Genomic DNA, 57,671 nt, shown 5'->3' with positions numbered 1-57,671 from the left:
GCCAGAGTTTGATGAAAAGAATGATCGCTGGCTCGCTCCTTTTATTATGGAGTCGATAAACACACGTATTGTACACCGCAGTAATCAGTTACGTGATTACGAATATGGCAGAGATTTCAAATATGATGAAGCGATGTGGATGCCGTCTGGACTCAAAGGCCGACTAATGAGCTATGGTTTGGTTGCAGGACTTGCTGGATTTTCAGCAGGTATTATATTTGAGCCGACTCGCGACATCATTAATAATAAGATTTTACCTCAATCTGGTGAAGGCCCTAACAAAGATGAACGTGACAACGGTTATTTCGATGTACGCTTCTTTGGTAAGACCAATCAAGGGGATGAGATACGTACAAAGGTTACAGGTGACAAAGACCCGGGTTATGGTAGTACTTGCCAGATGTTGTCACAAAGTGCGCTATGCTTAGCGCAAGACATATCCAGGGATGATGTAACCGGTGGGTTTTGGACACCGGCGTCTGCTATGGGCACAGCATTACTTGATAGGTTACAGGCGCATGCTGGTATTAAATTTACCAAGCTTTCCTCATAGCTTAATACAGCCCCTGAATATTAGCTATGTTAGATAGTAGTCATAATTTGAAGTATCTATTGTAACGCGGGCTAATATTATAATTCACATTAAAGACTGTTAATTATTTAGCAGTCTTTTTTTATGGCAACTTTGATTAATTATTAGTTTACCTACTAACTTCTGTTTTCATCTTTATTAAATTATATATAGTTTTAAAAGGGTTTATGCATCGAATGGGGCATTGATTTTAATACGATATTTTATGACACGAATGAGTCATTCAGTTTAAATAATCTTTTAAAATTCCAAACAAATGTACATAAAACAACAATTTGTAAGAGTATTAAAACATCCTTATCAAAATAATACCTTTATTCTATCATTTAGCTCTTAAAGATATTGCTGTTATTGTACGTATAAAATATACCTATAATAATTTGTCTATAAATCAATCATAGTACGCTCATCTACAGAGAATATCGCTACTTAATCTATATTGATTTTATTGCTAGGTTTAATTCAAAGATTCATAGCTGTTGAATTATTCGCTTTAAAGGAGGGGTTACAACAAAGGCATGACACTAGTAGTATGCTTTTTATTCATATAATACCTGCTCTAACGATTAAAACTATAGAGGATTAATTATGAAATTGAATATTTTAACAGCAACAATTTTAGCGTCAGGCGCTGCTGTATTTGCAAGCTCTGTCAACGCAGCCGTGACCACTGATAACCATGGTAAAGACAGCTATGAACAAGCTGTCTTTTTTATGCAATTTAACTCTTAGCTGGTATTTACGACCAGCTTAAAGAAGTCAGAATCAAGCACTTAGTTTGTTTTCTTAAGTCCTGCTTCTTTAAGTAGCGCACCCAATGACCCGATTTTATTAGTATCAGTGGTAGGTTTAGCGGATTTATTCTGCTTAGACTTATCTGAACGGGCATTTGATGAGCGTCCACTGCTGCTACGATTTGATGACTTAGGTTTGCCACGGCGTACAGGTTTGTCAGTGCGAGTCGCTTGGGGCTTTGGACGCTTTTCAACGGTGCCTTTAGAAGCAGCATCCTCTGATTTCATGCTAAATCCAATACGATTGCGCTTCTCATCGATAGAGATGACACGTACATTGACGATATCGCCTGGTTTTACCAAGTTAATTGGATCTTCCACAAAGTCATTGGCCATTTCTGATATGTGGACCAAACCGTCTTGATGAACGCCCACATCAACGAAGCAGCCAAAACCTGTGACATTAGTGACCACACCTTCAAGCCCCATACCTTCTTCTAAATCTTTGATACTGTTTACATCGTCATTAAATTGAGCAGTCTTGAATTCAGGGCGTGGGTCATGTGCAGGTTTTGCAAGCTCTTGTTTAATCGCTGTAATGCTAATGTTGTCATCATTGGCAGCTTCTAAGTTATCGGTGGGTAATGTATTAATAATACTATCATTGCCCAAAACCTCAGAGATGTCTTTACCAGACTTCTGTAATATCTCCTTCACCAAGTGATAGCTTTCTGGGTGGACCCCTGTAGCATCTAAAGGCTCTTCACCATCGCGAATACGCAAAAATCCAGCGGCTTGTTCAAAGGTTTTGATACCTAATCTTGGTACCCCTTTTAACTGCTCACGGTTGCTAAAAGCGCCATGCTCTTTGCGATAATTAACAATTTGTTGTGCAACATTTCGATTTAAACCCGCAATATGCGCCAAAATAGCTGGACTGGCAGTATTTACGTCAACACCTACCGCGTTTACACTATCTTGAGTCACTTTATCTAAACTATCTGACAATTGGGTTTGGTTAACATCGTGTTGATATTGACCAACACCAATGGCTTTTGGTTCTACCTTAACCAGCTCTGATAAGGGGTCTTGTAAGCGTCGAGCGATAGAGACAGCGCCGCGTACAGAAACGTCTAGGTCGGCAAGCTCTTCGCTAGCAAGCTCACTTGCTGAATATACGGAGGCACCAGACTCATTAACCACTACGGCCGTGGCTTTAATGTCCTTATCCTCTGCGATAAGCTCTTTAATCATCGCATCAGTTTCACGACTTGCTGTGCCATTACCGATTGCTACTAGCTCAACATCATAGGTCTTAAGCAGCTCTGAGATAGTTGTTTTGGCCTCATTCATTTTATTATCGGGTGCAAATGGATAGACAGTGGCGGTAACGGCATTGCCTTCGTTATCTTGCATAACATGGCCTTGAGCGTCTATAACAGTCATCTTAACACCATGACGAATACCAGGATCTACCCCAAGTATGACTTTACGGCCAGCAGGTGCTGCCATTAATAGATGTTTCAAGTTGTTTGCGAAGACATCGATAGCATTCGCTTCCGCGGCTAGGCGTTTCTCAGTTAGTAATCGATGTTCTAGATGAGGACGCCACTTGTCTTTCCATAAGCTTCTTGCTGCACCTAATAAAAATTCGCGGCGTGCATCTGGTTGCTTGGCGTCTATTTGCAAGTAGCTGATAATTTTTTCGATAAAAGGCGTATCTTCGCCATCTACTTTGAGTACTAAAACGTTTTCTTGGCGTCCACGCAGCATGGCGAGCAATCGGTGATTAGGAAGGCGTGATAAGTTTTCACTGTGCTCAAAATAATCTGAAAATTTCTCACCCACCTCACGCTTATCTTCATGAGCTAAGCTTGAATTAATAGTGGCTGTTTTAGCAAAGCCTGTGCGTAATGAATCCAAAAGCTCAAGCTGTTGTGTCCAGTTATCAATAATGATCGCTTCAACACCCGCCAGCTTCTTTTCAGTATCTGAAAAATCAACATCAATGACGCTACCAGTTTCATCGGCAATGGTTTCTGGTAATGTGTATTTACTCAGCGCGTCAAGCGGCGTAACTTCATTATCAAGAAGGTCATTAGCGACACTATCCAGACCAGCAGCACGCGCTTTAGCCGATAAAGAGCGACGGCGTGGACGATAAGGAAGATATATGTCTTCAAGCTCAAGCTTAGACGTTGCATTGTCTATACGAGCTTTTAACGCAGCCGTCAAATTGCCTTGGCTTTCAAGTAAGTCCAATATCTTAGCGCGGCGGGTTGCCATATCACGTTCATAATTTAACCCCTTTTCTAGGGCACGTAACTGACTGTCATCCAAACCTTGCGTTTTTTCTTTACGATATCGGGCAATAAACGGCACGGTGGCGCCCTCATCATAAAGCTTCACGAAAGCGTTAACTTGGGCAGGCTTGATGCCTAAATCTTTAGCAAGCTTGTTATGAATGTTAGCGATAACGTCAGCTGTAAGTGCAGAGGTATTTTGGCTAGAAGAAGAGTTTGAGTTATTAGTATCGGTTTGATTCATATCCGCATCGAAAAATTGATAAGTTAGGCTCGCATTATAGCAAAAGCTGGCTTAATAAAAACGATTTTACTGATTAATATGAATTTTATCATCATTAAGCGTATTTATTAACAAACACATACAGCTTTACTATCTAATAGGTATGTTATTTTTCCCACAATCTTATACACTGGAGAGTAGCGATTATGAATTGTTCAGATTGGTTCAGAATGACTCATAAAAATTAAAAGGTTATTTTCAAGTACGACGAATTTTCTAAATTTATATTTTACCTTCCAATCAATTTTATATTTAATAAACAACTTGAAGAGCTAGCGATACAGTAAGTAAGTCAACAACTATAAACGCAATAGGAAAGGATATGTCAGACAATAAAATCAATATTACAGATTCTTTAACCCATCGTATATTAGTGGTCGATGATGATGCACGACTGCGCTCATTGTTGCAGCGATTTTTAGAAGATGATGGATTCGTCGTGCGTACCGCTCACGATGGCAGTCAGATGGACAAACTGATGCAGCGGGAGCTATTTTCTCTTATCGTCCTTGACCTTATGTTGCCAGGAGAAGATGGGATTAGTATTTGCAAACGCTTACGTGAGGATAATAGTGACATCCCTATTATTATGTTGACGGCTAAGGGTTCAGATAGTGATCGAATTGCAGGACTAGAGGCAGGCGCCGACGATTATTTACCTAAGCCATTTAACCCTAAAGAGCTATTAGCGCGTATCAAAGCGGTTTTACGTCGTCATAGTCGAGAGCTACCTGGTGCGCCCTCTCAGCAAGTTGAAGTGGTCGAATTTGGCCCTTGGACACTAGACTTATCTACCCGCACACTAAAACGTGATGGCAATGTAGTGACGTTAACAACGGGTGAGTTCTCTGTTTTAAAAGCATTGGTACAGCACCCTCGCGAGCCATTGACTCGTGATAAATTAATGAATCTTGCACGCGGCCGCGAATGGGGCGCTATGGAGCGTTCAATTGATGTTCAGGTCTCAAGATTGCGCCGTCTTATTGAAGACAACCCATCGCAAGCGCGATATATCCAAACGGTGTGGGGAGTAGGGTATGTATTCGTTCCCGATGAAGAAGATGCTTAGTGCATGACTCTAAGGTAGTTAAGTATTTGTACTATAGATTCAAGCAAACCGGCATATTTATTATAAGCTATCTAAATTATAAGCTATCTAAGTTGACTGTCTTTACTGCCACGGCGATTAAATAATTCTTGAGCTTTGTTTTCTGCTTCAAGTTCGCTTTGGCAGCCAACACAATGCTGAACGCCGGGCAGAGCTTGTCTGCGTGCTTCTGGAATGCGTTCACCGCATTCATCACAAAACTCTAGACTCACACCAGTAGGTAATGCCCGTCGTGCACGCGCCAATCCATCACTGACAGTAGCATCCATCTGTTCATGTTCTGCGCCATCTCGCGCCCATCCTCCAGCCATAATATACTCCTTCGATATTTATTTTGCTATCGATTTATTAGTGTCATTCTATATACATTGGGGCTTTGCAAGAGTGTATCAAGGTCGGCAACGAAGGCTCAAAAGTTGTATTACTCTATAAGAACAATATTAATTCTTAAAAATAATTTATCTTTGTCAAACTCGCTGAATATACTAAGTAGTATTTGCGCGCGTTACCTCGATAGGCTGATTTGAGCTTTGATATAGAATAAATCCGAAAAAAAAGAGCGAAAAGTGTTTAACTTTTTGCTCTTTTTGTTTTCGCTCTTTTTGAATGATATGACGGCTTGCTATTTAGGCTGCAGCGCGATTACTTCACCACGCACACCAATACTTGCGTCACTCATTAAGCAAACATAACCTGACATGATATCTTCGGGCGCTTTTAGACTCATGGGGTTCTCACCTGGATAGGCATGCGCACGCATATTGGTACGCGTACCTCCTGGGTTAATACAGTTAAAACGTAGGCTGGTAGTCTTATGTGTTTCTTGAGTAAAAATGTCGCTCATTCCTTCTACCGCTTGCTTAGATAATGCATAAGCTCCCCAAAATGCACGAGGCTGTGTGCCAACTGAGCTACTGGTAAATATGATTGACCCATTATCAACATCTTTAAGTAGCGGTAATAGTACCTGAGTCAACATAAATACAGCGGTTGTGTTGACCTTTATAACTTGTTCAAACGTTGTCACATCATACATCTCAAGCGGTGTTAGCGCACCTAAAATGCCTGCATTGTGTAGAACCCCATGCAATTCACCAATTTCAGTTTGAATCAAATTAGCCAGCTGCTGCATATCGCTATAAGTGGCAGTTTCAAAATCCAAAGGCATGATGGCAGGTTGTTTGCCGCCATTGGCTTCAATTTCATCATATACGGCTTCTAATTTACTAAGAGTCTTACCGTGCAGTAAGACGGTAGCACCATATCTTGCATACGTCAGCGCAGCCGTACGTCCTATACCGTCACTGGCGCCAGTGACTAATATGGTTTTTCCGTCAAGACAATTGGGTTCAGGTGAAAAATTGCGAATTTGATCATGAGATAAGGGTGTTTGAGTCATAAGAAGTTTGTCTTAAGATAAATTATAATTAAAAATAAGGTTAAATAAGCGAGCGTGCAGCGATAAATAGAGCTATATGCAAATAAGCTTATAGATAATTAGGCTTACAAATAGTCAAAGACGTCAGAGCGCAATAATGTAACCAATTCTTCAGGAGTATGCACAATATAATCTGCACCCCAAGCGTTCAAATCTTCTTTATCTTCAGGCGGAATATAGCCATAACTTGCTAACACAGTGGTCATGCCTGCCGCTGTACCCGCTTGAATATCTCGGATATGATCACCGACATAAATCACACTGCTGGCAATACCACGCGGTAGTTCAAGCTTTTCTAAGGCAAGATGCATAGGTTCTGGGTCAGGTTTGGTATTACGTACATCGTCTGGACATACCAGGACAGAGCAGCGCTCACTTAAGTTTAGAATATCTAACAGCTTTGATGCCAGGTAACGCGGTTTATTAGTGACAATGCCCCACGGCGTATCATTTGCTTCATAAAAACTTAGTAACGGCTCTAATTTATCAAACACACGACTGTCGACACAGATGTTGCCCTCATACTCATCCAAAAACTGCTGACGGTAAGTTTGAACGTTTTCATCCGTGATAGGCTGATTATTAAATTTGAGCATAAGCGTAACCATGGCGCCGGCGCCAGCAGATACCTGCTCGCGGATAGCATCATCAGGTGGTACTTGCCACCCATTTTGTTTAGACATTTCATTAATAATTCGAATAAAGTCTACCGCGGTATCAATCAAAGTACCGTCTAAATCGAATAGCACAGCTTTAACGTAGTTTATTGACATAAATATTTACTTAAATTATATATTAGCGAGATAACGAATTTAGGAGATAGCGTATTGAATATTTAGTGTTCTGGTTTAACTACGGCCATCATATAGTTAACGTCTACATTCTGAGCCAACCAATAGCGTTTGGTAATCGGGTTGTAATGTAAGCCGATCAAATCTTGACGTTCAAAACCTGCATTAATAGCCATTTTATCAAGCTCAGCAGGGGTTATGAATTTGGCATAATCATGGGTGCCACGGTCAAGTAGTCTTAATACATATTCTGCGCCTATAATGGCAAAAAGATAAGATTTAGGATTACGGTTGATAGTAGAAAGTACACAAACGCCGCCTGGCTTCAACAAGTCATAACAGGCTTTTACAATCTGACTTGGATCAGGCACATGCTCTAGCATCTCCATACAAGTAACCACATCATAGGTCTCAGGCGTTTGCGCTGCTAGCTTTTCAATCGCAATATGCTTATAGCGAAGTATGTTATCCAAACCACTCTGTTCAGCATGCACAGTGGCAGCTTTTAGGTTCTCGATGCCCAAATCAACACCTGTAGCATTAGCACCACGGCGCGCCATTGACTCAGTTAAAATACCACCGCCGCACCCCACATCTAATACGGTCTTACCCGTAAGGCCACTGTCCATATAACGGGTTACATTCTCTTCAATCCAGTTTAAACGTAGTGGATTAATATGATGTAAGGTTGCAAATGCACCTTGTTTGTCCCACCACTGGTTGGCAAGTTGAGTAAACTTGCCAACTTCACTCATATCTACATTGTCGCCTATATCAGTACTGTCGCTTATATCTAGATTGTTACTAGATACACGATTGTTCTCTTCTTGTGTATCAGTATATTGTTGATGAGTGGTGTTAGATGAAGACAATTGGTGCTCTGCTTTAGAAGTATTTGTGGTTACCTCTGAGTTCGTCATAGCCATGTGCTGTCCTAACTTTTGAATTTGTGATAAAGGTTTAAATAAAAGACGTTAATACATTATGTTTTCAGCAATTATGTTGCAAAAAATGTGTTTACTGGCGTTCTCGTAATTTTTAAGTCTAATATTTAATGTTTAAAATTTAATGATAAGCCTATATTACCACGCATATTGGAGTAGGGCATCTTTGATAATAATTTGCTACGATTGAGACAAGATAACTTACGTATCTAATATCAATTTTGGCATGAATAACTGTCAATTGTAGAATAACTATCAGCTTTAGAAGGCATATAGTTCAGTATTAATAGATTGATGACGATTGAAAGATAGATAACGCTTGTTGAACGGTGTGTTAACTTTATAGAAAGGCATACGGTTCACATTATGATATAAAATACGGTATCATTACTCTACATTTTAAATTGTTGATTAAATGACGGTTTGAGTGACAACTTAAATTTACTGATGTGCTATCAAGTTATGGCGTATATAATGTGGCTTATTCATAGATAGCTCTGACTTTAACTATTTATAAATATAGATAATTTATAGACATCAAACAAAAGACATTAAACAAAAGACATCTAACAAATCTTTTAAAGGAAATAAAATGAAGTTCTATTCTCAACGAGGCTTTGCGATAGCCTCCTTAGCAGCGGTCGTAGGTCTGGTTTCACTACCTGCGATGGCAGCAGAGTATACTGCTGGTAAGGATTATGTGGTTCTAGATAATCCTGAAGAAATAAATGGCGATAAAATTATTGTTCGAGAGTTTTTTTGGTATGGATGCCCGCATTGCTACGATCTAAACCCTCATATGCAAAAATGGGCGAAAACAAAAGCTGATGATGTTGTTTTCCTAGAGTCTCCTGCAGCACTAAACCCGACATGGGAAGCAAATGCTCGCGGATTTTATGCGGCTCAACTGATGGGCTATCAAGATCAAACGCATGATAAGTTGTTTGATGCCATTCATAAGGACAACAAGCGTTTGTTTGATCAAAACTCATTGTCAACATGGTACGCAAGCCAAGGTGTTGATCAAGATAAATTTAATAGCTTGTACAACTCCTTTGCAGTAAGCACCAAGATCGGCCGTTCAAAAGCCGGTGCGAAGCGTTATCAATTGACAGGCGTTCCGGCAGTCGTTGTGCATGGTAAATATGTCGTGCAAGGTGAGAGTGCCAAAGTTCCTAAGGTTGTGGACTATTTGGTAAAAGAAGTACGCGCTGATATGAAAGCAGGTCAGTAGTCCCATACTGTTAAACTAGTAGTCGCTACATGTTTACTAAATAAGATGTTAAAAGACCAAGGCCACTTGGTCTTTTTTTTGGGTTCATTTTTTGTGCTCAGAATAAAGATGGCTATGTGCCATTAAGATAGTGAGTGATAGGAGTCGTCGAAATTATGAGTTAAGTTTTTTAGTATTTATTCGTATAAATTTGGCATTCATACGCAAGATTAGGTCTATAAGTCGTCTGCATTGAATAATTTCTAAAATAAAAAAATCCTAACTGTATGAATTTACTAAAAATATTTTATGGTGATATATGCTTATCAACTTTCTATAAAAATCTCTAAAAAAGTTATTGTAAATAAGAACTATTATCGTTATGATAGTTATTACTCCAAAAGAGTCGTTAGGCTGTCCTACTGAACGATATAGCTCAACATAATAGTATAGATGATAGTATAAATGCGCTTATTTATAAGATTGTTCATATTATTGTTGATTGGTAGGCAGCCTAACATTTAATCAATTTACTGTTAAGTCTACTGACGACAAATTTGCTGAAAACTAAATTTCTAACCATCAATATACTTAATAGCTAATTTAAATGTTCAGCTCACCTCAATTATAAAGTTTTAGCGTGCTGTGACATTCAAAGAGGGATAAGACGATGATAGTCTGCATATGTCATGATGTTAAAGACCGTCAAATTAAGGCGGCGATGGCTTCGGGTTTAGATACGTTGCAAGCATTACAAACGGCGCTTGATGTGACCAATTGCTGCGGATGCTGTGAACCTATGGTGAATGATTTGCTTGAAGAACATCATGCTGATCAGGTGAATACCAGTTTGGTTAACCAGCTCGCCTATGCAGTTTAGTTCAAGCCAGTTCAATTAAAGCCAGTATGATTCGCTAATCCTCTTATAAATACTCATAAATATACTTATTAGTAATGCTATTAATTGGTATTACGATCCAAGCCTATGTCCTATTAAGTTTATGCAAAATATTAATTCTATGCTCATTTTAGTTTTACCTATAGTCAGAGAATTATAAAATGGCGTCAAGGTAACCGAGCGCAAGTACTACTCATCAAGAACTACTCATCAAGTACTACTTATCAAGTACTACTCATCAAAAACTACTCATCAAAAACTACTCATCAAAAACTACTCATGTAGGCATAGCGAGGTTTACGCCATAACCGGTTAGTAGTTCGCTGACAATAACTGAGCCAATTCCTTATTAATCCTTTGTTCGACTAAATATCTTGATGTTTCTAAAATTAATTGTATCTAAAATTAGTTGTTTCTAAAACTTATTAGATCTAAAAATTATTAGCACTATGATAACTAATATATAAAAACCCTTTAAGTTTCAATACATTAAGTGCTACTGATTCTCATTAGCTATTAACACTTCGTTCTCAGTTCATAAAAGAACATCGTCACCTATAAATATTTGTTACTATATAAGAAATCGCTTCGTGCGACTTTCATACATCAAATTTAACTTTATAGATCTGGATAAATATTATGCAAGGTAGTCAAAAAGTTATCGAATATTTAAACTTCTTACTTGGTGGTGAGCTTGCAGCTCGTGATCAATATTTCATTCATTCTGAAATGTACGGTGAATGGAACTACGGTAAGCTATACGAACGTATCCATCATGAGATGCATGACGAGACCCATCATGCACAGGCCATTATTCGTCGTATATTAATGCTAAACGGCACGCCAGATATGACGGTAGATGACATCAATATCGGCGATAATGTGCCGCAAATGCTACAGCTTGATTTAGATCTAGAATATCAGGTCCAAAAGCATTTAAAAGAAGGGATTGCTTTATGTGAGCAAGAGCGAGATTACGTGACGCGCGATATGTTGGTTGAGCAACTTGAAGATACGGAAGAAGATCATGCTCACTGGTTAGAACAACAGCTGCGTTTAATAGACATGGTTGGTCTTCAAAATTACCTACAAAGTCAAATCGGAGATATAGATTAATCGCTATTTATCAGTGATTTATATCTTTAATAGTACTTTAACTATAAAGTCTGCAAAGTATACGTAATATTCGATTTAAGATGTAGGAGATAATTATGCAAGGTGATAAAGAAGTAATACAAGTATTGAATCAGGTGCTCGGGCAGTCATTGATTGCTATTAATCAATACTTTTTGCATGCGCGTATTTCAAAGCATTGGGGCATTGAAGAGCTCAATGATGTTTTTTATAAACAATCTATCCGTGAAATGAAATGGTCAGATGATCTTATTGAGCGTATTTTACTACTTGGTGGTTTGCCAAACTTGCAAGACTACGGCAAGCTTATGATTGGTGAAGATGTGGCTGAAATTATCGATTGTGATGATCGTTTAGAAGATAAAAAGTTCGCCACTATAAAAGATGCTATTACGCTTTGTGAAGAATACAAAGATTACGTGTCTCGTAAGTTATTGCTCGATCTTAAAGATGGTAACGAAGAGTATATTGACTGGTTAGATACTCAAAGAGACCTCATCAGAGCAGTTGGTATTGAGAATTATATCCAAGAAAAAATGGATGACTAACAACTAATAAAATCACTCTATTTAAGCTAAAAGATTCTATTTAAGCTAAAAGAGATTTTAAAACCAGCCTAAGGGCTGGTTTTTTTGTGGCTTATAGATGAAATTTATTGTTTCGCATTATCATTATGTTTAATTGCACATTTGAATAAGCAATATTCTAGTACGCAATACTATGCCTAAAGTTATGTCATATCATCAGGTTAACTCTTTTTACTCTATATACACTTAAGGGTATACTTGGGTATAGTATTATATTGGTATTAGGGCGTGTCCCTATTGTCCCTATGTGCAAATGAAATAATTTATGGTCTAAAAATGGCTATATTTTCGCCAAACTGAGTCTGATTTCTAGCTAATATGACTATATTATCTTCAGAATTACATGTGTTTGACAAAAATCTATCTCATTTTTAGACTCATAATCCACATAGGGACACGCCCTAATAAATTTTTTATAAATTAAGGAGTAGGTATGGCTGCATTACGCCCAGATATTGATCCAGATGGTTTGTTAGAATATTCGGTGGTTTATACCGATCGTGCTTTAAACCACATGTCGAAAGTCTTTCAACAAGTAATGAATGATTTGTCGAGTAATCTAAAGCAAGTCTATGCAGCGGATGCGGTAGCTATTGTTCCCGGTTCAGGTACGTTTGGTATGGAAGCCATTGCCCGTCAACTGGCATCTGATAAAGATTGTATGGTCATACGTAATGGCTGGTTTAGCTATCGATGGACTCAAATTCTTGAAAGAGGCAATATCGCGCGCTCAGTGCCAGTACTTAAAGCACGTCAAGTCGATGAAGGTGAAGGCGAGGACAGTCCAAAGCCATTTGCCCCAGTCGCAATCGAAGAGGCTGTGGCTCAAATTAAAAAAAACAAGCCAGCTGTGGTATTTGCGCCGCATGTTGAAACCTCTTCAGGTATGATTTTATCCGAAGATTACATTAAGCAGTTGGCAGATGCTGTACATAGTGTTGATGGCTTATTAGTCATCGATTGTATTGCATCAGGGTGTATATGGCTAGACATGAAAGCGTTGGGAATCGATGTCATCGTTTCTGCACCGCAAAAAGGCTGGAGTAGCACCCCTTGCGCTGGCTTGGTTATGCTAAGTGAAAAAGCTGTTGCTCAAGTAGAAGCGACTGAATCAGATAGCTTTAGTCTAGACTTGAAACAGTGGTTAACCATTATGCGTGCTTATGAAAATGGCGGTCATGCTTATCATGCTACTATGCCAACTGATGGGCTACGTATGTTCCGTGATGTGATGTTAGAAGCCAAAGAGATTGGTTTTGAGACGTTACGAGAGGCTCAGTGGGAGCTTGGTAATCGCATTCGTGACTTATTAGATGATCGCGGTATACAAAGTGTGGCGGCTGAAGGTTTTGAAGCGCCAGGCGTTGTAGTGTGCTATACCGATGATGATGATATGCATAAGGGTCGTGCATTCGCCGCGCAAGGTATGCAAATTGCAGCAGGTGTTCCACTACAAGTCGGCGAGCCTGATAATTTTAAAACCTTCCGTTTAGGTTTGTTTGGATTAGACAAGCTAACGGACGTTGATGGGGCTGTTGAACGCTTCGAGACTGTATTAGATAAAGTTCAACCTACTAAATAAACATTTAGCTTAACTTTTATATAGCGATAAATATATAGCGATAAAATAATTCTAAATAAAAACGCCAACGTTATGTTGGCGTTTTTTATTCTTTAGTTTTTATTGATTAGTTTTATTCTAAGTTTTCAGTTTTTTGGCCTGTCAATCATTAGGGTCTGTTGAACATTCAAATATGGAACTGGCGGCGGTTATTTTTTAGGCAATATGCAGGGAAATTTTAGACACTTAGTTATTCTAAGTTAGAACCCCTAATTATTGAAAGTCACAATATATTGACAAAAAATAGACCCGCCCCTGAGAACGGATTAAGCAAAGCACTGCTTTGCCCGTTCGCAAGGCGAGAGCTGTGCTCGAGTAGGGCTGATGCTAAAATTGCCCCAAACGTTGTTATAAACCTAGCTAAGGTCCAATACGCTTCGGGCATTATCGTCGGTTTATGCCTAGTTTGGAACACAGCTTTGATTAATTGGTAGCTATCAGCAGTCCTAATATTTGAATGTTCAACATACCCTAGTATACCGAAATTTATAGTACTGATTTTTAAAGCACCGATCTTTAAAGCACTGACTAAAGGCACGCCCTAATCTATTAATGCATGACTTTGGTTTCTTCATTGGCCATAGACTGCGCAGCGGCACGTAATTCGAATTTTTGAATTTTACCGGTACTTGTTTTTGGAAGCTCTGCAAAAATGACATGTTTGGGTACTTTAAATTTAGCCAAATTTTGGCGGCAATGCTCTATCACTTGTTCACGAGTTAGCGTGGCGCCTTCGGTTATTTCAATAAAGGCGACAGGAACCTCCCCCCATTTCTCATTGGAGGCGGCTACCACACCGCAGCTACTCACTTGAGGTAATTTATAAAGGGCATTTTCTATCTCAATACTCGAAATGTTCTCGCCACCTGAGATGATGATGTCTTTTAATCGGTCCATTATTTTGATATAACCATCAGGATATTTTACCCCCAGATCACCTGTGCGGAACCACCCGCCAGCGAAGGCTTCCTCTGTAGCTTTAGGATTCTTAAGATAGCCTTTCATCACCATATTGCCTTTAAGCGCAAGCTCTCCCATCTCATTACCATCGGCTGCTACCGGCTCATTAGTGCCTTGCTTTAATACCTCAAAGCCATCCATTAAGTGGGATACCGTTCCTTGACGGGACTTCTTGGATGCCCGCTCCGCCACGGACAGCTCCTGCCAGTCTTTGTGCTCCGCACAGATGGTGACAGGTCCATAGACTTCGGTCAAACCGTAAACATGAGTAATGTTAAAGTTCATGGCTTCCATCTTCTCAAGCATGGCTTCTGATGGGGGCGCACCGGCGACAAAGCCATTCACGGTGTGATGAATTACAGCTTTTAACTCCTCTTCACCAGATGCAATCATATTGTGGACAATAGGCGCTGCACAGTAATGAGTGATGTCGTATTTGGCGATTAATTTTAAAATTAGATCGGGGTCAATTTGACGCAAACAGATATTAATACCCGCACGCTCGGCAATAGTCCAAGGAAAACACCAACCATTACAATGAAATAAAGGTAATGTCCATAGATAAGGCACATGTTTTGGCATATCCCAATCTAAGATATTCGATACTGCATTTAACGTCGCACCGCGGTGATGATAAACCACACCTTTTGGTCTGCCTGTCGTACCAGAGGTATAGTTTAAGGCAATAGCATCCCATTCATCGCTTGGATACATCTTTTTTTCAAACTGTTCAAGCGGATAGCTCGTGTCAAATTCACCTGATTGAATCAGCTCTTCATAATTCATGGTACCAAAAGCTTCCACATTGGGTAGCGCTGCATCTGTCGAATGAATGACCATCAAATTAGGAAAAGCTTCGGCAATCAATTCGGCATGATCTGAAAACTCGCTGTCTAATATTAATAGCTTGGCTTCTGAGTGCTGTAAACAAAAGGTTAAAGCATTAATATCCAAACGCGTATTTAAAGTACAAAGCACCCCTTGCGACATGGGTACGCCAAAAGCGGCTTCTACCATGGCTGGTGTATTTGGTGCCATTATGGCGACAGTATCATCTTTTTTTATACCAAGTTTGCGTAAGGCATTGGCAAGCTTGCAGCAGCGCTCGTAGGTTTGTGACCAAGTATAGACAATAGGAGTTTGCTGCAAATCATCATAAATAATCGACGTATTATTAGGGTAGACACTAGCCGCACGAGATATGAACTGTATTGGCGTTAAAGGTTGATGATTGGCAGGGTTTTTAGTTAGATCAGTATTAAAATCAGTCATAATAGATAATCCTTTATCTAGAAAGTAATGAGTAGGGGTATGATGGTTTATGAATAAAAGTAGCCTATGTATGTAATGTTAAAATGCCGAGACGGTCACAGCATAGTTTTGCATGACTTAATCCAGGGTCTGTTGAACATTCAAATATGGAACTGGCGGCGGTTATTTTTTAGGCAATATGTAGGGAAATTTTAGAAACTTAGTTATTCTAAGTTAGAACCCCTAATTATTGAAAGTCACAATATATTGACAAAAAATAGACTCGCCCCTGAGAACGGATTAAGCAAAGCGCTGCTTTGCCCGTTCGCAAGGCGAGAGCTGTGCTCGAGTGAGGCTGATGCTAAAATTGCCCCAAACGTTGTTATAAACCTAGCTAAGGTCCAATACGCTTCGGGCATTATCGTCGGTTTATGCCTAGTTTGGAACAATTTTAGTTATCAGCAGTCCTAATATTTGAATGTTCAACAGACCCTATTCATCTTATGATACGATGCTATTATTCATCTATATTCAGTGAGTATATGTTAACTGAATTTAAAAGGTCAATAATAAACCTATAATTTTTTAAATGGTTTTAAGTGTCTTTTAGTTTTAACAAGTTCTCAATAATTTGTATATAAAAAACCTGCATTTAGAAGCGTGCGTTTAATTAAATAATGTATGAGTAACTAGTATGTCAGCAAATTAGTTATTCATGAGTTAGTTTTAAGTTCTAATCAACAATACATCATCTTTTAATAAGGATATTTCTTATGGCAGCCGCAGCTACCTCGAATGACCAAAGAACACAAAATAAAGAAAACAATCAAGAAATTCCCGCGACAACCGTTCCTTATCCCCATATTTTTGAACCGCTAAACTTAGGTCATACCACGTTAAAAAACCGTATTGTCATGGGCTCAATGCATACCGGGCTTGAAGATCGCTTTTATAACTATGGTAAGCTTGCCGCCTATTTTGAGGAGCGAGCAAAGGGCGGCGTCGCCATGATGATTACGGGGGGTATCTCACCTAATCGTGAAGGATGGTTGTTACCTGCCGGCGGTACCATGAATAATAAAGGCGATGTGTTCAACCATCAACGCGTGACGCGTGCTGTACATCGTCATGACAGTAAAATCATCATGCAGATTCTGCACAGTGGACGTTATGGTTATCATCCCTTTGTGGTGTCTGCAAGCCCAATAAAATCTCCTATTTCACCCTTTAAACCGCGTCAAATGAGTATCTCTAATATAGAGAGTACCATTGAAGACTATGCGCGTTCTGCTGTGCTGGCTAAGCAAGCAGGTTATGATGGGGTGGAGATCATGGGCTCTGAAGGCTATCTTCTAAACCAATTTTTATCACGTCATGTCAATCAGCGTACAGATGAATACGGCGGTGATATTTATGGACGTATGCGCTTTCCAATCGCGGTGGTTAATGCCGTTCGTGAAGCGGTCGGTGAAGATTTTATAATTATATTTCGCTTGTCTATGATTGATTTGGTAAAAGACGGTAACGTCATGGATGAGGTCATAACCGTGGCCAAAGCGCTTGAAGACAATGGCGTTAGTATCATTAATACAGGTATTGGCTGGCATGAAGCACGCGTGCCTACCATTGTTACTAGTGTGCCGCGCGCCACATTTGTTGACTATACTGCAGAAGTCAAAAAGCATGTCAACGTACCAGTGATGGCGTCTAACCGTATTAACATGCCTGAGACAGCAGAGAGTATTTTGGCTTCAGATCAAGCTGATCTCATCCAGATGGCACGCCCCTTTCTTGCAGATCCTGATTGGGTTAATAAAGCCCGTGATGGTAAGAGTGACTTAATTAATACTTGTATCGCTTGTAACCAAGCTTGTCTGGATCATACCTTTGAAAACAAACGCTCAACATGCCTTGTCAATCCGCGCGCATGCTATGAAACTGAGCTGATTTATGAGCCAACAAAGAATCCTAAAAAGATTGCGGTTGTGGGTGGCGGTGTCGCAGGTATGTCTGCTGCTACCATAGCTGCCAAACGTGGCCATGACGTAACGCTTTATGAGGCCAGAGACATCCTAGGCGGTCAGTTTAATTATGCAAAAGTGGTTCCAGGTAAAGAAGAGTTTTTTGAGACGACACGCTATTACCTCAATGAGCTTAACCATCAAGACGTCAAGATTGTACTGAACACCAAAGTCACTAGTGAGTTGCTTGATGAAGCTGATTATGATCATGTCGTCGTTGCAACAGGCGTAGTACCCCGTAGCTTAGAAGGTAAGCTTGAGGGTGCGGACAATCCAAAGGTCATTAGCTATGCTGAGTTATTATCAGGTCAAAAAGCTGTTGGCGATACCGTAGCAGTCATTGGCGCAGGCGGTATTGGATTTGATGTGAGTGAGTATCTAACAGCGCGGCATGGACAACCGCTGCACGAGTTAGGCCCTGATACTTTAAAAGACCCAGGCTATCGCCCTGAACCGCAGTCTATTGAAGAGTGGATGAAGGAGTGGGGTGTGAATGAAGATGTCAACTATCAAACCGATGGCGGCTTGCAAAAACCAGAAGGCATCACACCCATACGTCAGGTTTATTTAATGCAGCGTAGTGGTGGGCGGCTCGGTAGTGGACTCAATAAAACAACTGGGTGGGTGCATCGGGCCCATGTTAAGTCGCATGGTGTCATGCAATTGCCAGGCGTCACTTATGACAAAGTGACAAATGAAGGACTATGGATAACAACCCCTCAGGGTCATAGTCAGCTACTGCGAGTTGATAACATTGTCGTTTGTGCAGGTCAAGAATCAGTTAATGATTTAATGCCCCAGTTACAGGACTATAAACGTGATCAGAATAAAAAAGTCAAAAAGCTAGGGACTCAATATCACATTATCGGGGGTGCAAAGTTAGCGGCGGAGCTTGATGCTAAGCGCGCGATACGAGATGGTGCTGAATTGGCGGCTAAACTATAGTAGTAAGATTATCCTACTATAAGCCAGTCATTATTTTCCCATTAAAAGAGCTGTTTATAACAGCTCTTTTTTAGTTCAGTTTAATTTAACTCTACATTTCGTTGACAAATCAGCAATATAGGTATTTACTTTAGAGGTGATCTAAAAGGGAATTTGTTTAATAAATTAAAAAGGGATTTTTATGTATAAAGCACATCTTCACACTGCGATCAAATTAGCAATAGGGTCAAGTATTGCATTCACCACGGCTTCAAATGCAGCCGGCCTAGAGTATACCAAACAATCAATATTGCCTTTTTTTGAAGCGGGTAACTATGCTGAAGCAACCTATGCTTATGTTGATATTGAGATTGAAGGTACCGATGTTGCTGGTGGGGTAGGTAACCCAGCAGCAAATCAAAAGATTGATGACATGATGGATGACTTTGATATTCTTGGCGCTGCGGTTAAAGTTGCGCCTACGCCAAATACTGCTTTAGCATTGATATATGATGAGCCTTTTGGTGTGGATACCATTTATCAGTCTGGTAGTGAATTTAGTAATAATATGGGCACCACAGAAGCTCGAGTAGATACGCGCAGCTTAACTTTATTAGGCGGCGGTAAGATAAACAATAATTTCTGGATCTATGGAGGTATGGAGTACCAAGAAGCGGAAGGTTCAGTTGAACTGGCTCAGAACTTTGATGGTAATCCCATATTCTATGATTTAGAAATCAAAGAAAAAAGTGATACTCAAATACCCGTCGTAGGCTTTGCTTACGAAAGGCCTGAGATTATGTTGAGAGCGGCGGTTACTTGGCGCGGTGAGGGTGAGCATAGTTTGCAAGCTCACGAAAGCTTATTGGTAGATAACGCTTTACTTAATCCACTTGCACCGACGAATTACAACGACATACCTTCTGATATTAAGGGTTTTATAGGTCTACCAGACATACAATTTGGAGACACCAGCTTAACCTTTAAAACACCGCAATCTATTAATCTTGATTTTCAAACGGGCCTAAGTGAAAAGTATCAGCTATTAGGTATGGTAAACGCGCGCTGGGCTGAATGGACAGCGTTTAATATTGCTCCCGCTGGTATTACTGAGGTAGTGGGCGAGCCATTAGCCGAGTATAAAGATGATGCTTATGGTATTGAAATCGCTTTAGGCAAGCAGTTTACCCCAAAGTTTGCTGGCGAGATTAGAGCGGGGTATGATTCTGGCACTGCAGAACCACTGAGCTTACTAGGCCCTTATGATTCGGTCAAAACATTAGCAATTGGCGGCAGCTATGACGTTTCTGATAGTTTAACCATTTCGGCAGGTGGGCAATATCTGTGGTTTGAAGGTGGTACTGCTTATTCAAAACTCCCTATTGATCAAAGCTTATCTGAAAGAACACTAGCGAAATTTGATGACGGCACAGGGTATGCGCTAGGCGTTAAACTTGGCTATAACTTCTAATCTAATTTATTACTAAATTTAAAAGCGAATTTAACTCTTGAATAAACCACAGTCAAGCTTACCAGACTTAAATCAAAGCTTACTAAGATTTTATAATATCAATTAAACCCACATGCTGTGGGTTTTTTATTATGGGTTAATTACGTATTGTAATTAGATTCAGTCTTGTCCTTTTATTATTAAAGATGTGCCACATAATATATAGTCAGCAAACTACCAAACGGTTACGGCGTTGACCTCGCTAAGCCTACATGAGTAGTACCTGATGAGTAGTACTTGATGAGTATTACTTGATGAGTAGTACTTGATGAGTAGTACTTGAACTCGGTTGCCTTGTCACCATTTTAGACTTCTTGACTATAGCTACCATTCATCAATATGGCCTAAAAAAAAGCCCAAAAAATGTCTTGACCCATCAAAGCTAACGACATAATTATAAGAGCTATCAACGTAATAAAAGACATGGCTGATAACTTAAAATAAGGAAAAATTATGGCATACGAAAGATTATTTAAAACCATTAAAGTCGGTGAAAATACCCTTAAAAACAGAATATTTATGGCGCCCCTTACGCGCCTTCGTGCTGTTGAACCAGGTGACGTACCGACCGCATTAGCTGCAGAGTATTACTCACAGCGAGCAGGTGCAGGCCTCATCATTGCAGAAGCGACTCAAGTCTCGTTTCAAGCTAAAGGCTATGCAGGCGCACCCGGCGTACATACTCAAGATCAAATCACAGCTTGGAAGGTTGTCACCGATGCGGTACATGCCAAAGGCGGCAAAATTGTACTACAGCTTTGGCATACCGGTCTTGTTGCCCACAATAGTGTGCAGCCGGATAATAAAGCGCCGATATCCGCATCAAACATCGAAGTGGGTGTTCGCACCACCTTACGTGATGATAATGGTATGCCTATTCGTGTTGACGCTACCAAACCGCGTCCTGCAACGATAGAGGAGATACATCAAGTCATTGCTGATTTTGGACAAGCAACTAAGAACGCTAAAGAAGCGGGTTTTGATGGTGTTGAAATACATGGCGCGCATGGCTATTTATTGCATCAGTTTTGGGCTGAGCATACCAACAAACGTACGGATGAATACGGTGGTAGCCGCGAGAAACGTGCTCGTTTAATACTGGAGGTCATTGATGCTTGTATTGAAGCATGGGATAACAACCATGTGGGTATTCGTATCTCTCCAATGGGTACGTTCAATAATGTAGAAGCAGGCTATGATGAGGAAGAAGCCGTTTGGTTTGTTAAACAAATTAACAAAAAGAACGTAATGTATTTACATCTATCAGAGCCAGATTGGGCAGGTGGTACGCCTTATTCTAATGAATTTAGAACCAAACTACGTTCAGCATTTGACAATACTATTGTTGCCGCAGGCGGATACACAGCTGATAAAGCAGAAAAAATGATTGAAGATGGTTATATTGATGCTGTTGCTTTTGGACGCGACTATATTGCCAATCCAGACTTAGCAGAACGGATACAAAAAGGCGCTGAACTCAATGAGCAGCATCCACAAACGTTCTACGGTGGTGGGGCTAAAGGGTATACGGATTATCCCTATATGAATAAATAATTTATAAACAAATTGTTTATAAACGATAATTCTTAGATAAGAGCCATACTATAGTTTTAATGAAAGACATAAGTCATAAGCATGAATGCTAGTCATCAGTGATAAATATAAGTGGCGGCATTAAGCGTGTTGAGCCCATGTTATTTTTACTTGCACTCAATTGCTTTGTCTATCAATGCTGATTACGACTATATTGTTAAGTATGGCTCTTTTTTTTATAGAAATAGATTATTTATATCGTCTACTTACAAACGATAGGAGAGTCTAAAAACGTATAAACGTTCTTAATCTGCAGATTCCAATAACTGACCTTTGAAAACTTGCATAAACTTTAAGTACTCATCTTCGATAGTTATTTCATTGAATAACTATTGAATCAATCAGCTGCACACTGTTGCTCAAAATACCGCATAAGCCCATTAAGCAGTAAGTTCTCACGTATATGAATGGGATGCGCTAGATGCTGCGCCAAGATAGGAGCATCACCGCCTGTCAAAATAAATTCATAATTCAAGTGACGACGACCAATCTCATTAATAGCGCCGACTATCGATAATAAGATACCGCGATGCACGGCATCTGACGTGGTTGTGCCTTGAATAATACTATCAAATACGCCAGGTGCGATACTTATCTGCTTGGTACCTGACATAAGCGCTTCACGCTGCAAATAAATACTGGGAAAGATGTAACCGCCAGCATGGTGTGCATTATCGACCAGATCTATCGTTAAAGCAGTACCACAGCCCACGATACATTGTCTCTTTTTTCTATCTACGCCGCCTAAAATCTGTAACCAGCGGTCAACGCCCAATTGGGACGCGTCATAATCACTCGTCAATAAGTGATGCTCTGCATCTACATGTACGAATTCAAAAGGAACATCTAAGCTGGCTAGAGATTCAGCAACCTCTGCATTGAGGTGTTGACCAAGTACGGATGAGACTCCAATAAATTCTGGTGCAAGGTTATGAAATCTATCCGTCAAACCGATTAATAATTCATCGGGGGCTTGGAGATGCTGTTTGGCATCACTGGTGATAATCTGGCCCACATCATCCGTTAGCCAATATTTTAATCGAGTGTTACCTAAGTCGAGCCAAAGCTTTGCCATGAACGCTCCTTGTCTATAGTAAAAATACCCTAATGTCTCACATTTAAAACTACCAATTTTTGAAACAACCAATTTTTGAAACAACCAATTATTGAAACAACCAATTATTGAAACAATTAATCTTCGTCAAACTCGCTAAACTTGCTACAAGTCGCATTTGCACTCGATTGCCTTGTAACTATCCTAGACTTATTTAACTATTTAATGATAATTAAAATTATAGGAAACAAATAGAGCAAAATAGTACGGTTCTAAAAAAAGACACCTTATAAAGGCGTCTTAATTTTTTTAAATAGCAATTTATAAGAGTAGCGGTTCATAAATATGGATAACTGATACGCTATATGAGCTACTAATGATTTATAAATGGATTGACCAGATTGCCTTATTAAATGCTCAATTAGCAATTAGCAATTAGCGTTTCATTAATGCGAAATTAACGCTCACTAAGATCGCGAGCCACTAACTTTTTAAGTTCTTCAGGCGATGACCATAGACCTTCAAGATCATAAAACTCGCGCGCTTGCTTTGTCATAATGTGAACGACAACACCGCCTAGATCTACCAGCGTCCAATCGCTGTCTTTTTCACCTTCACGCCCAAGGGGCATAAATCCTGCTTTTTTAGCAGTGGCGCCGACTTCATCAGCGACTGCATTTACATGACGTTTTGATGTGCCTTCTGCGATGACCATATATTCCATTACGTCGGTTAATTCCTCGACATTCATCACTGTAATATTTCTAGCTTTCATATCACTGAGTGCGCCTTGAACCACTTCAAGGCAATAGTGTAATCTTTCATCTGTCATTGATTCATTTGAACTGTTTTCTTGGTTCATAATTGTCCTATAAAATATGGATATGTCTGATTTAATAGTATCGTGCTTTTAACAAAATTTATATTAAGGGGCTGTATAGAATTTATTGAGGCCGATAATAGTGCCTATTCAATCAGCGCTGCGTTATTAATTGGGCGCATATTGGGCGTATGAAACGGGCTTAAGCTTTCTATTGCCAAAGTTTACTATAAATAAGGGCAATTGATTAAAAAACAAGGGTAATCAGCAAGGCCAATTAGTAAGTTAATTAGTTAATTAGTAAGTTAATGAAGATTAACAGCTATCTAGGCTAATATAAATTATGTTCTTTAATATAATCATAAACTATCGATGGTAGCATATATTGTATAGTATTTGACCTGCACTGTGCTATTGCATGACGTATTGCACTGCTAGAGATGCTCGGAACACTATAAGTATCGATATAAATACTACCATACTGTTTATGCATCAGCGGCTTAGGCGAGGATGTAACCTGACACTTTAGACGTTCAGGTAGCAAATTTAGAATCTCACCTTGCGACTGAAGATGATTACGCGGCATTACCCATAGATGGGCATGTTCTGTGAGTTTATCACCCTCTTTCCATTTAGGAAGACTAGCAATATTATCTGCCCCGACAATGAAAATCACACTACTTTTAGGATGGCATTTTTGCAAATGTTTTAATGTATCTATGCTATAGATCGGTGGCTCTTGCCACAGTTCATATTCGCACACTTCAAAGATAGCCTTAGGCACAGTATCGTTTTCTAAACTGTGTGTGAAATTAGGACTATCTTGATGCATATCACAACGATTATTGATAAGACTGGTGACCAGCTTTAGCATGGCTAAGCGGTGTTCGGGACTGGTTGTCTTCTGCTTTAAAGGCGAGCGGGCAGTCGGCAAAAAACAAGCTTGTATTTTAGCAGCTTGATTATAACTTCGCCCAGTCTCTGCTAATGACTGATTTAGTACGGTATAAACATGCGTGAGCATCTCAATGTGACTAAAATGAACTGGATCAAACGATCCACCCAAATACAAACGCATGGGTAAAAAGCAATCATTAGGATTGTTATGCAATGTAGACTTAGTGTGTGGTAAGGCGTTTGTCATTCTCTTTTCTATCAATATATATCAATAAAGTGTGATGCTGTATTAAACAGCTATTGTCATTTTTTGAATAATACCTTTTCTGAACAATAATTTTTTGTCAAACTCGCTCAACTCAATACTTGTAGCGTTTTCAAGCGTTTTAAACGACATTTTAAGTTCCAGATTTGGAATAAACTAAAAAGACTGACGAAACTGCCAGCCTTTATTATCAGTCTTAAAATGCTAATTTCTAAATATCAGTCTTAAATATCAGACAATATACGATAGCCTATAAAGACATCTATATGTAGATACGGATGACCTATTTACCACTAAACTGTCGTATTAAACGTCTGGGCTACTGGCCTGTATCGCTGTTAGCGCAATGGTGTAAACAATATCATCTACCAATGCGCCGCGAGATAAATCATTTACAGGTTTATTAAGCCCTTGTAGCATTGGGCCAACACTCACGACGTTAGCACTACGCTGAACCGCCTTATAAGTGGTATTGCCCGTATTCAAATCTGGAAAGATAAACACATTGGCTTGACCTGCCACAGGGGAATCCGGTGCTTTTTGTTTACCTACACTAAGCACAGAAGCAGCATCGTATTGAAGCGGGCCATCTACCAATAAGTTTGGTGCACGCTCGCGTACAATACGTGTGGCTTCTTTCACTTTTTCTACATCCTCACCGGTGCCCGATGCGCCAGTAGAGTAACTTATCATAGCAACTTTAGGCTCGATGCCAAAGGCTTTGGCTGACGCCGCAGATTGAATTGCAATCTCTGCTAATTGCTCAGCATTTGGGTCTGGATTGATGGCGCAGTCACCATACACAACCACTTGTTCAGGTAATAACATGAAAAAGACAGAAGAGACCAAAGAGTATTCTGGCGCGGTCTTGATTAACTGAAAAGCTGGACGAACTGTATTGGCAGTCGTATGGATAGCGCCCGATACCAGACCGTCCACTTCGTCAAGATGCAACATGGTAGTACCAAGAACGACATTATCCTCCATCTCTTCGGTGGCTCTTTGTGCTGTCGCCTTACCTTTACGGCGCTCTACAAAAGCATCTATGTATTTTTGGCGATCTACAGTAGCAGGATCAATGATTTCAATATCGTCAGGTAGCTCGACGCCTCGGTTTTTGGCCACTTGCGCCACTTCATCTGGATTACCAATTAGGACACACTGGGCAATGTTACGGCTTTGACAAATTGCAGCCGCCTCAATAGTACGCGGCTCTTCACCCTCAGGTAAGACCACACGCATTTTGTCGCCTTGTGCTTTTTTAACCACTTGATGGCGAAACGCGGATGGTGATAGGCGTGGCTTGTAGTCTCGATCAAAGTACGCTTTTAGCCAGTCTAGATCCAAATGCGCCGCAACAAAGCGGGTAACCGTTTCAGCGCGTTCAATATCATCTTTAGGGATTTCATTGGTGATATTGGCCAGATCTGTCACTGTTTCTAAGCTATTGGTTTTGACGCTCATGACTGGCATTCCAGTACGTAGCGCTGGTTGACACAGCTGAATCACAGTATCATTTGGGGTAATACCGCCAGTGAGAACAATACCCGCCATAGGTATATCATTCATGGTGGCCATTGCCGCTGCCAGTAATAAATCATCGCGATCACCAGGCGTCACAATCAAAGTACCTCTTTTGAATACCTCACCAACGCGAGAGATGGTACGGGCTGTTAAGCTAGTAGTTAACACACGGCGTTGTTTGGCATCACCTTCATTGAGCCAAATGGCATTTAACTCTTTGGCAATATCCCAAGTACGGGGTACGGATAAGGTATTACTGAACGGTACCACGCCAATTAAGTGATAGTTATCTGTTGCAAAACTTGGCGAGTATGATTGCATGGCCTTTATAAAGTCTTCATCAAGCTCAAGATTGGCTTCCCCGGGAGCTACAGGCTGAGTGTCAAACGTATTAGTAACATTTTTGGCGCGCATTAAGATACTGCCCAATGTACGCTCGCCCGTTAGTCCGCCGAAGATACGCGCATGGACATCTAATTTATCAGCCAATTGTTTCGGGTTTTCAAGATCGGCCATGCTAACAAATATGACTTTGGCATCAAGTGCTGTGGCTAACGCAAAGTTTACCGCGGAGGCATAGCTCACCTCTTCCGTGGCTACCAATCCTTCGCAAATAACCACACTGTAGTCGTTATCTAACTTGTCAAAGTTGTTAACCACCATTTCCATCAAGTCATCAACGTTACCATCCGTCATCATCCGCTCAACTTTTTCACGCGGTATAGAGTCTGGTGGGTTCAAATTAAATGCTTGGCGGGCAAGCTCGCTTGAGCTGTCTAGAGTATGTTGTGAGTCATTAGAGTCATCTTGCAAAAAAGGCTTCATAAAGCCAGCTTTCATACCCAAGTAATCAAATGCTTTGATAAGACCAAGTCCAGCAGAAGTCAGACCGATACCGCGACTAGTGGGTACGAGTAATATGGTTTGCATAAATGATTCCTTATTTTATTGGATGAATGAGTCTAATGATTATATAAGTCTAATGGTTGAATGAGCCTAATAATTGCGCCACTAGCCTGTAATGAATTAGCAACAGTATAAAAAATACATATTCAAAACGTATGACAGTCATTTAAATGCCAACTATGAATTTGTCGAACAAAATTGAATTGGTTAATCAAGTCTAAGAACTCAATAATACCTTTTGTTATTTTAACCTTATATTATAAACCCAAAACCTCTCTGGCTTCTTGAGCGATACGAAATTCTTCATCGGTTGGAATGACCCACAGTTCATACTGACTAGACTCAGTATGAAAGCTGCCCTCAGCGCCGCCATACAAGGTGTCGTTTTTATCTGCATCGATATCTAGGTTGAAGTGGCGCATGACGTCTAAAATGCCATTACGAATTGATGCTGAGTTCTCACCTATCCCTCCCGAAAACACAATACCTGTCAACTCTGGTAGAGCACAAGATAGGGACGCTAAGTACTTACCCGCACGATAGCAGAACATCTCTACAGCAAGCTTCGCATCTTGTTGATCAGGATGTGTATCATCATTAGCAATGGATTCTACTGTGCGCATGTCGTTTGAGACGCCAGATACGCCAAGCAGACCACTTTCTTTATTTAGCATGGTGTCGATTTGTTCTAAGTTTAACCCTAAGGTACGTTTTAGATGAATGTGTAAACTTGGGTCAACATCGCCACTACGCGTTCCCATCATCAGCCCTTCTAGTGGCGTTAAGCCCATACTGGTATCTAAGCTTTGACCCTCATAGATAGCAGCAACCGAACTGCCGTTGCCTAAATGAGCGACTAACCATCCATGCGGCTCTTTAGTGTTTGTGAGCTGACTTGCGCGGTTCGATAAATACGCGTGCGATGTACCATGAAAACCATAGCTGCGAATAAAGTTTTTTTCATACATCTCTTTTGGAATCGCATAGCGATAGGCTTTAGGGGGCATAGTCTGATGGAATGCGGTATCAAATACTGCTACTTGCGGTAAATCGGGGTGAATGGATTGAACGGCTTCAATGCCAGTGGCATTTGCAGGGTTATGCAAAGGTGCTAAGGCTTTTAGACGTCTAACTTCATCGATGATGTGCGGCGTCACCTTTACGGCAGAACTAAATTCTCGTCCACCATGCACAACGCGGTGTCCAACTGCAATAGGGGATTGATCACCCAATAAAGACATAATTTTTATAAGAGCCGCTTTATGGTTGGCACCTGGGACACTTACTTCTGTCTTTTCACCGTCTAAGTCTTTATGCACAATGCGCGCATTATTAAGCCCAAGGTTTTCTGCCAATCCAGTAATACGATTTTGATTGTCTTGACTAATAAGTGCATATTTAATAGAAGAAGAACCACAATTAACAACCAAAGTTGGCTTTGTGATAATAGTATTGCTCATATTAGCGTCCTTAATACTGTATTGTAATAAATAAGTAGGTTGTAATAATAAGTAGAATGAGAGTTATACCAAATTTATAAATAAACTATCTTTGTAAAAACGCTAAACCTGCTTTTTTTAGCGTTTGCACTTGTTTTTATTAATATGTTAATTTTCTGACTTGGTACTATAATGAATTCACTATATGCGATGTAAGCTGAGCTATGGGGCATATTGTAAAAAATTTTATTTTTGCCGGTTATTAATTGTGCTTGTTTCTGGCTTTTATTATTTTAATGTTAAGCAAACCCTTAATAGATCCTAGTAAAATTCTCGGTTTCATATAAGAAAAACATCCATAAAAGATTTTTTATACCATGAATGCATATGTCTAATTTTAAATAGGTTTCATAACAAAATATATATAAGAATAGTATCAAAATATCCCAAAGGCTACCTAGGGTTTTAAAATAATATTAATCGAGTTTTGGGATACAGTTAATTAGGTAATCAAGCATAATTTTGCTACCATAGCGGCAACTTTGTATTAAGATAGAAAGTTATAAAACAGGAAGCTATACATGCCAAACTATCGCACTCAACACCTGCTTACTGAACACTTAAGCAAAGTTAATGACACTTCAATATTAATCATGCGGATTAACGCGCGATTGATACTAGGTTTAGTATGTGTATTGCTTGGTACAGTATCACTTACCGCTTGTGGGCAAAAAAATGACTTGTATCTTCCTAAAGATGCGCCAGACAACACAAGGTTCATCATTTATGGTGGCACTAATTCGCCTAGTATTGAAATTGATGAAGAGGCGTTAAAAAATATGGAACCAGATCCCGATCCCGAGAATTACTAACCACATTCCTTATTTATTCATACAGATCCTTGTTTATTCATACCAATTAGTAGCAGTCTATCTATTAGTATCAGTCTATTTTAGCGATTACAGTTTTTGGAACCGTACAAATTATGAGCAACATATCAAATTTACCACCTATAGCAGAGCGTACAGATGATGGCCTACGCATTAACCCTGAAAGCTTGGTGCTTAAGCTACCTGCTTTAGCTTATCAAGAGAGTGCATTAAGAATCGAATCAGTGCGCGCCGATGAATTGATCAAAACGTACGGCTCCCCTTTATATGTCTATTCTAAAAAAGCAATTTTAGACGCGTATCATGCCTATAGCGATAGCTTTTCGACAATTGAGCATCAAATTTGCTTTGCAGTTAAAGCGAATTCAAATCTTGCAGTGCTCGACGTGCTTGCCAAAGCAGGAGCAGGGTTCGATTTGGTATCAGGGGGTGAGCTTGCTCGAGTCTTGGCAGTTGGTGCAGACCCAAAAACTATTGTATTTTCTGGGGTTGGAAAAAGCGCCTCTGATATCAAAGCAGGATTGAGTGCGGGTATCGGATGTTTTAATGTTGAGTCTTTAAGCGAGCTTGATACGATCAATGCTATTGCATTAGATATGGGCAAAAAAGCGCCGATTTCTATTCGGGTAAACCCAAATGTAGACGCCAAAACCCATCCTTATATCTCAACGGGATTGAGGGAAAATAAATTTGGTATTGATAGCGCAATTGCAGTGGAAGCGTATGAATATGCTGCCAGTTTAGATGGTTTAGATATCATCGGTATAGATTGCCATATTGGTTCACAGCTTACTGAAATTGATCCATTTGTAGCGGCATTAGACAAGCTTCTTGAATTGATAGAGGCGCTAAAAGCCGTTCATATTGAGCTTAAGCATATTGATTTAGGCGGCGGCCTTGGGGTCATGTATATTGATGAAGAAGTGGATGAAATCAGTAAGTTTGCAGACGCTTTATTACCCAAACTTAAGCAATTAGGATTAAAGGTTTTCTTTGAGCCAGGCCGAAGTATTGTAGCAAATGCAGGCGTGCTATTGACCACAGTTGAGGTGTTAAAACCCACTGCTCACAAAAACTTTGCCATCGTTGATGCTGCTATGAACGATTTGATTCGTCCTGCATTGTATCAGGCGCAAATGGCGGTGATACCAGCTAAGTACCCAAGTGATGCAGTTGAAAAAAGCTGGGACATAGTCGGTGCGATCTGTGAAACAGGTGATTTTCTAGCAAAGCGGCGTCTATTGTCACTAGAAGTCGGTGATATTTTAGGCATTACGGGTGCTGGTGCTTATGGGTTTGTCATGACGAGTAACTATAATTCGCGTCCGCGCCCTGCTGAAATTATGGTATCCAACGAGCAGCATCAGGTAGTACGTGAGCGTGAAACGGTTAACAGTCTATTCGAAACTGAATCGTTATGGCAAAAAGATTAGAAATTAAATAATCCGTTTTTAAGTTATCTAGCCTACAACAATCTTGTAGGCTTTTTTAATCTATAAAATAATGACACGCTTGGGATAAATGCAGCATATTCAATAACTTATTAAATCAATAATAGTATCAACTTGTTTAGATTATCATTGTCATAATGTGCATGTTAAGATAGTAGTATAATAATATTTAAGGAAAATGACATGCTAATAGAGTTTACAAAAATGCATGGGTTAGGCAATGATTTTATGGTCATTGACTTAGTTACCCAGCGATTAGAATTAACTACTGAATTAATTACACTATTGGCTGATCGTCATTTAGGCGTTGGGTTTGATCAGCTATTAATTGTTGAACCACCGATGCGTCCAGATGTTGATTTTAGGTATCGTATCTTTAACTCAGATGGCAGCGAAGTTGAGCAGTGTGGTAATGGAGCACGGTGTTTTGCTCGTTTTGTGCAAGCCCGCAAACTGTCTTATAAACAGCGCATTCGAGTTGAAACCAAATCGGGCATATTAACTCTATCTACCGATGACTACGGATGGGTAGAGGTGGATATGGGCAAGCCTAAATTTGAACCGGCAGAAATACCCTTTACACCAAAAGCAATCACTAAAATTCAAAATGCTTATCACCTAAATGTAGAGGGTGAACCTGTGCGTCTTTATGTCGCTAATATGGGCAATCCTCATGCCGTCATTCAGGTGGATGATATATTAACCGCCGAGGTTGAAAAACTAGGCAAAGCAATCGAATCACATCCTGCATTTCCAGACCGCGTGAACGTTGGGTTTGTTCAGGTTATGAACCAACGTCATATCCGCCTGCGGGTGTTTGAACGCGGCGTGGGTGAGACGCAAGCTTGTGGTACAGGAGCTTGCGCCGCAGTGGCCACAGCAGTGCGCGAAGGTTGGCTTGATGAGGGTGAAGAGATTAGAGCGCAGTTATATGGTGGCAGCCTATTGATCAGGTGGTCTCCAGGATATTCTGTTAAGATGACCGGACCTACCGCATTTGTTTATGAAGGGGTTTTCAGCCCAGACGGTATCATGGCGCAAGCGGGTATAAAACCTAATGCATGATAGTGAAGCGTCAATTAAGCCTCAAGCCTTAGAGCAGCTTGAGGCTTTACTAGCGCCTGTTGAACAGTGGCTCGCTGAGCTTAATGTGCGTCAGCTGTCAAGCCATACTATCGACGCGTACTATGCAGCGCTGTATCAGCTTGCCAGTTTTTTGGAAGCCAATCATTTAAGCTGGACACGTTGTGATAAACGAAAGCTTGCAAAACATATTGGTAAGCGTCTTGATGTTGATGCCCTTTCAATATCCAGTGTACAGCAAGAGCTATCTGCCATCCGCCATTTTTATAGCTGGATGGTAGAACAAGGCAGAGCACGTATCAATCCGACCACAGGCTACCAGCTAAAACGTGCACCCAGGCCCCTTCCAAGTATCGCGGACGGCGACCTAATTGCCCAATTACTTGAGCAGCCGCTACCAGATACCCCAGAACAAGCAAGGCTTTGGATACGTGATAAAGCTATGTTTGAGCTGTTATACAGTAGCGGTCTTCGAGTGGGCGAGCTTGTCGGATTGAATGTGGCGGACTTACGTATTGATGCCACAGGTGAACGCGGTGAGGTACGCGTTACGGGTAAGGGGAATAAAACTCGATTAGTGCCCGTAGGCCGGCAAGCGCTAAAGGCCATCACGATTTACCTACCTCATCGACATTTATGGGAAGAAAATAACGATACCGCATTGTTCATTAGCGAAAAGCTAGGGACGCGGCTAACCACACGAGCGGTACAACATCGTCTAAAACTGGCTGCCCAGCGCGCAGGTATTGCACAAAACATATATCCGCATTTATTACGGCACTGCTTTGCCTCTCATATGCTCTCGGGTAGCGGCGACTTACGCGCCGTCCAAGAAATGCTAGGGCATAGTGATATTAGTACCACTCAAATATACACGCACGTTGATTTTGCTAAACTGACACAAGTTTATGACAAATCACATCCTAGAGCCGCCCACGATAGAGCATTGAACAAAGTAGACCATGATAGGGTTGAATAAAAAAATAAAACCTAGTTTAAATCCTGTTTATGCCTAGATTTTTGTCATGATTCAATAGACGCACTAACCCAGTCTATGACAACAATTTGTAGGTAGATTATTACGCCAGATTTGTTGCTGATCTAGGTCTAAGGTAGAAGTAATTAAGGCAAACTTATCTGTTTCAAGTGAAGTAAGACCACTATCCGCAATTAACTCTCCATTAGCATTGGCTATCATACTATGACCCCACGTGTCTCTACTGGAGTGTTTGGTATAATGAGTACCGCCTTGAGCTGATCCTACTACCATACATTGTGAATCGAGCGCTCTTGCTTTTAATAATAGCTCCCAATGCGCTTTACCGGTTTGATAAGTAAATGCTGAAGGTGCGCTTAATATATTCGCGCCAGATTGCCGTAAACGCTGAGCAAGGGCAGGAAAACGTAAATCAAAGCAAATCATCATCCCAAGCAATAAGGTTTGCCTTTTATTATGACCTTTATACTTTTCACCTTTATACTTTTTGTCTTTATACGCTTCATCCTTATATAAAGAGATATCTAATAAACTTGCCATATCACACTCGGCGACCACCATCTTATCTCCTGGTTCGAAGGTACGCGATTCGTCATAACTGCCCGTGCTGTCTGCCACGTCAGCTCTAAATAGGTGAATTTTATCGTAACGTGCACCCCGTTTGCCATCTGGCGCAAAGAGTTGACTCACTTGTCTAACACGGTTGCCAGAGACAGGTGTACCATCAGGACGATAAGGGCAAGGGAGTGTTCCTGCGACGATATACATTTGGTGTTCAAAAGCTAGATTGGCATACCAATCAGAAATAGCATCAAAGCGCTCACTTAATTCCTGCTGACCACCCATGCGACATGCATTTTCGGGTAATACCAGCAGATGAGTACCCGCTTCACTAGCGGCATGTACAGAACGTTCAATAGTTGCTAAGTTATCCTCAATATTAAACTGACTGTTCAGCTGTACACAGCCAATAATTGGTGAAGTCATGATTATTAAGCCTTAATAAAAAGTGTGGGTTTGGCGCTAAATCGACATTATTAAATTCATTGCTATCCTTACTATATTAAATTATTTACTAAATAAACAGGTTAAGGTATGTTTAATAAACGCATATGCCAAACTTAAATAAGAATCTTACCGCAAATTTGTGGCAGTATAGTGAGCTGAAAAGTAACCTATTTATAAATACGTTTCAAACCAAATAACTGGAATTTACACCTACTTATGATTAGCCCTGCATATAACTTAGGTATAAACCTATCTAATTCACAAAAACTAACACCGCAAATGCAGCAAGCCATCAAGCTGCTGCAACTCTCAAGTATAGAGCTTGAACAAGAAGTACAAGCAAAACTTGATAGCAATCCGCTACTTGAGCGAGTAGAAGAAGAGAGTATCGATGCCGAAGATTTCAACAGCATTGAGGAATTAACACGCCAAGAGTTAAACGAGACGCAAGATGATGAACTATATAATCCTTATGATGAAGAGTACCCAAGCGATTATGATAATGGTGGCCCTGATACGAATGATTTAGGCTTAACCAATGACTATGAAGATACTGACTATCTAGATACTCCCTCGACAGAAGCCACTGCCAATAATGAGGTATATGAAACCTATGAGACGACAGGTATCGACAGTGATAGCAGCATTAATGACAGTAGTGAACGTATTGTTGAAAACACCCTAGAATTAACCATTGATACAGATTGGAGCGATGTGTACACCCATGCGCCAACCTCTATGGCGGCACCAGACACTCAAAGTATGACCGATTATCAAGGTGCAACTGAGGTCAGCTTACAAGATCATATACGTTGGCAGCTTAATTTTAATGATTTATCCGAAACGGATAATCTCATAGCAGATTATCTTATTGATGCGATGGATGAGTATGGATTTATACATATTGATATCGATGAGCTAAAAGCAAACTTTGACGAAACTGCTAGTTTTTATCAATGGGATAATAAAATCGAACGCTCCCAAATTAAACGTATTATTAGCATTATTCAGCAATGTGAGCCTTTAGGGGTGGGGGCAACAAGCCTCGCTGAATGCTTGCAGATACAACTTCGTACCCTTGATCCTAATACGCCTTACCTCAAACATTCTTTAAAGATTTTAGATGAGCATGAATTACTTGTCAGCAATAATATCAAAGAGCTGGTACAAAGAACGGGCGTTAAAAATACTGAAATTAGGGACTGTATATCCTTGATTAGAACCTTAAATCCAGCCCCAGGTCTGGCTTTTTCAAGCGCTCAACCTGATTATGGTGTCAAGCCTGAAACCTTTGATATACCTGATGTCTTAGTCAGCTTAGTCCATGAAAAAGAGAGTTCAGCACCCGTATGGAAAGTAGAGCTTAACCCAGAGACACTGCCAAAGCTTAAGGTGAATACCGAGTACGCCAACTTGATTAAACGGGGCGATAATAGTCCGGATAATGTATATCTAAAAGACAGCTTAATTGACGCGCGCTTATTTATAAGAAGTATAGAGGAGCGAAATCATAACTTACTTAAGGTGTCTATTTGTATTATCCAGCGTCAGCAGCGTTTCTTACTAGAAGGGCCAACTGCAATGCAGCCTATGATATTAAAGGATGTGGCGGATGAGGTAGGTTTACATGAGTCAACGGTTTCACGACTTACCACCAGTAAAAGTATATTGACTCCGCAAGGGTTGTTTTCACTGAAGTATTTTTTCTCATCGCATGTATCCAGTGATAATGGTGACATCTCTTCAACGGCTATAAGTGCCATGATTCAAGAGTTTATTGCCAATGAAGATACTAAAAAGCCGTTGTCAGACAGTACGATTCAGCAGCTGCTTGAAGAAAAAGGTATCAATATTGCGCGGCGTACCATTGCTAAATATAGAGAAGGGTTGAATATACCCTCATCGACCCAGCGTAAGGTCAAATTTTAATACCCTTGAATTAAAAATAATTAAAATAAATTAGTCAGTTTCTATCGATAGCTTTGAAAACTGAAATAAGATAAATGAACTACAGCAACAAATGAAATTACCAAAAGTAATGTAAAAGTTACTTCTTAGAAAGAATACTTTTAGCATTCGGGTTTGTATTTGAGTTAAGGTAACTGAATGCTTGAATAAGAAAAGGATTGAAGTGTTCTGGCTTGTTTTATTTTTTTGAAAAAATTTCAGATTATATAGTGTTTTGATTAACGTATCGGTATTTCTTACACTTTCTTACAATTTGAGTTCTTGTGTATTTGTAATATTCATGTCAAATTAAAGATGTTCCAAACCAAATTGTTTAGTTAATTGATGTTTTTGGAATAGTTATTTTTATAAGGAAATTAGAATAGCGCTTAGAGCAAATCTAAGATTTCTAGCAGTAAAAAATGTTTATTAATCAAAGATATGCGAACGACTCCTAACAGTGGACGAAACTGGCAACATTGTTATATTAAGGGTCTAATTGAGCCAGCACAGCTACTCAAATAATATTAAGGATGTAAGAATTATGAATATTTCAATCACTGGCCATCACATCACTATTACCGATGCAATGAAAGAGACAGTCATGGACAAGCTTTCAAAAGTAGAGCGTCATTTTGATCAAATTCAAAGCATAAAAGTAATTCTCTCGCTTGATAATAATAACTCTGAATCAAGCCATAGCGGTAAAAATAATCATAAAGCAGAAGCTATTTTGAGGGTTTCAGGCCAAGAAATGTTTGTACAATCTTATGATGATGATATGTATAAAGCAATACATGAAATGGCAGATAAGCTTGATCGCCAAGTTCGCAAGTACAAAACTCGTATGGAACGTAAAACGCGCTCATCCAAACGTCAAGATCGTTTTGCCCCGAGCGCGACTGATTCAGATGACTCTGCTCTTGCCTACTAATAACCAACTGGCTTATGCGCTAAGCATGAATCAAGGTTATGCTAAGCAATTCTAAAACTATTAGCCTAAAATTGTTAGCTTAATATAGTTAAATAGTTATTATTTTTAAAGTTAGCTTAGCGCAGCCCCTACTGGTCTAGTAGGGGCTTTTTATTAGCTATTTAGAAAATAGAGTTAAGATAATAAAGCTATGAGTTGGATAGGACAACTATAGATGGTTTGACTAAAAGAGAGTCGTGTTGAGTTAGGAGTTAGCTCTCATTTAACTTATATGCACTGACTGCAAGCCAAATCCAGCCAAGAATCATAAATGTGCCACCAATCGGAGTGATAGCTCCAAACCAACGAGGCGCACCCAACGTCATCGCAAACAAACTGCCTGCAAATATAATTACACCAATTTGTAATAACCAAGCGGTTGTGCGAGTGGTATAACCGAGTTTGATAAGAATAGCAACCAATAGTAGCCCAAGCGCATGATAGAAAAAGTACTGTGAACCAGTATGCCACCATGCCAGCTGCTGCGGTGTAGCAAAAGACTTAATACCATGTGCACCGAATGCGCCCAATCCGACCGCCGCGGCTAAATTAATCGCTGCAATGCTAATCCAGTTCATGCGCTACTGCCTTACTTTTAAAGAACTTGCTTATAAAGACCTTATTTTTAAAAGCCTTGTATCTAAATAAAGATTGCCCAAGTTTATAATATAAAATAGGTTAGAATTCATAAAATGTAATGGCTTTATAAGCCTAAGTCTAAGTAATTTATAAATTCAACAGCTTAAAAACTAATAGGCATTATAAAAGTAATCATTATGACTGAGTTTCAGTAGGCATAATGACACTTTCAATCGTCATGGCTTCACGAATCTTATCCATGGCATTCTTTTCAATCTGACGCACACGCTCGGCAGAAATATCGTATACCGCAGCTAATTCATGCAAGGTTGACTTTTGCTCAGATAACCAGCGCTGCTCGACAATATCACGTGAACGATCATCAAGGGCATCCATAGCTGTCATAAGTGCATTGGTATTGTTGTCTTCCCAATCTGCATCTTCAACCATTTCGGCAGGATCTGCGCCGTCTTCTAAAAATAACTGCGGCGCATAGTGTCCATCATCATCATCTGAGGATTGAGCTTCAAATGAAGCATCATAAGAGGTCAGGCGCGATTCCATTTCCAGTACTTGTTTGCGCGTGACATTAAGATCGGCAGCAATGGCATCCGCTTCTTCAAGCGTTAGCTGATTGTTGGTTTTTTTTAAGCTTCGTAAATTAAAGAACAGTTTACGATGTGCCTTAGTGGTTGCCACTTTTACAATACGCCAATTACGTATCACAAACTCATGAATCTCAGCTTTAATCCAGTGCACAGCAAATGATACCAAACGTACGCCCTTATTAGGATCAAAGCGTTTCACAGCTTTCATAAGCCCAAGGTTGCCTTCTTGAATCAAATCCGCTTGAGGTAGACCGTATCCTGAATAGCTACGCGCGATATGGATGACGAAGCGCAAATGCGACATCACTAATAAACGAGCAGCTTCTACATCATCCTCGTCATAATAGCGGTGTGCAAGTTCCCGTTCTTGTTCAGGCGTCAATATAGGTATTTGATGCACGGAGTTGATGTAAGCGCCTAAGTTGACACCAGGGGCAGATAAATTAACGGGCATCGCAGGCACTAAATCACGCGTACTGGTATCTGGGTGCTTGCTTACCCATACTGGCTGCTCTTCTTGATCGTCTGAATTTTGTTCAGCTTTCAACGATTCTGATACCTGTTTAGGCACTTCTTTAGAGTCGATATCATTGCCAACATCATCGTTATTCTCATTCAATATCACATCAGCTTCTGCCTCTAAATCGGCTGACGTTGGTTTAGAAATAGTCTTTGAAGCGACGCCTTTTGAAATTGAGTTGTTTGTATTTTGACTTTTAATATTCTTAGAATTAGCCATATATTAACCTTGCAATTAATAATTTTATTGACAACTATTGTAAAGGATAGCGTTCGCTAGTTGCCATGTGTTTTAGTAATAATGAGGTGAAAGATTGTATCGAGTTTTTCTATACTATTGTTATTATCGAGGTTATTAGGCATTTTTGATTCAAGTACTATAGATTCAGAGATTTGGGATTCAGTGCTTAATACTAAGGTTAAATCTGATTGTTTACAAAAAGATGCTATATCAGTCTTGGAATTTGGATCCGTTGCGAGCACATAAACACCATCATTTTGTGTAACAGATCTTAGCGCCACTTTGGTTTTCAAAAGAGGCATCGGGCATTCCAGTCCTCTACCATCTACCATTTGTGTTATCTGATGGGTTGTATGAGAATTTCTAAATGCACGTTCTATCGTCTTTTGCTCATCGATTGTTAATGTTTTAATCATTGATACGATAAACTTATTTTGAGCGTCATTTTCAAGGTTGATATAAGTCATAGATAGTTTTTAATAAATAAAGAAATAAAAGGCGTTGATACAGACTCTAATAGTAACTGTGCGCTAAGATATAAAACATTACATCAAAGATAGGATGTCATAAGATTAGATGGTTAAAATAAAAATTGATCAATACTCAACATAGCTACGCCATACCTAGCTACGCCATACATAGTTACGCTTTACCACACTTCATTAAGCATGCACTATAAGCGTCTAATGGTAACAAGGTTCACCGTTTTATCTATTCAAGATGTGTCAAATATTGTAAAAATATATATTATATGAGTAGGATGCTACTTACTATTCAAACCTATCAAATATCGTCATCTAAAAAAGTAATGAATAATTACTAATCTACAAGTATTAACAGCAACTAAGGAAGACCACTTGCGAGCTATGACTTACAAAACCAAATTATTACCAGCTGTAGCTATTATGTCAAATATCCTATATAGCGGGCTTTTGATAGGGTGGTCTACTGCCATTCAAGCTCGAAATTTCGAGAATAACACGGATATTCAACTTACGAATAGTGAGTCAACTGCTTACGATTATCCAAAATATTCTTCAAAAAACTCTTTCAATAACTCTTCAAGTAAGCTTTTAAGTAATGTTTCTAAAAGTCCTTCTAACAGTCCTTCACATAGTCCTTTACTTAATCTTTCAACCAATCCAGCATACAACGCTGCTTATAACAGGCCATACAACACGACCTTTAATACCTCAAGGCGTGCCAACTTGAATGATTCGGTCTTACCTAACTTGCCAGATTTAGGTAGTGGGGGTGGGCGCTTTGAGTCCAATCAGCACAAAGCAATAGGCGAGTGGTCTCTTCAACAGCTGAGCAAATCTGCACCTTTGTTAAATGATCCGTGGAGCCAAGAGCAACTTGAAACAATAGCTTGGCATATTAATGCGCAAGCGCGAAATCAAGCGCCACTTGCTTTGATGGTAATTAATAATGGTTCAATAAATGCATTCGCTATTCCAGGTGGGGTAATGGGTATTCATACTGGAACGGTAACCTCTGCAAAAAGTATGGATGAAGTCGCCAGTGTTGTCGCGCACGAAGTTGCACATCTCAGTCAGCGCCACTATGAGCATAGCTCCGATGCCAGTACCAAAGCAATGATGCTAAAGATTGGTGGCGTTCTGGCTGCAATCGCTGCAAGCGCCGTAGATGGCGATGCGGCCACTGCTATCATGATGGGAAGTCAAACTGCCGCTTTAAATAGTCAGATGGCGTTTAGCCGAAGTAATGAGAGAGAAGCGGACCGTATTGGCATGCAGCTAATGTTTAAAGCGGGGTACAATCCGCATGCAATGCCAAGTTTTTTTGCGACTTTAAATCAAAAGACCCAACTGAATATGAACAATCAAAGCTATTTACCAAGCTTTGTTATGACCCATCCATTAAGCTCTGAGCGTTTAAGCGATGCACAAAGCCGAGCCAATAGCTATCAACAGACTAAAATAACAAATCAGCGCGATGAGTTAACCTTTGATTTACTCAAATGGCGATTAAAACTACTGTCTAATCAAGTAACTAGGGGCGAGATGCAGCAAGCAGCACCAAATAGTCAAGGAGCAGCTTTGGCCTTAGCAAAGTGGTATGCTGATCAAGGCCAATTTCAATCTGCTAATGATTTAATTGAAACATTAAAGCAGTTTCCTGCCCCTAAATCATATCGTGATAAAACATCCCTTGATGTATTGACGGCTCTTACACAGGCAGATATCGCAGGTATGCAAAATAAATGGCATGATGCAGAACAGCACTTACTACCTTATTTTAACTTATACCCTGAGCGGCGCGACATAAGTTTGGCCTTAGCCACTGTCTGGTTGCATCTAGATAAGCCTGCAAAAATAATCCAAACCATAAAACCTATTATTCAAAAACGTCCTTACGATTTAGAAGCGTTATTTATCATGGAGCGCGCATATGAAGTGATGGCAACAAATACAAATAGCCAAACGGATACTAATAACGCCTTGAGCTCAAACACACATGCAGGCGATTACGGCGTAAATATGAATGCTATAAATACTCCAAAAAATGACGACGCTTTATCAATTATAGCTAGCGTTCATGCGTTAAGGTATCGTGCTAAAGGGGAGTTATGGCGTGCGAAATATGATAAAGCATTGATTTCATTACAACTAGCTAAAAATGTATTGGCTGACTCAAATAATCCAAGTGACATTCAGTTGAATACACAGCCTTTAATGGCTTCAATCAATAAAGACATAGCAGATGTTAAATCCGCTAAGAACTTTGAGCCCTAGTGCTTTTTCTGAGGGAGTGCTTCTTTTGAGGGTAAGCTCAAGCTTTAGGCAAAAAAATTAGAGCTTCTAAAGATTGAATCGGTAGAAGCCCTAGATTTGCTGAACTCAATAACATGTACAGGGCGATATAAGTATACAAGGTTACAGCGTAAAGCAGTTCACAGTAACCAACAGTCATTATAAAAAAGCGTTAGTTTGATAATGCTTTTCTAACCAATTGAGAGATCACAGAAGGATCAGCACGTCCTGCCGTTTTAGATTTCAGCACACCCATGACTTTTCCCATGTCTTGCATAGAGGTTGCACCTTGTTCGCTTATCTCAGCATTCACTAAAGCAGCCAGCTCTTCTTCGCTCATTTGCTGCGGCATAAATGTATTGATAATATCGATCTCGAACTGCTCTTTTTGCGCCAAATCATCACGGCCATTGTCTTGAAACACGTGCAAAGACTCTTGGCGCTGTTTTAATTGTTTTTGAAGAATCTCTAGGACAGCAGCGTCATCAAGCTCAACACGTCTATCTATTTCTATTTGTTTGATTACCGACTGAATGTTACGCAGTACTTTGACCTTTTCAAGCTCACGCGCTTTCATTGAAGTTTTTACTTGATTGGTAATAGTATCCTTTATTGTACTCATATAATTTTCCTATTATTCTTATACTGATTGTATTTTATGACATTTGCGGTATTAATTAACGGTATGAAACAGGGATTTTATTAAGTGCTTATCAATAGTTTATTTATCATATAATCACTTGAGCATATTGATTACTATCTCAAAAATTATCAGAAGCTATCTTTTACCCATAAGCTCATAGTAGATATATATTAAAAGTTTAGCACAAAAAAACCACTTGTCTATCGACGCATACTTGGATAAAACAAGATGCTACGAACAAGTGGTTATTACCGCTATTAAAACAATCTATCTACAGATAGATTATTCTCAATTAGTACATACGAGTGGTACGAATTGATTCGCGCTGTAATTTCTTTTTGTAGCGTTTAACTGCTGCTGCCTTTTTACGCTTACGCTCTTGCGTTGGCTTTTCATAAAACTCGCGCTTACGTACATCAGACAAAACACCAGCTTTTTCGCACGCACGCTTGAAGCGACGGATAGCGATATCTACAGGTTCGTTTTCTTTAACCTTAACTGAAGGCATGCAGACTCCTTAATAAATAGTAGGAAAATTGAGACGTTGACATTAACAATGCTGTAAATTTAGTATTAGCCACAATGTCTCTTTAACTTATGGCATCAGCTATTGTTAGAAAAAATACTAAACCCTTATACTGAGATAAGAATTAAGAGCGAGAATATACTATGTAATCAGTATCTTGTCAAGTATATTAGAGCAACCCCTGACGCAATAATTATATAGTTTATTTTTTTCGTTTGTGTAATTATAAATAGTGAGATAAACCCATATTAAATTTAAGCTTTTGATATATGGCTTAAACAATATAATATTATCAATTTATTATTGATATCTTTATTATCTTGAGGGATTGTGGATAGGGGTGTTCTTAATATTATTCAACCATACAGCCATTAATTTATACGTTTAATCGTCATTTATTTATAAGTTTAACCAGTTAGTTTAATAAAAATTAAGCTCATGTAATAAGCTTACCTATAAGAAGCAAATAAAAAAAGAGAATAAAAAAGAGCGATTAAACGAAAAATAAACGTAAAATGCTATTCAAATCAATATATTTAAATACCGAATTATTTAATTATAAGGGAGCCAGTTATGTCTAATACTAACCAGCAACATCCATTTAATTCTGCAAGTCATAAAACATCAGCATGTACGTTAGGCGTTAGCGCTTTATTATTAGGCGCAGCCCTATCGTTGTCTGCCTGTGGTGGTAACGATCATCATGAAGTTAAAGCGGTGGATAAAGTAGATGAAGCGGCAGAGCTTGCTCAGAAGAACGCCCCTGAAGCTGAGGTTGTCGTGGTAGAAGAAAGCACAACAACTCAGCCTACTGGCGAAGACATGGCAACTACCGAAGATATGGCAACTGCTGAAACGGCGACAGAAGATGCTGCTGATGCAGAAGCCGTTGATGCTGATGCAGAATTAAACTCAGATGCTGAGGTTGAAGAAGCCGCTGCCCAAGTTGATGCGGGTGCTGAACTTTCAGCTTCTGCGGGTAAAGAATTATATGAAGCAAAATGTAAAGTCTGTCATGAAACAGGACTATTGGAAGCGCCTAAGTTTGGCAACAGCGCCGATTGGGCTCCCCGCTTAACGCAGGATAGAGAGACATTAGTTACGCACTCTGCTGAAGGTTATAAACAAATGCCTGCTCAAGCTGTTGGTGATGTGACTAAAGAGCAAGTTGCCGCTGCTGTGGATTATATAATTGAACACTCTTCTTAAGCTGAATAAGCATAATGTGCTCTAGCTATACTTATATTAAATACTATATCTGGAAAATGCAAAATACGCTTAGACCCGATTCAATATGCTTAAACCCGCTTGATTATTTGCTTAACTAACGCCATAAATAACTATATTATGGCGTTTTTTATTTGTTTAAAACAATAGTATCCATATATAGTGATGAATAACAAGTGGCGATGAGTGTCTATACGCGTACCTATTCGATTACAAATATGCATAACTGTAAATATTCAACGCGTATTAAATTCTTAGCATATTGAAGAAGGTGAAACTTGAAAGTATTGGGCTTAGAAACATCATGCGACGAGACCGGGCTGGCTATTTTTGATAGTGAGTACCTAAACTATGATACTGTTGATGGCATGGATAGTGTTGATAGCACGGATAATAAGTGTGAAAGTAGTAACGGTATAGTTGGTCAGGTTTTGTATTCTCAGATTGAATTGCACGCTAATTACGGCGGCGTCGTACCTGAGCTTGCGAGTCGTGACCATATACGCAAGCTAGTCCCTCTATTAGATCAGCTATTAGAACAATGTGGACTCACTAAGAACGATATCGATGCGATAGCGTATACCAAAGGTCCTGGTCTAATCGGGGCGTTAATGACAGGCGCTTTGTTCGGTCGTAGCTTAGCCTATGGTTTGGATGTTCCTGCTATTGGTATCCATCACATGGAAGGTCATCTATTGTCACCTTTGTTGGGTGCCAATCCTCCAAGCTTTCCCTTTGTATCTCTATTGGTATCAGGGGGGCATACCCTATTAGTAGCTGCTCACGGTATTGGCAACTATGAGATATTGGGGGAAAGTATTGATGATGCCGCTGGCGAATGTTTTGATAAAGCGGCAAAAATGCTAGATTTGCCGTATCCAGGGGGGCCTAATGTGGCAAAACTAGCCCAAAATGGCGATCCCACTACTTATAATTTACCTAGGCCGATGCTGCATCGAGGTCTGGATTTCTCCTTTAGTGGTATGAAAACTGCCGTCCACAACTTGATTAAAGATACCAACGGCTCAGATGATGATCCGGTTGTACGCGCTAATATAGCGGCAAGTTTTCAACACGCGGTTGTAGATACTTTGGTAAAAAAGTGTGTTAAAGCGCTAAAACAAACGGGAATGCATCAACTGGTTATTGCAGGGGGTGTCAGTGCAAATATCCATCTACGTAATACACTCGAGCAAGAACTGTCTAAAATAAATGCGACTGTCCACTATGCGCCGCTTGAATTATGTACAGATAATGGGGCGATGATTGCTTATGCTGGCTATCAGCGCTTACAGGCTGGTCAGCAAGATGACTTAGCGGTGAGCTGTGTGCCCAGATGGGATATTAGTGAGCTACCATCTATTGCCTCTTAACTTAAAGGCCAGCAATTAAAACCATATTCATTAACTAAATTTAGATTAAACACTATTGTTAAATTCAGGAGGCGATATGCAGTGGCTGGCCATTGGGTTAGGAGCAGGACTGGGTGCTTGTTTGCGTGCATTATTGGCCCGCTTAAATCCACTGCATGCTTGGATACCATTTGGTACTCTGGGCGCGAATATATTGGGTGGTTTTCTTATAGGAATCGCTATGGTTGTTTTTCTACGCATGGGATCAGACTGGAGTCCAAATGTAAAATTATTTGTGATTACTGGTTTTTTAGGGGGTTTGACTACCTTTAGTACTTTTAGCAGTGAAGTGTTCGGATTGCTTAATTCTGGAAAGGTTGTGGCGGGTCTTAGTTTAGTAGGGTTACATGTTGTTTTCACGTTATTTGCCACAGCAATAGGTTATTATTTGACTCGAACTTTAATTTAGGCTCAAGTGTCTGATTTTATCCTATTATTTTTCAACTCAATATTAATTTATCAAACATAACTTTAAAATGGATTATCAAAACTACCTAAAACATACTTTGAATCTACTCGTTATCTTATTTCATACTACCTCACCTTAAATTATCTCATTTCATTTCATACTATCTCAAGGTTTGACCATCTCTTCTAATAGGCGCGCAAATCCTTGCATATAAGCAATGTCTTGGCTACTTTGGCGAGTAGCTGCAAATAGTTGGCAATATACCCCCTGATTTTTAGTCGGTGTAACTATGGTTTTGTCCTCAATTGATGCAATATTCAACGGTCTAGTCACAACCCATCCTTTCTTCTCATATTCAGCAGCGACCCAATCAGGTAAAGCTGCTACCCCGCGTTCACTGGCTACTAACTGAATTAACATTGCTGTCAGCTCAGTCGTTCTTATCTTAGCAAAGCTCATATTTGCTGGTGCCATAAACTTATCAATGATATCAAGCCGTTTGGTTTCCACAGGATAAGCGATTAAGGTTTGGTCCACTAAGTCAGCCGGTTCAATACTGTCCATACTAGCTAATGAATGTGTGGGAGATAGCACCAAACGGCTTTCATAGGTAAATAAAGGCTGATAACAAATACCGTCGATAGTCAGATCACTGGTTGTGATTAATAAATCTATATCACCTTCACTAAGCAGATGGTGCGGCTCGGGCTCAAACCCAGTGGCGAAATCAAGCTCAACATCAGACCATTCTTTACGAAATTGATTTAATATTGGCATCAACCAATCAAAACAACTGTGGCATTCAGACGCTATTCTTAAACGGCCGGCCTGACCATGGGCCAATCTTTTTAAATTATTTTTTGTTCGTACCACTTGTGGCAAAATATTATCTGCAAGCTTTAAGACGACATTTCCAGCTGGTGTAAATGATAGGGGACGTGTACGACGATTAACAAGCTTTAGACCATAATAGCTTTCAATTTCTTTTAGCTGGTGAGAGACGGCAGATGCAGTAACATGAAGCTCCTCTGCAGCGGCTGCAAGAGACCCATGCGCACGAAGGGCAGTCAGTGTTTGAAGATGTCTTAGCTCAAGCATAAGTATTTATCGTTTTAATTATGAATAGTAGAATGTGGTTTAAGTGACGACCGTTGTCTCTATTTTAACGCATTATATTTATAATATTCATATGTTTATTTGGCTGTTTGTTCGACTGTTTATTTACTTATTCGTCTGTTAGCTACATGTTCGACTATTTATCTACTTAGCACTTTTATTTAACAGGCACTTTTATTTACTAGGAACTTAAATTAAAAGTCATTTTTATTCATAGGTCTGTCTATTGCTTGTATAAATTAATACTAACGTTCTATCTATACCGACATTGAATTTAGGTTATTTAACGTTGATTTGTCTATTGATATAATTTTAATATAGAAATAGGTGTCTTTTCTGCTACCATAAATAATAATATCTTAGCTAACTAAAAAACTTTAAAATAATTTAGGGCAGTCAAAGGCTACCTAAAGATAGAGAGGGTGCATGGTTTTACAGAAAATACAGAGGTTTTTAGCATATGAAGCTGCAGGAGGTATTGTGCTTGCCATAGCAGCTATCCTAGCCATGATTGTTGCTAATTCACCCTTATATGGCTGGTATGAGTCATTTATTCATGCACCAGTAGTGGTTCAAGTAGGTGATCTGATCATCAGTAAAGATGCTCATCATTGGATTAATGATGGCTTAATGGCGGTATTCTTTTTCTTGGTAGGACTTGAGCTTAAACGAGAAGTATTAATAGGTGAATTGTCTAATATCAAACAAATCATACTACCAGCGGCAGCAGCGGTAGGCGGTATGTTGGTTCCTGCGCTTGTTTATGTTGCATTTAACTACTCAAATCCCGAGTACTTAAAAGGTTGGGCTATTCCCGCGGCAACAGATATTGCGTTTGCCATTGGTATTTTGAGCTTACTAGGCAGCCGCGTACCTAATGCTCTCAAAATATTCTTAGTCTCTATCGCTATCTTCGACGACATAGGTGCTATTTTAATTATCGCATTATTTTACACCAGCGATTTGTCATTACAGGCATTAGCAATAGCGGCATTGTGCTTGCCTTTTTTGTATATCCTTAATCGCCGCAACGTAACAGCGATTACGCCTTATTTGTTCTTTGGCGTTATTATGTGGATTGCAGTACTTAAGTCCGGCGTTCACGCCACGCTCGCTGGTGTGCTCTTGGCTCTATTTATACCTATGGTAGACGCTGATGACCCCGAGCACTCGCCCCTAGAAGAGCTTGAGCATGACCTACATAGTACGGTTGCCTTTGCAATTTTACCGTTATTTGCTTTTGCAAATGCAGGCATATCATTAAAAGGGGCGGGTTTCGAGCAGTTGCTCCACCCTGTACCTTTTGGTATAACGGCAGGATTGTTCGTCGGTAAACAGATAGGCATTATGCTGATGTGTTGGCTAATTATTAAAATAGGTTTGGCACAGTTGCCTAATGGGACAAACCTTAAACAGATCTATGGTGTGTCGTTATTATGCGGCGTTGGATTTACAATGAGCTTATTTATCAGTGGACTTGCCTTTGGTGGTTCAACCGAAGGATTTGATCCTCGCTTAGGTATTATATTAGGCTCAATTATATCTGGTGTCGCAGGTTACCTATTATTAAAAGCTACTTTGAAGGAGGATGTGAATACTGCGACTTTAGATTTAACTAAGTCATAGGTCATACTCAATTTTCATATTTTGGATTTAAAATTTACATAACTTAATAAAACTGTTGAACTCGCTCTCAAATTTATGACAAGTCATAACAATCTAATAAAAGTATTTTATTTATAATATTAAGTATTCAGTTATGTTTCTATCACATTTTGTTGATCATGAAATTTATACATACTTGATATCTATCAAGTTTTGTACCTATTTGTATGTATTATTTCATGTTATGAAATTTAATTTTTTATGAGCTGTATTAATAAAATTACTTGTTAGATATAAATTAAACATTTTCAATAATTTAAATAAATTATTCTGTTTACTAATTTTAAGGACTCGATATGAAAAAGTTATTAGTAGGTTTACCTTTAACATTAATGTTAGCAGCGTGTGCAACTGATCCTGCGGCTACTCACGACACAACTAATAAGGCGTACGATCGCATGGCTCCTGAGCAATTTATCTGTGAAGATAACTCAAAGGTTTATGCCAAATATTCATTAGATGGTACTGAAGCGATGTTGACCGTAGATTTGCCAAAAGCAAACTGGACGAACCAAAGTATCACTATGGATGCCGCCCAAGCTGCTTCGGGCTCACGCTTTGTTAATAACGATAGCAGCAATGTCACTTATGAATGGCATGCTAAAAATGATTTTGGACTAATGAATGTTATGTGGGCTGATGGTAAGGAATATATGGTTAAGTGCAAACGCCGTTAAAACCCTATTTTGTCTATAGATATTAAAAGACAGCAATATGATTATTGCTGTCTTTTTTGTTTTAAAATCTATTAAGCGTTATCCAATGGGCTAATTATTAGCGCTTGTATGTTTTATATTAGAGATTTCTAAAGACTTAAAGAGCAATAATCAACAATGGACTTTTAAATATAGTCGTAACGTAAATAAATAATAAGGTGCATACCTTAATCGCCCAAAGTTAATTTTCAGACACATTTATAACACTATTAAAAAATATAAGATTCTTCAATCTATTTAAATTACTTCTGTTATAATACGCAGCTTGGTAAACCAGACGATCGCCGTTTTGAATAAAACCTTGCGTTTTAGGATCAAGGGAGGAAAGTCCGGGCTACATAAGGCAGCGTGCCAGCTAACTGCTGGGCGGGGTAACCCGACGACAAGTGCAGCAGAGAGAAGACCGCTTTATTAGATTTTATCTAATAGAGTAAGGGTGAAAGGGTGTGGTAAGAGCACACCGCATGATTGGTAACAATTCATGGCAAGGTAAACTCCACGCGTAGCAAGACCAAATAGGTGTCCATTTTTTGTTGCCTGCAAAGGACACGGGTAGGTTGCTTGAGTGCACTGGCAACGGTGTACCTAGATGAATGATCGTTCACGACAGAACCCGGCTTATCGGTTTACCAATTTATTTTTTTTGATCTAGGGGTTGACGTCTTTATCATTATTTAGCATAATACCGCCCTCAAATGGCAATGTAGCTCAGCTGGTTAGAGCGCACGACTCATAATCGTGAGGTCGGGAGTTCAAGTCTCCCCATCGCCACCAAATTTGATAGTCAGTGCTATTCTAAAACCGATTACTTTGCTTATCACGCCAAGTAGTCGGTTTTTTTTGCGAGTATTATCCTATTCGATGTTTACAGCCCCAATTCAGTCAACTCAATTTCATTAAATTTATACCGCTTACAAGACAGCTGAAAGCTGTTAGAATAGCTATAAGTACTATTTCAGATAAGTACTATTTCAGATGAGTACTATTTCAAATAAGTACTATTTCAGATAAGTACTATTTTATATAGGTAAGATTTCAGATAAATACAATCTCAGATTTTCTTTTAATTTATTTAATAACCTAGGTAGCTGCAAGACGTGACCGCATTATCAAACATTAGAAACTTTTCAATCATTGCCCATATTGATCATGGCAAATCAACTTTGGCTGATCGCTTTATCCAGACTTGTGGTGCTCTTCAAGATAGAGAGATGCAGGCGCAAGTTCTAGACTCAATGGATATTGAGCGTGAACGTGGAATAACTATTAAAGCGCAATCTGTGACTTTATATTATGATCATCCAAATGGCGAGCGTTATCAGCTGAACTTTATTGACACGCCAGGGCACGTTGATTTCTCCTATGAAGTGTCACGATCTCTTGCAGCTTGTGAAGGCGCACTATTGGTTGTTGATGCGGCGCAAGGTGTCGAAGCTCAGTCGGTTGCAAACTGTTATACCGCTGTCGATCTGGGGCTTGAAGTATTGCCCGTACTTAATAAAATTGACTTGCCGCAAGTAGAGCCTGAGCGAGTTATTCAAGAGATTGAAGACATCATCGGTATTGAAGCGATTGAGGCGCCGCGTGTCTCAGCAAAATCTGGTTTGGGTGTAGATGAGCTGTTAGAAGCGTTGGTTGAAAATATACCTGCACCAACTGGCGATCGTGAAGCGCCATTACAAGCACTGATAATTGACTCTTGGTTTGATAATTATTTAGGTGTTGTCTCTTTGGTACGTGTCCGTCAAGGCACGCTTAATAAGGGTGAGAAAATACTGATTAAATCAACTATGGACTCGCATCTGGTTTCTTCAATAGGGGTGTTTAGTCCTAAGCCCGTTGAAACAGGTAAACTTGAAGCTGGGGAAGTGGGTTTCGTGATTGCAGGTATCAAAGACATTCACGGTGCACCAGTTGGTGACACAATTACGCATGAAAAAACACCTGATGTCGATCTAATCCCTGGATTTAAGCAGATAACCCCGCAGGTTTATGCAGGATTGTTCCCTGTTGATTCAAATGATTTTGAGAAGTTTCGTGAAGCATTACAAAAGCTTCAAATTAACGACTCTGCACTATTTTTTGAGCCAGATACTTCTGACGCACTTGGGTTTGGTTTTCGTTGTGGTTTTTTAGGTATGCTGCATATGGAAATTATTCAAGAGCGTTTAGAGCGCGAATATAATTTAGATTTAATTACGACTGCGCCCTCTGTTATTTACGAGATTAAGCGCAAAGATGGGGAGACTTTATTAGTCGATAACCCATCAAAACTTCCTGACCCTGGCTTTATCGATGAGTTTCGTGAGCCAATAGCACGTTGCCAAATACTTGTACCTCAAGACTATCTGGGTAATGTAATGACGCTATGTATGGAGCGCCGCGGTGTTCAAGTTGATATGCGTTTTATGGGCAAACAAGTTCAACTCGTTTTTGATATACCACTGGGTGAAGTCGTCATGGACTTTTTTGATCGTCTAAAGTCAGTCTCACGCGGGTTTGCCTCTCTAGATTATGAATTTGATCGTTATGAAGCAGACAAATTGGTTAAAGTTGATGTCTTAATTAATGGTGATAAAGTAGATGCCTTGGCAATGATTTGCCATCAAGAACAAGCACGCTATCGTGGCAACCAATTGGTTGAAAAGATGAAAGAATTGATCCCGCGTCAGATGTTTGATGTGGCTATTCAAGCTGCAATTGGCAGTCAGATTATTGCTAGAAGTACAGTCAAAGCCATGCGTAAAGATGTTCTTGCCAAATGCTATGGCGGTGATGTCTCACGTAAGAAAAAACTACTTTCTAAGCAGAAAGAAGGCAAAAAACGCATGAAGCAAGTGGGCAATGTTGAAATACCTCAAGAGGCTTTCTTAGCGGTTTTACAAGTCGATAATCAGTAAACACACAATAATAACGTGTTGATACCAATCATCAAGCGCTGAAGGCAGCTATATGGATTTTGATTTTAACGTAATATTAGTTCCCATAACCTTATTCTTAGGGCTTATTTGGTTATTGGATAAAGTATGGTTCAAGCAGCATAAGCGTCAAACGGCGTCATCTTCTAAAGAGGTGCAAGCAGCACATGAGAATTTAGCTGCAAAAAAAGACGCGTATATTTCGGCGCTATCCAAATATGATATGAAGCATATCAATCCAGATGAGCTTCTAGACCCTACAGCTCTGAGCACTGCACCTATTGAAGTTAAGCAGACAGAACGTGAGTATCGAGAGGCCAATCGTCACTACCGTATTGCCACAACGGAACCTTCAACTCAATCCTCAAATGAGCATTTTCTAATTCGCTGGGCGCACGATTACTTTCCAGTACTGGCAGTGGTATTAGTGGTTAGGTCATTTATTATTGAACCTTTTAATATTCCATCTTCTTCAATGGTTCCTGCATTGTATACAGGAGATTTTGTTGCGGTCAATAAGTACGCATATGGTATCCGATTGCCATTAACTTACAATAAGGTAATAGATAACGGCAGTCCTGAACATGGGGATGTGGCTGTATTCCGTTTTCCTGAAAATCCTAAAATATACTATATCAAACGAGTGATCGGCTTGCCTGGTGACACCGTTAGTTTTAATAATGGTCAGCTATACGTCAATGGTGAGGCTATACCTACTGAGCAGGTGGACTTCTCTGCAGATAAAGCATTGGTTGAACGACTCTATACACCAGTAAAAGGAAGTGATCCAAGTCGTGAATGGGATTTATCGCCCAAACAGGCAGTACAAAATGCTTTCAAAGAAGAATCAGCGGCCAGTTATTATCGTGAAACGCTAGGTGAACATGATTATCTACGTCGCTACTTAGCTCCAAATCTACAACACGCTGCCTATTCAGAATTTTTGGATCAACCTATCTCGCACGCTAGCAACTGGGAGGTATCCGTTCCTAAAGATAGCTATTTTGTTATGGGTGACAATTCAGATCGTAGTGAAGATAGCCGTTTTTGGGGGTTTGTTCCAGACAGTCATTTGGCGGGCAAGGCCGTCTACGTATGGATGCATAAAAAACCAGGTTTGAATTTACCGACATTTAGCTACAACCGATCCATTGATTAAACTCGTTGCTTGTCTAAATATGTAGTGATATAAGAGTAGTTTTTGATACATATATAATAAAATAGTTATAATCTTTTGCTATAAACGCTTTGCAGTCAACCTGTGAGGACACGGCCTAATTTGATTTTTAACGTCTTATTTTTAGACGTCTTATTCAAAGAATGATTATTTAATAGAATAACTGCTAAATATATAAATGGTGTCTCATTCAATATTTTGAGACGTGAAAATATTTCAATGAAGTAAAATGTAATGCCTAATAAGTTACCACCCCAACAGAGATATACTAAATTTGAGCAAGGTCTTTTAGTGCTCGAAAATAATCTTGGGTATAAATTTAAAGATACCAGTTTAGCGAAACTTGCCTTAACGCATCGATCATATGATGGCAAAATAAATTACGAGCGTTTAGAGTTCTTAGGAGATGCTTTACTAGGAATGATAATAGGTGAAGCTTTATATTATCAATATCCTAAGCAAAATGAAGGTCGTCTAACCCGTATGCGGGCGACTTTAGTACGTCAAGAATCACTCGTTATTGTGGCTCAAAAGCTACATTTATCCTCGCATTTAATACTGGGTGTGGGTGAACGTAAGGGAGGTGGACGTGAACGTGCTTCTATTTTAGCCGATGCTGTTGAATCTTTAATTGGGGCAATTTATTTAGACAGCCAAAGCATAGATACGGTAAAGGAATGTGTTTTAGAGTGGTTCTCTGAATTAATTGATAATGTGAATGATCAACGTGTTCTTAAAGATGCTAAGAGCCGTTTACAAGAATGGCTACAAGGTTATAAATTTGAGCTACCTAACTATGCGTTGTTAGAAACGCAGGGTAATGCGCCTAATCAAATATTCGTGGTGCGCTGCGAGGTAGAAGTGCCGCACAGTACGCCTATCATAGAGTCTGGCGAAAGTAGACGTATTGCTGAGCAGAAAACGGCGGAGAAGATGATTAACCAATTAAATAAGTTGGTTAGCGAGCGAATTGTTAAAATCAAGCCTTAATACCTTATTAGATTTAGAAGGGTAGATTACAACAATTAGATTAAGACGCATATCTCGTATTTTCTATATAATCTCATTTCTTATAATTTTACACTTATAACTCGTTTATTATTACTTATAACTTATCTATTATTAACAGTCACTTTTACTTCTCCGATTGTCTTGTACTACTTTAATTGTAGAATAAAGTTTAAGTGAACTCACGACACGAATTTTGTTCTTTTCAGCGTCTATATTCATATGAATATCAATAATAAATATCGGATTAAATGGTTTATGAATAACACTTCAAATGATCAGGATCTAAAACAAGATACAGAATCAACTATTGATAGTTTTTTTGATAGTACACCTTTAGTAGAGGATTACCGCGCAGGTTATGTAGCAATAGTAGGGCGGCCAAATGTAGGCAAATCCACATTGATGAACCATCTACTGGGTCAAAAGCTTTCTATTACTTCGCGTAAACCACAAACGACACGCCACCGTATATATGGCATTTTATCTACCACTGACATGCAAGCGGTATTTGTCGACACCCCAGGTATTCATCGCAATGAGGTACGCCTTATCAATGAACGCATGAATAAAGCGGCTATATCTTCATTAATCGATGTTGATTTAGTGCTGTTTGTCGTCGATGGTGAGCAGTGGCGTGAAGATGATTTACTAACCCTCGATAAAATTGGAGAAACTAAGACCCCCGTCGTATTGGTTATTAATAAAGCTGATACTATCAAGGACAAAGGGTCTATTCTACCCCTTATAGAAACTTATCATGAAAGCTTTGATTTTGCTGATATCGTGCCAGTTTCAGCGCTTAAAAACCAAAACTTGGAGCGTCTGCAATCGGTGATTAGGTCACATCTTCCTCAAGGTGATCCTATTTATGACACCGAACAAATTACAGATCGAAGTGAGCGTTTCTTAGCCAGTGAGATCATACGCGAAAAAATTATGCGTCAAGCAGGGGAAGAAGTCCCATACGATTTAACCGTTCAAATAGATGAGTTTAAAGACGAGCATGCGCATGTTGATCCAAAAACAGGACGTAAACGAAAGGCAATGACATTTATAGATGCCACTATCTTTGTTGAGCGCAATGGTCAAAAAGCGATTGTTATTGGAGATAAAGGCTCAAGAATAAAGCAGGTCGGGATTGCCGCACGTGAGGACATGGAAGCTTTATTTGAACGTAAAATTATGCTAAATCTTTGGGTTAAAGTAAAACAAGGGTGGTCAGATGATGCCCGTGCATTGAATAGCTTAGGGTATTAAGTGATTGTCTATTAATAAATACTGATTTAACAACTATTGACCGAAAACACAGAGGGGTCGCTGATGCGTAATGAGCCAATACATGCTTATAGTTTACATCAACGGCCTTTTCAAGAAAAACGAACCATTTATTATTTATTAACCAAGGAATACGGGATATTACATGGCATCGCTCAAAAAGGTATCCCGCAATTTGTTCCACTTACCTTATTTGCAACAGGTAAAAAGTCCTTAAAAACCTTTCAGCAGATTACTATTGATCAAGCGGCGCTTAAAGCAAGTGCTCAAACAGCATCTCATACAAACGTCCAATCTTCACTTGCTAAGCATTCTACGAGCTATCAATCAGCTGAGCATGAGTCAGTAAATAAACCGCACGCTCATCAGACTACGATTAGTTTAGTAGGCCAGCAGCAATATGCAGCTTTATATCTGAACGAAATCACCATCAAGCTGCTTCCTGTAGAAGATAGTGTTCCTAGTGTATATGAACAGTACCAACACACCATTGCTCAATTGCATCAATTCTTATCCATGACTGAGTTGAAGCTTATTTTACGTAATTACGAAACCGTGCTTTTTCACGAGCTAGGTTATGCAATTGATCTTGATCAAGACAATCAGCAGGACACTATCCATCCCACTAATTGGTACCGATATACCCCAGATAGTGGTTGGCAGGTACTTGATGTAAATGACATTGATGTAAATAACGTTAAAGCGGGCAATTTAGGTAATTCAGACATAAAAACGCTAGCTATCAAGCCAATATCAGGGAAAGAAATAATAAATATGCGTGAAGGCGTTAGCTTGCAAACACTAAGTAGCTGGTCTATTTTACATCGTCAGCTTATAGATGCTTTGTTTGATTATCAGCCTCTGCATAGCCGGGTACTTTGGCAGCAGTTTAACCGTTATCAATAGTTGATTGTAGGAACTTAAGCGGTGGTCATTGTTTAGTGATAATGTACTTTGATTAACTATGTATGGTTTGTACGTCAAGTACGATTAAGGACAGTCAGTTTTTTTAAAGGCATAAGGTTTGTAGCGAAATAAACCCTGCTGATTTATAGAGATTTGATACATATCTGTTGTTTTGCCAGAGGTAGGGCAATACTTAATGTGTCCAAAATGCCCACGTGGTGAACCAGAATCACCATAAAATTTAATATAATTTCTTCTACCCGCTCTAAGATAGATGCTGCCATAATCTAAATTTAGCAGCTGCTTTGATATAATTTTATTAAGGCGTTTATCAAATTTATTATTACCATCGTTGTCACTAAATATTAAAATAGCATGATTAGCGTTTTTATCGCATACGTTATCTATGGTTGCTGGACATAATATAATATTTTGACTCTGAATAAGACTTTCTGATTTTGCAATTCTGTATGATTGAATTATGTAACTTCTAATCTTTTTTGATTCCCAGCTATGCAGGGTCGAATATAAATTGGGTATGGCAATAGTTAGTAATATTGCTATGATAGAGATTGTAAATATTAATTCAAAAAGGGTAACCCCCTTTATTGTTTTAATCAATAATATATTTTTCGATATACTTTTACGCTTAATTGCTATACCTTTAATGGTCTTCAAAAATATACCTCGTGTATGTATAGCGTCTTAATAATGTCGGTCGATACATAGCCATTAATTGGTGATTTAATATTCCGGACTTTATTATTAGCTTATATAAATTTAAAAA

General features: G+C 39.5%; 47 protein-coding genes, 1 tRNA gene, 1 other RNA gene and 1 pseudogene (1 of these 50 running past the window's edge). 31 read left to right on the top strand and 19 right to left on the bottom strand.

Going from position 1 to position 57,671, the window contains the following annotated elements; genetic code table 11:
• Both AC2SLP_RS01195 and AC2SLP_RS01190 read left to right on the top strand, forming a co-directional pair.
• Positions 1–553 carry the final stretch of a saccharopine dehydrogenase family protein gene (locus AC2SLP_RS01195; RefSeq protein WP_486534791.1) on the top strand. 740 nt of this gene lie to the left of the window's left edge, so the window shows 553 of its 1,293 coding nt (coding positions 741–1,293); its start codon lies beyond the left edge, outside the window; its stop codon occupies positions 551–553.
• 627 nt (positions 554–1,180) lie between these two features.
• Entirely contained in the window at positions 1,181–1,324 is a 144-nt protein-coding gene (locus AC2SLP_RS01190) for a hypothetical protein (RefSeq protein ID WP_486534790.1), read from the top strand.
• 41 nt (positions 1,325–1,365) lie between these two features.
• Here AC2SLP_RS01190 and AC2SLP_RS01185 read toward each other — a convergent pair whose 3' ends face one another.
• Positions 1,366–3,873 (bottom strand): Tex family protein, encoded by a 2,508-nt coding sequence (locus AC2SLP_RS01185; RefSeq protein WP_486534789.1) that lies wholly within the window; start codon positions 3,871–3,873, stop codon positions 1,366–1,368.
• Positions 3,874–4,234: 361 nt separating this feature from the next.
• Here AC2SLP_RS01185 and ompR point away from each other — a divergent pair, with 361 nt between their 5' ends.
• A complete protein-coding gene (gene ompR / locus AC2SLP_RS01180; RefSeq protein WP_486534788.1) occupies positions 4,235–4,981 on the top strand; it encodes an osmolarity response regulator transcription factor OmpR in 747 nt (248 codons plus the stop codon).
• Positions 4,982–5,064: 83 nt separating this feature from the next.
• On the opposite strand, the gene AC2SLP_RS01175 is transcribed toward ompR, so the two are convergent.
• The 4 genes from AC2SLP_RS01175 to ubiG form a co-directional block, all read right to left on the bottom strand.
• Positions 5,065–5,331 (bottom strand): DksA/TraR family C4-type zinc finger protein, encoded by a 267-nt coding sequence (locus AC2SLP_RS01175; protein WP_486534787.1) that lies wholly within the window; start codon positions 5,329–5,331, stop codon positions 5,065–5,067.
• Between the two features lie 311 nt (positions 5,332–5,642).
• Entirely contained in the window at positions 5,643–6,419 is a 777-nt protein-coding gene (locus AC2SLP_RS01170; protein ID WP_486534786.1) for a YciK family oxidoreductase, read from the bottom strand.
• 104 nt (positions 6,420–6,523) lie between these two features.
• Entirely contained in the window at positions 6,524–7,231 is a 708-nt protein-coding gene (locus AC2SLP_RS01165; protein WP_486534785.1) for an HAD family hydrolase, read from the bottom strand.
• A gap of 62 nt (positions 7,232–7,293) precedes the next feature.
• Complete coding sequence (gene ubiG, locus AC2SLP_RS01160) at positions 7,294–8,175, bottom strand: bifunctional 2-polyprenyl-6-hydroxyphenol methylase/3-demethylubiquinol 3-O-methyltransferase UbiG (RefSeq protein WP_486534784.1); 882 nt, start codon at positions 8,173–8,175, stop codon at positions 7,294–7,296.
• Between the two features lie 610 nt (positions 8,176–8,785).
• Between ubiG and AC2SLP_RS01155 the strand changes: the two genes are divergently transcribed.
• From AC2SLP_RS01155 to AC2SLP_RS01135, 5 genes are all read left to right on the top strand, one after another.
• Entirely contained in the window at positions 8,786–9,427 is a 642-nt protein-coding gene (locus AC2SLP_RS01155) for a thiol:disulfide interchange protein DsbA/DsbL (RefSeq protein ID WP_486534783.1), read from the top strand.
• Positions 9,428–10,076: 649 nt separating this feature from the next.
• Entirely contained in the window at positions 10,077–10,286 is a 210-nt protein-coding gene (locus AC2SLP_RS01150; protein WP_486534782.1) for a (2Fe-2S)-binding protein, read from the top strand.
• Positions 10,287–10,943: 657 nt separating this feature from the next.
• A complete protein-coding gene (bfr, locus tag AC2SLP_RS01145; protein WP_486534781.1) occupies positions 10,944–11,420 on the top strand; it encodes a bacterioferritin in 477 nt (158 codons plus the stop codon).
• Between the two features lie 95 nt (positions 11,421–11,515).
• Positions 11,516–11,986 (top strand): bacterioferritin, encoded by a 471-nt coding sequence (bfr, locus tag AC2SLP_RS01140; RefSeq protein ID WP_486534780.1) that lies wholly within the window; start codon positions 11,516–11,518, stop codon positions 11,984–11,986.
• Between the two features lie 472 nt (positions 11,987–12,458).
• Positions 12,459–13,607, top strand: coding sequence for an aminotransferase class V-fold PLP-dependent enzyme (locus AC2SLP_RS01135; protein WP_486534779.1), 1,149 nt, complete (start codon positions 12,459–12,461; stop codon positions 13,605–13,607).
• Between the two features lie 588 nt (positions 13,608–14,195).
• Here AC2SLP_RS01135 and AC2SLP_RS01130 read toward each other — a convergent pair.
• Complete coding sequence (locus AC2SLP_RS01130) at positions 14,196–15,878, bottom strand: AMP-binding protein (RefSeq protein ID WP_486534778.1); 1,683 nt, start codon at positions 15,876–15,878, stop codon at positions 14,196–14,198.
• A 752-nt stretch (positions 15,879–16,630) separates the two neighbouring features.
• On the opposite strand from AC2SLP_RS01130, the gene AC2SLP_RS01125 reads away from it, so the two are divergent.
• The 3 genes from AC2SLP_RS01125 (at position 16,631) to nemA (ending at position 21,866) form a co-directional block, all read left to right on the top strand.
• Positions 16,631–18,823: a 2,4-dienoyl-CoA reductase FMN-binding domain-containing protein gene (locus tag AC2SLP_RS01125; protein WP_486534777.1), complete on the top strand. Its 2,193-nt coding sequence runs from the start codon at positions 16,631–16,633 to the stop codon at positions 18,821–18,823.
• Positions 18,824–19,004: 181 nt separating this feature from the next.
• Complete coding sequence (locus AC2SLP_RS01120; protein ID WP_486534776.1) at positions 19,005–20,273, top strand: outer membrane protein transport protein; 1,269 nt, start codon at positions 19,005–19,007, stop codon at positions 20,271–20,273.
• Between the two features lie 492 nt (positions 20,274–20,765).
• On the top strand, positions 20,766–21,866 hold the full coding sequence (gene nemA / locus AC2SLP_RS01115) for an N-ethylmaleimide reductase (protein WP_486534775.1): 1,101 nt from the start codon (positions 20,766–20,768) through the stop codon (positions 21,864–21,866).
• A 376-nt stretch (positions 21,867–22,242) separates the two neighbouring features.
• Here the strand turns inward: nemA and AC2SLP_RS01110 are convergent, their stop codons facing one another.
• The 5 genes from AC2SLP_RS01110 to AC2SLP_RS01090 form a co-directional block, all read right to left on the bottom strand.
• Positions 22,243–22,980 (bottom strand): pantothenate kinase, encoded by a 738-nt coding sequence (locus AC2SLP_RS01110; protein WP_486534774.1) that lies wholly within the window; start codon positions 22,978–22,980, stop codon positions 22,243–22,245.
• A gap of 436 nt (positions 22,981–23,416) precedes the next feature.
• Positions 23,417–23,791 carry a ribosome silencing factor gene (gene rsfS / locus AC2SLP_RS01105; RefSeq protein WP_486534821.1) on the bottom strand — a complete coding sequence of 125 codons (375 nt, stop codon included), beginning with the start codon at positions 23,789–23,791 and terminating at the stop codon, positions 23,417–23,419.
• A gap of 319 nt (positions 23,792–24,110) precedes the next feature.
• On the bottom strand, positions 24,111–24,923 hold the full coding sequence (locus AC2SLP_RS01100; RefSeq protein ID WP_486534773.1) for a nicotinate-nicotinamide nucleotide adenylyltransferase: 813 nt from the start codon (positions 24,921–24,923) through the stop codon (positions 24,111–24,113).
• A 324-nt stretch (positions 24,924–25,247) separates the two neighbouring features.
• Positions 25,248–27,395 (bottom strand): phosphate acetyltransferase, encoded by a 2,148-nt coding sequence (pta, locus tag AC2SLP_RS01095; protein ID WP_486534772.1) that lies wholly within the window; start codon positions 27,393–27,395, stop codon positions 25,248–25,250.
• 233 nt (positions 27,396–27,628) lie between these two features.
• Positions 27,629–28,831: an acetate/propionate family kinase gene (locus AC2SLP_RS01090; protein WP_486534771.1), complete on the bottom strand. Its 1,203-nt coding sequence runs from the start codon at positions 28,829–28,831 to the stop codon at positions 27,629–27,631.
• 560 nt (positions 28,832–29,391) lie between these two features.
• Between AC2SLP_RS01090 and lptM the strand changes: the two genes are divergently transcribed.
• The 4 genes from lptM (at position 29,392) to AC2SLP_RS01070 (ending at position 33,213) form a co-directional block, all read left to right on the top strand.
• Positions 29,392–29,682 carry an LPS translocon maturation chaperone LptM gene (gene lptM / locus AC2SLP_RS01085; RefSeq protein ID WP_486534770.1) on the top strand — a complete coding sequence of 97 codons (291 nt, stop codon included), beginning with the start codon at positions 29,392–29,394 and terminating at the stop codon, positions 29,680–29,682.
• Between the two features lie 113 nt (positions 29,683–29,795).
• The gene (gene lysA, locus AC2SLP_RS01080) at positions 29,796–31,133 is read left to right on the top strand and encodes a diaminopimelate decarboxylase (protein ID WP_486534769.1); all 1,338 of its coding nucleotides are present in this window, start codon (positions 29,796–29,798) and stop codon (positions 31,131–31,133) included.
• A gap of 201 nt (positions 31,134–31,334) precedes the next feature.
• On the top strand, positions 31,335–32,216 hold the full coding sequence (dapF, locus tag AC2SLP_RS01075) for a diaminopimelate epimerase (protein ID WP_486534768.1): 882 nt from the start codon (positions 31,335–31,337) through the stop codon (positions 32,214–32,216).
• Entirely contained in the window at positions 32,209–33,213 is a 1,005-nt protein-coding gene (locus AC2SLP_RS01070; RefSeq protein ID WP_486534767.1) for a tyrosine recombinase XerC, read from the top strand. Before dapF ends, AC2SLP_RS01070 begins: the two co-directional genes overlap by 8 nt.
• A 63-nt stretch (positions 33,214–33,276) precedes the next feature.
• On the opposite strand, the gene AC2SLP_RS01065 is transcribed toward AC2SLP_RS01070, so the two are convergent.
• A complete protein-coding gene (locus AC2SLP_RS01065) occupies positions 33,277–34,218 on the bottom strand; it encodes a nitrilase-related carbon-nitrogen hydrolase (RefSeq protein ID WP_486534766.1) in 942 nt (313 codons plus the stop codon).
• Positions 34,219–34,455: 237 nt separating this feature from the next.
• Between AC2SLP_RS01065 and rpoN the strand changes: the two genes are divergently transcribed.
• Positions 34,456–36,168 (top strand): RNA polymerase factor sigma-54, encoded by a 1,713-nt coding sequence (gene rpoN, locus AC2SLP_RS01060; protein ID WP_486534765.1) that lies wholly within the window; start codon positions 34,456–34,458, stop codon positions 36,166–36,168.
• Between the two features lie 562 nt (positions 36,169–36,730).
• Positions 36,731–37,120 carry a ribosome hibernation-promoting factor, HPF/YfiA family gene (gene hpf / locus AC2SLP_RS01055; protein ID WP_486534764.1) on the top strand — a complete coding sequence of 130 codons (390 nt, stop codon included), beginning with the start codon at positions 36,731–36,733 and terminating at the stop codon, positions 37,118–37,120.
• A gap of 251 nt (positions 37,121–37,371) precedes the next feature.
• On the opposite strand, the gene AC2SLP_RS01050 is transcribed toward hpf, so the two are convergent.
• The 3 genes from AC2SLP_RS01050 to AC2SLP_RS01040 form a co-directional block, all read right to left on the bottom strand.
• Positions 37,372–37,737 carry a DUF423 domain-containing protein gene (locus tag AC2SLP_RS01050; RefSeq protein WP_486534763.1) on the bottom strand — a complete coding sequence of 122 codons (366 nt, stop codon included), beginning with the start codon at positions 37,735–37,737 and terminating at the stop codon, positions 37,372–37,374.
• 196 nt (positions 37,738–37,933) lie between these two features.
• The gene (rpoH, locus tag AC2SLP_RS01045) at positions 37,934–38,800 is read right to left on the bottom strand and encodes an RNA polymerase sigma factor RpoH (protein ID WP_486534820.1); all 867 of its coding nucleotides are present in this window, start codon (positions 38,798–38,800) and stop codon (positions 37,934–37,936) included.
• Between the two features lie 341 nt (positions 38,801–39,141).
• Complete coding sequence (locus tag AC2SLP_RS01040; RefSeq protein WP_486534762.1) at positions 39,142–39,573, bottom strand: sulfurtransferase TusA family protein; 432 nt, start codon at positions 39,571–39,573, stop codon at positions 39,142–39,144.
• A gap of 438 nt (positions 39,574–40,011) precedes the next feature.
• On the opposite strand from AC2SLP_RS01040, the gene AC2SLP_RS01035 reads away from it, so the two are divergent.
• Positions 40,012–41,865 (top strand): M48 family metalloprotease, encoded by a 1,854-nt coding sequence (locus tag AC2SLP_RS01035; RefSeq protein ID WP_486534761.1) that lies wholly within the window; start codon positions 40,012–40,014, stop codon positions 41,863–41,865.
• Between the two features lie 190 nt (positions 41,866–42,055).
• On the opposite strand, the gene AC2SLP_RS01030 is transcribed toward AC2SLP_RS01035, so the two are convergent.
• A complete protein-coding gene (locus AC2SLP_RS01030; RefSeq protein ID WP_486534760.1) occupies positions 42,056–42,505 on the bottom strand; it encodes a GatB/YqeY domain-containing protein in 450 nt (149 codons plus the stop codon).
• Positions 42,506–42,818: 313 nt separating this feature from the next.
• On the bottom strand, positions 42,819–43,034 hold the full coding sequence (gene rpsU, locus AC2SLP_RS01025) for a 30S ribosomal protein S21 (RefSeq protein WP_007394316.1): 216 nt from the start codon (positions 43,032–43,034) through the stop codon (positions 42,819–42,821).
• A 591-nt stretch (positions 43,035–43,625) separates the two neighbouring features.
• Here rpsU and AC2SLP_RS01020 point away from each other — a divergent pair.
• The 3 genes from AC2SLP_RS01020 to crcB all read left to right on the top strand — a co-directional run bounded on the left by AC2SLP_RS01020 (position 43,626) and on the right by crcB (position 46,100).
• On the top strand, positions 43,626–44,261 hold the full coding sequence (locus AC2SLP_RS01020) for a c-type cytochrome (protein ID WP_486534759.1): 636 nt from the start codon (positions 43,626–43,628) through the stop codon (positions 44,259–44,261).
• Between the two features lie 296 nt (positions 44,262–44,557).
• Positions 44,558–45,652 (top strand): tRNA (adenosine(37)-N6)-threonylcarbamoyltransferase complex transferase subunit TsaD, encoded by a 1,095-nt coding sequence (tsaD, locus tag AC2SLP_RS01015; RefSeq protein ID WP_486534758.1) that lies wholly within the window; start codon positions 44,558–44,560, stop codon positions 45,650–45,652.
• Between the two features lie 76 nt (positions 45,653–45,728).
• On the top strand, positions 45,729–46,100 hold the full coding sequence (gene crcB, locus AC2SLP_RS01010) for a fluoride efflux transporter CrcB (protein ID WP_486534757.1): 372 nt from the start codon (positions 45,729–45,731) through the stop codon (positions 46,098–46,100).
• Between the two features lie 165 nt (positions 46,101–46,265).
• Here the strand turns inward: crcB and AC2SLP_RS01005 are convergent, their stop codons facing one another.
• A complete protein-coding gene (locus tag AC2SLP_RS01005) occupies positions 46,266–47,198 on the bottom strand; it encodes a LysR family transcriptional regulator (RefSeq protein WP_486534756.1) in 933 nt (310 codons plus the stop codon).
• Between the two features lie 444 nt (positions 47,199–47,642).
• Here AC2SLP_RS01005 and nhaA point away from each other — a divergent pair, with 444 nt between their 5' ends.
• From nhaA to recO, 10 genes and pseudogenes are all read left to right on the top strand, one after another.
• On the top strand, positions 47,643–48,842 hold the full coding sequence (nhaA, locus tag AC2SLP_RS01000; RefSeq protein ID WP_486534755.1) for a Na+/H+ antiporter NhaA: 1,200 nt from the start codon (positions 47,643–47,645) through the stop codon (positions 48,840–48,842).
• Between the two features lie 335 nt (positions 48,843–49,177).
• Positions 49,178–49,558 (top strand): MliC family protein, encoded by a 381-nt coding sequence (locus AC2SLP_RS00995; protein WP_486534754.1) that lies wholly within the window; start codon positions 49,178–49,180, stop codon positions 49,556–49,558.
• Between the two features lie 304 nt (positions 49,559–49,862).
• Positions 49,863–50,234: RNase P RNA component class A (gene rnpB / locus AC2SLP_RS00990), an RNA gene on the top strand.
• A gap of 60 nt (positions 50,235–50,294) precedes the next feature.
• Positions 50,295–50,371, top strand: a tRNA-Met gene (locus AC2SLP_RS00985).
• A 323-nt stretch (positions 50,372–50,694) separates the two neighbouring features.
• A complete protein-coding gene (gene lepA, locus AC2SLP_RS00980; RefSeq protein WP_486534753.1) occupies positions 50,695–52,497 on the top strand; it encodes a translation elongation factor 4 in 1,803 nt (600 codons plus the stop codon).
• Positions 52,498–52,549: 52 nt separating this feature from the next.
• Positions 52,550–52,669 (top strand): annotated as a pseudogene (locus tag AC2SLP_RS00975) (signal peptidase I); the annotation flags it as partial.
• A 69-nt stretch (positions 52,670–52,738) separates the two neighbouring features.
• Positions 52,739–53,674: a signal peptidase I gene (lepB, locus tag AC2SLP_RS00970; RefSeq protein ID WP_486534819.1), complete on the top strand. Its 936-nt coding sequence runs from the start codon at positions 52,739–52,741 to the stop codon at positions 53,672–53,674.
• A gap of 252 nt (positions 53,675–53,926) precedes the next feature.
• Positions 53,927–54,682 carry a ribonuclease III gene (gene rnc / locus AC2SLP_RS00965; protein WP_486534752.1) on the top strand — a complete coding sequence of 252 codons (756 nt, stop codon included), beginning with the start codon at positions 53,927–53,929 and terminating at the stop codon, positions 54,680–54,682.
• Between the two features lie 276 nt (positions 54,683–54,958).
• The gene (gene era / locus AC2SLP_RS00960; protein ID WP_486534751.1) at positions 54,959–55,960 is read left to right on the top strand and encodes a GTPase Era; all 1,002 of its coding nucleotides are present in this window, start codon (positions 54,959–54,961) and stop codon (positions 55,958–55,960) included.
• Positions 55,961–56,023: 63 nt separating this feature from the next.
• On the top strand, positions 56,024–56,884 hold the full coding sequence (recO, locus tag AC2SLP_RS00955; RefSeq protein ID WP_486534750.1) for a DNA repair protein RecO: 861 nt from the start codon (positions 56,024–56,026) through the stop codon (positions 56,882–56,884).
• A gap of 84 nt (positions 56,885–56,968) precedes the next feature.
• Here the strand turns inward: recO and AC2SLP_RS00950 are convergent, their stop codons facing one another.
• A complete protein-coding gene (locus AC2SLP_RS00950) occupies positions 56,969–57,562 on the bottom strand; it encodes a prepilin-type N-terminal cleavage/methylation domain-containing protein (RefSeq protein ID WP_486534749.1) in 594 nt (197 codons plus the stop codon).
• Positions 57,563–57,671 lie beyond the last annotated feature (109 nt).

It is taken from the genome of Psychrobacter sp. CX21 (assembly GCF_057396255.1).
Note: the sequence above shows the minus strand (reverse complement) of the source record. Positions and strands in the feature narration are given on the sequence as shown.

What these genes read in the sequence shown, in the direction of transcription:
- lysA (WP_486534769.1), top strand. Translation starts at nt 29,796, where the DNA reads ATGAGCAACATATCAAATTTACCACCTATAGCAGAGCGTACAGATGAT.
- dapF (WP_486534768.1), top strand. Translation starts at nt 31,335, where the DNA reads ATGCTAATAGAGTTTACAAAAATGCATGGGTTAGGCAATGATTTTATG.
- AC2SLP_RS01020 (WP_486534759.1), top strand. Translation starts at nt 43,626, where the DNA reads ATGTCTAATACTAACCAGCAACATCCATTTAATTCTGCAAGTCATAAA.
- ompR (WP_486534788.1), top strand. Translation starts at nt 4,235, where the DNA reads ATGTCAGACAATAAAATCAATATTACAGATTCTTTAACCCATCGTATA.
- AC2SLP_RS01040 (WP_486534762.1), bottom strand. Translation starts at nt 39,573, where the DNA reads ATGACTTATATCAACCTTGAAAATGACGCTCAAAATAAGTTTATCGTA.
- era (WP_486534751.1), top strand. Translation starts at nt 54,959, where the DNA reads ATGAATAACACTTCAAATGATCAGGATCTAAAACAAGATACAGAATCA.
- rpsU (WP_007394316.1), bottom strand. Translation starts at nt 43,034, where the DNA reads ATGCCTTCAGTTAAGGTTAAAGAAAACGAACCTGTAGATATCGCTATC.
- rpoH (WP_486534820.1), bottom strand. Translation starts at nt 38,800, where the DNA reads ATGCCCGTTAATTTATCTGCCCCTGGTGTCAACTTAGGCGCTTACATC.
- AC2SLP_RS01185 (WP_486534789.1), bottom strand. Translation starts at nt 3,873, where the DNA reads ATGAATCAAACCGATACTAATAACTCAAACTCTTCTTCTAGCCAAAAT.
- AC2SLP_RS01050 (WP_486534763.1), bottom strand. Translation starts at nt 37,737, where the DNA reads ATGAACTGGATTAGCATTGCAGCGATTAATTTAGCCGCGGCGGTCGGA.
- nhaA (WP_486534755.1), top strand. Translation starts at nt 47,643, where the DNA reads ATGGTTTTACAGAAAATACAGAGGTTTTTAGCATATGAAGCTGCAGGA.
- AC2SLP_RS01155 (WP_486534783.1), top strand. Translation starts at nt 8,786, where the DNA reads ATGAAGTTCTATTCTCAACGAGGCTTTGCGATAGCCTCCTTAGCAGCG.
- pta (WP_486534772.1), bottom strand. Translation starts at nt 27,395, where the DNA reads ATGCAAACCATATTACTCGTACCCACTAGTCGCGGTATCGGTCTGACT.
- AC2SLP_RS01070 (WP_486534767.1), top strand. Translation starts at nt 32,209, where the DNA reads ATGCATGATAGTGAAGCGTCAATTAAGCCTCAAGCCTTAGAGCAGCTT.
- AC2SLP_RS01120 (WP_486534776.1), top strand. Translation starts at nt 19,005, where the DNA reads ATGTATAAAGCACATCTTCACACTGCGATCAAATTAGCAATAGGGTCA.
- rnc (WP_486534752.1), top strand. Translation starts at nt 53,927, where the DNA reads ATGCCTAATAAGTTACCACCCCAACAGAGATATACTAAATTTGAGCAA.
- AC2SLP_RS01090 (WP_486534771.1), bottom strand. Translation starts at nt 28,831, where the DNA reads ATGAGCAATACTATTATCACAAAGCCAACTTTGGTTGTTAATTGTGGT.
- AC2SLP_RS01165 (WP_486534785.1), bottom strand. Translation starts at nt 7,231, where the DNA reads ATGTCAATAAACTACGTTAAAGCTGTGCTATTCGATTTAGACGGTACT.
- rsfS (WP_486534821.1), bottom strand. Translation starts at nt 23,791, where the DNA reads ATGACAGATGAAAGATTACACTATTGCCTTGAAGTGGTTCAAGGCGCA.
- AC2SLP_RS01005 (WP_486534756.1), bottom strand. Translation starts at nt 47,198, where the DNA reads ATGCTTGAGCTAAGACATCTTCAAACACTGACTGCCCTTCGTGCGCAT.
- AC2SLP_RS01190 (WP_486534790.1), top strand. Translation starts at nt 1,181, where the DNA reads ATGAAATTGAATATTTTAACAGCAACAATTTTAGCGTCAGGCGCTGCT.
- ubiG (WP_486534784.1), bottom strand. Translation starts at nt 8,175, where the DNA reads ATGGCTATGACGAACTCAGAGGTAACCACAAATACTTCTAAAGCAGAG.
- AC2SLP_RS01030 (WP_486534760.1), bottom strand. Translation starts at nt 42,505, where the DNA reads ATGAGTACAATAAAGGATACTATTACCAATCAAGTAAAAACTTCAATG.
- AC2SLP_RS01065 (WP_486534766.1), bottom strand. Translation starts at nt 34,218, where the DNA reads ATGACTTCACCAATTATTGGCTGTGTACAGCTGAACAGTCAGTTTAAT.
- nemA (WP_486534775.1), top strand. Translation starts at nt 20,766, where the DNA reads ATGGCATACGAAAGATTATTTAAAACCATTAAAGTCGGTGAAAATACC.
- bfr (WP_486534780.1), top strand. Translation starts at nt 11,516, where the DNA reads ATGCAAGGTGATAAAGAAGTAATACAAGTATTGAATCAGGTGCTCGGG.
- rpoN (WP_486534765.1), top strand. Translation starts at nt 34,456, where the DNA reads ATGATTAGCCCTGCATATAACTTAGGTATAAACCTATCTAATTCACAA.
- AC2SLP_RS01100 (WP_486534773.1), bottom strand. Translation starts at nt 24,923, where the DNA reads ATGACAAACGCCTTACCACACACTAAGTCTACATTGCATAACAATCCT.
- AC2SLP_RS01110 (WP_486534774.1), bottom strand. Translation starts at nt 22,980, where the DNA reads ATGGCAAAGCTTTGGCTCGACTTAGGTAACACTCGATTAAAATATTGG.
- AC2SLP_RS01035 (WP_486534761.1), top strand. Translation starts at nt 40,012, where the DNA reads ATGTCAAATATCCTATATAGCGGGCTTTTGATAGGGTGGTCTACTGCC.
- AC2SLP_RS00995 (WP_486534754.1), top strand. Translation starts at nt 49,178, where the DNA reads ATGAAAAAGTTATTAGTAGGTTTACCTTTAACATTAATGTTAGCAGCG.
- AC2SLP_RS01170 (WP_486534786.1), bottom strand. Translation starts at nt 6,419, where the DNA reads ATGACTCAAACACCCTTATCTCATGATCAAATTCGCAATTTTTCACCT.
- AC2SLP_RS01135 (WP_486534779.1), top strand. Translation starts at nt 12,459, where the DNA reads ATGGCTGCATTACGCCCAGATATTGATCCAGATGGTTTGTTAGAATAT.
- hpf (WP_486534764.1), top strand. Translation starts at nt 36,731, where the DNA reads ATGAATATTTCAATCACTGGCCATCACATCACTATTACCGATGCAATG.
- AC2SLP_RS01150 (WP_486534782.1), top strand. Translation starts at nt 10,077, where the DNA reads ATGATAGTCTGCATATGTCATGATGTTAAAGACCGTCAAATTAAGGCG.
- lepB (WP_486534819.1), top strand. Translation starts at nt 52,739, where the DNA reads ATGAAGCATATCAATCCAGATGAGCTTCTAGACCCTACAGCTCTGAGC.
- lptM (WP_486534770.1), top strand. Translation starts at nt 29,392, where the DNA reads ATGCCAAACTATCGCACTCAACACCTGCTTACTGAACACTTAAGCAAA.
- AC2SLP_RS01175 (WP_486534787.1), bottom strand. Translation starts at nt 5,331, where the DNA reads ATGGCTGGAGGATGGGCGCGAGATGGCGCAGAACATGAACAGATGGAT.
- AC2SLP_RS01125 (WP_486534777.1), top strand. Translation starts at nt 16,631, where the DNA reads ATGGCAGCCGCAGCTACCTCGAATGACCAAAGAACACAAAATAAAGAA.
- bfr (WP_486534781.1), top strand. Translation starts at nt 10,944, where the DNA reads ATGCAAGGTAGTCAAAAAGTTATCGAATATTTAAACTTCTTACTTGGT.
- crcB (WP_486534757.1), top strand. Translation starts at nt 45,729, where the DNA reads ATGCAGTGGCTGGCCATTGGGTTAGGAGCAGGACTGGGTGCTTGTTTG.
- recO (WP_486534750.1), top strand. Translation starts at nt 56,024, where the DNA reads ATGCGTAATGAGCCAATACATGCTTATAGTTTACATCAACGGCCTTTT.
- AC2SLP_RS01130 (WP_486534778.1), bottom strand. Translation starts at nt 15,878, where the DNA reads ATGACTGATTTTAATACTGATCTAACTAAAAACCCTGCCAATCATCAA.